We start from the raw sequence: 57,671 nt of genomic DNA, 5'->3' as shown, positions 1-57,671 counted from the left end.
AATCTATTTTTAGGTTTACCAGCATGCAGAGTGTTTTAGAACTGCCTTTAAAGACCTGGCTCTCTCATTTTCCTTCTCACAGAAGTCTTTAGACTGCCTATAAAGACTTCTCCCACTCTTTACCCAGCGAACACAGGTCTTTACGCCATACCACAATAAAATAACAACCGTACAATCCGACAAGTACGGCCGTCCCTTCACCATCTGCTATGATATCAACCTTTCCTTCAATCGCAACAACTCCTCCAGTTTCTTTTCCCTAGCCTCTTCCTCCAACCGATACCTATCCTCCAATATCTCCCACAGCAGCTCCCCCTTTTCTTCAAAAGATAACGGCAGCCGCTTCACCACCTCCCGATATTCTGCCAAAAATTCCGTATAAGAAACCCAGGAAAAGTCGAACTGTTCCTCGAGCTCTCTTTTCAACTTACGAGTCAATTTAGGACTAGATCCGTTGGAGGTCACGGCGATCTGCAGGTTTCCACGCCGGACGGTTGCCGGGAATGTGACGTTCCCTTCCCCAGACTCGTCTACCACGCAAACTAGCAGCGACTCATGCAACGAGCGAACCAATGCAGCGTTCACCTCTCTGTTGTTCGTCGCTAAGATTGCTAAAAACGCCTCTGCAAAATCATCTACCACCGCTCCACGCTCCACTAGCCGATACCCTCTCAACGCTGACAACTCCCGCACTTCCTCCGAAAATTCTGGCGCAATAAACGTGATATCTGCCTGCTCCGCGTCCAGCACCTTAGCTTTCCTGGCCGCAATCCTACCGCCGCCTGCAATTACTACTTTCTTCCCCTTCAAATCAATGATTAATGGTTGCAATCCCCACCTCCTCCTTTCCTAAAGCAGTAGCCCGTTCCACCACAATATCCTCAATTACCCTGTGATGGCTCAACTGTTGAATTAACAAAATATCCTGTCCGGATCGTTGTCTTTTTTGGACTTCCCGCTCTACTTCACTTAATAACAGACCTGCAAATAATAGATACGGCACAACCAATACTCTCCCAGCTGCCTCGCCACTAATCCGCTCTATCCCCTCGGTGAACAATGGCGTGGTAGCAGCCAGATAACAGACGCTCACTTTGGAAACGCCTAACCTGTCAGCAAGCACCGTTTTTATCTCTGCAAAAGCCTCATGAATAGCGGGATCACTACTCCCCCTGCCAACCAGCAAAACAGAATCCGTTTCTTCCACCTTCCCAACCGTCTCCCTCACCAATTCACTAATCGCTTCCACGATTCGCTCCTGCACCCCAAAAGCAGGGGCAATTTCTAGGCGAACCTGCGGATATTTTACTCGAAGTGGCTCCAGCGCTTCCGGAATGTCCTCTTTTATATGACCAGCTGTTAAAAGAAAGACAGGAACCACGGTGATCTCGGTCGCACTTTTTGCCACACAGCGCTCAAATCCTTCCGGGATGTATGGCTCGGTCAGTTCCAGAAAACTGATTTCCTGGATGGGTGCATCAACTTTATCAATGACCCGATTCAGAAATCCCTTCGCTTCCCAAGCACCTTTTTTTGACCGTGTTCCATGCCCCACATATAAAATGGCTTTAGTCATCAAACCCGCCCCCTTCTAACCGTGCACGACAGGCAAATGTGGCACGACCTCTTCTTCAAACCAGTGCAATTTATCATGTAGTTTCACGACTTCTCCAATCACAATCATGCTCGGATTGGAGATGTTGGCATCCTTTACTTTTCGCTCGATGTTGGAAAGCGTCCCTACAACGGTCCGCTGCTCATTAAGCGTACCCCAGTGCACAAGTGCAATTGGTGTTTTAGAAGACTTACCATTTTCTTGCAGACGCTTTAGAATATTGGGCAGCTGCGAAACCCCCATGTAAACACAGATTGTATCGACGGCATGCGCAAGATTTGCCCACTGATGCTCCGCTTCCTTGTCACCAGCCTGGTGTCCGGTAACAAACGCAAAACTTTTGCTCAAGGTCCGGTGGGTGACCGGAATGCCGGCGTAAGCAGCCGCTCCGATTCCAGCAGTTATCCCCGGTATGATTTCAAAAGGGACATCCTGCTTGAAGCATTCCTCTGCCTCCTCGCCGCCACGTCCGAATACAAACGGGTCGCCTCCTTTCAAACGCACGACCTGCAATCCTTTTTTGGCATATTTTACGAGAAAATGATTGATCGTTTCCTGCTTCATCGTATGGTAATGGGGCAGCTTTCCGCAGTAGACAAGCTGCGCCTCTTTTTTGGCATAGTTTAGTAGTTCCGGATTCACCAGGCGGTCATAGAGGATGACATCTGCCTGCTCGAGTAGGCGCAACCCCTTCACTGTAATCAATTCTGGATCCCCGGGACCCGCTCCCACCAAATATACTTTTCCGGTCATGCGCTACCACCCTTTCTCCTCTGGATCTAAAATATAGCCACTCTTCTTTCCAAGGCGCTTTTTCTCTCGTAAAATAACTTCTTTTACTTGGGGCTCTTTTAAATAAAATTTCTCAAGCTCCACATCTAGATGTTCAAAAGCTGCTTCATCATTCTCAGCAAAGATGACGGATACAATTTCCTTGGCCTCTATGGTTACGTCAAATCTATACAGATACGCCATCGGTTTCTTTTCCTAAAATAGTATCTAGTACACCTTGCAAGGTAGAAATTCCCACACGTCCTACAAAATCGAAGAAAGATTCCCCTTTTGTCTTCTGGTCGCGGAAGTAGATTAATAGCTCCTCCAAGACATCGGTCAGTTCCTCTGCCGCTACTTTCCCCTTCAGCTTTTCATTGAACTTGCCACCTTGATTCAACGTTCCGCCAACATAGATCTCATAGGCTTCCACCATCTCTTTTTGCTCATTGCGCATTTTCATCCCCTGCAGGCCAATGTCGGCAATTTGGCGCTGACCGCAGGAATTCGGGCAACCTACCATATGCGTACGTATTGGAACATCCAAACTGATGCGCTGATCAAGTTCTTCTGCAATCAAGCGCATGCGTTCCTTCGTTTCCACCAAAGCCAGGTTGCAATACTCGATACCGGTGCAGGAAACCGCATGCCCGAGAAAGGAGTTCGGGTTGATAGAAATGCGTTTGAATATCGGCTCTTTTAACAGCGCCTCCACATTTTCAGCCGGGATGTTCGGAATGATGAGATTCTGGGAGTTACAGGTTCTAATTTCCCCATTTCCGTACTTTCCTGAAATTCTCGTAAGCTCGAAAACTTCTTCCGCATCCAAGCGTCCGACCGGCACGTTGAATCCAAGAAACTTTAAGCCCGCCTGCTTTTGATCATGAATCCCGTAAAAGTAACCAGCATTCCATTCTTCTTTTGGCTCTTCTCCTTTGGAAGGTAGCGGCCCTGTGTACTCTAGCAGCTTCTCCTTGAACTTTTCCGGCCCCCAATCGGCTACTAAAAACTTCAAGCGTGCAAGATGGCGCTTCTCCCGATAGCCAAAATCACGGAATATGGTGGTTACCGCAATCGCAATTTCAAGCGTTCTTTCCGGTTCTACGAATACATCAATGGTTTCTGCGAGAAACGGTCTGGAGGATAGCCCGCCCCCGACTTTCAAATGGAAGCCACTTTTCGAGACACCATCAATTGTTTTTGTCGCCGGTGTAAAAGAAACACAGTTGATTTCCGCATTCGATGCATTTTTCGTATTGGCACTGATAGACATCTTATATTTTCGCGGCAGGTTCGAGAAGTCCTCATTCTTCTGGAAAAAATCATAGACCTCTTTTACAATCCCCGTTGTATCAAAAAGCTCATCAGGATCCAGGCCCGCAATTGGGTTGCCGACAATGGTACGGGTGATATCGCCGCATGCTCCTGCACTGGAAAGTCCTACAGCTTCCAGGCGGTCGAAAATGTCTGGGATTTGCTCAATCTCCAACCAGTGGAATTGGATTGCTTGCCTTGTGGTGATATCAAAAACGCCACGACCATATTCCCGTGCGATGCCAGCCAATGCTTCCACTTGCGGCTTGGTGAGAATCCCGGACGGAACATTGACTCTCATCATAAAATAACCATCCTCTTTCGGACGTTGCAGATAAAGCCCAGCCCACTTGAACAAATCCCATTGCTCCTTAGGAATCGAGTCGAATCCATTTTTCGCGTAATGTGGGATGTCATCGAGAATTCGAAGACCATCTTTCTCCAGTTTTGCTTTTTCCGTCTTGTTGATTTTTTCGTTATCGGCCCAGTGTTTTACATATGCCATAAGTGGAACCCCCTTTTAAATAATTTTTTGATTTCTTAAGTAATGGAGTATCGTGCTGACTGCTTCTTCTACGGTCTTTTTGCCTGATGCAATAGTGATTTCTGCTTCTGGTGGCTTTTCGTACGGTGAATCAATGCCGGTAAAATCCTTGATTTCCCCGCGTCTCGCCTTCGCGTACAGTTGTTTCGGATCTCTTTTTTCACATTCCTCTATCGGGCAGTCCACAAATACTTCTATGAACTCTCCCTTTTCAAACAGTTTTCTCACCTGGTCCCGGTCTGCTTGAAAGGGAGAGATGAATGCAGTCGTCACAATCTTGCCGCTGTCGACGAAAAGCTTTGCCACTTCCCCGATGCGACGAATATTTTCGTTGCGGTCCGCATCAGAAAATCCTAAATCTTTGTTAAGACCATGACGGACATTGTCACCGTCCAACACATACTCGTTAATGCTTTGGCGATATAATTCTGTGGATACTGCATTTGCAATGGTCGATTTACCAGATCCCGATAGGCCCGTGAACCAGAGGACACAACTCCCATGCCCGTTCTGTGCCCGGCGCTCCTCTTTTGTGATGGTCTGTTCGTGCCAGGTGATGTTGGTGGCTTTAGAACTCATTTTTCATTTCCCCCTTTATACGGCAGCTGTTTTCTCTTGTTTTAGTCCATCAATCAAGACCTCGATGACCTCTTTTCGACTGAAGGTGGACGGCGGAAGCTCCCCTGCTCTAAGCAGCTCCCTCACCTTCGTGCCAGATAATATAACCCTGTCTTTTGATGGATGTGGACACGTTTTATCCGATGCCATGCCCTCGCATTTATTGCAATAAAAACTATGCTCAAAAAATAATGGCTTGATGCCAAGCTCTTCCTCAGTGAACTGATGGAAAATGTGCTGCGCATCATAAGTACCGTAATAGTCGCCAACTCCCGCGTGATCCCGCCCGACAATAAAATGGGTGCAGCCGAAATTCTTTCTGGCAATAGCGTGAAAAATGGCTTCCCTTGGACCTGCATAGCGCATGGCCGCCGGGTAAACCGCCAGCTGGACACGGTCTGTTGGGTAGTAGTTTTCTAGGAGCACACGATAGCTTTTAAGCCTGACATCCGCAGGAATATCGTCCGATTTTGTTTCGCCTACGAGTGGGTTGAGGAAAAGTCCATCTACCGTTTCCAATGCTGCTTTTTGAATGTATTCATGAGCACGGTGGACAGGATTTCTCGTTTGAAAGCCGACGACCGTTTTCCAACCTTTTTGCTCGAAAAGTTGACGTGTTTGTTTGGGCTCCAGCCAGACGTCTTGGGCTACTCCTTTGTTTGGTTTTTTTATGAGAGTTACTTCCCCCGCTACGTAAATCTCGCCCCTTTCGAATAGGCGTTTGACTCCGGGGTGTGCAAGTTCTTCTGTTTTATAGACTTCTCGGGCCTCTTTTTGGAGGTCTGGCTCATACCATTCGGAAACGGTCATGACTCCATATGTGGTTTGTTGGTGGGTCAGCTTATAAGTAACTCCTTGTTGTAAGCTGCTTGCCACTTCCTTTGTGACCGGCAGTGTGACCGGGACAGACCAAACGGTGCCGTTTGCCAGTCGAAGGTTTTCGACGACAGATTCGTAGTCGGTTTTAGTGAGGAACCCTGTGAGCGGACTGAAGAGCCCGACTCCGATGAGTTCTAGATCGCTTAGGGCGATAGCATCTATTTCGATTTCTTTTGTAAGTTTTGTTGTTTCATAGTTTGGTTGGTAGGCTTGCACAAGCGTGCCGCCATGTGGTTTTGGTAAGGTCATTGATTGTTTACCTCTCTTTTTGTGGAATTTGGTTGAAAATCTATGGGTTTTTAATGATTTAAAATCGTTCGGTCAAATTTCCGGCATGTTGGACAAGTTCACTGCTATTTTAGATAGTGTTCGGTCAACTGTTTGAAAGGTTCGGCCACTTTTAACCGGGGGTTCGGTCATTTGGAAAATTGGTTCGGTCAATTTGACGAAATCTTCGGTCACTTTTAGCGAAACTTCGGTCAACTTTTGAAAATTTTCGGCCACTTTCGGCAACACTTCGGACATTTGCTCCTTGCGCCACCATTTTCTACAGCCACACACCTCTTCGCGCACGCCAAATCCTTAATCACTCCTTACTCCCTCCCGAAACCGCCGCTGCTCCAGATCCAGATCCAGCTCCCCCCGTCCGCTGCATCAAAAACTTCACTCCAAACACGGAAACCAGCACACCAATCATCGCAATCACCGGATAGACATTCTGCTCAATCAACAGCTGAATCAGCGTGTAGGAAAGCACCATTGATAAGACCGGCGATACCACCCACACAACCAGAAGCTGCACGACAATGTCTTTTTTCAAAACAGACCGGCCCTGCTTTACAAAGCCAATCCCAATAATCGACGACGTTGTAATTTGAGTGAGGGGGACTGGTATACCAAACACAGAAGCGACTGTCACAATCCCTGCCCCTGTCCCCGAAATCACGCACCCTTCCTCCAGGCGCAGCTTTGTAATCTTCTTGCCGTTTGTTTCCATGACGCGCTGACCAAGCAATATCGCGCCAAAAGCCACAAATAGTCCTCCCCAGAGAATTCCCTGTCCAGTGCTCATGATGCCTGCACCGACAAGCGGTCCCACGGCATTTGCGACATTATTCATGCCAGCTGAGAATGCCTCGAACACTCCCATCACGACAACCAGCACCGACAAAACCCGAACCGCCCTTGAGGACTTTACCCAACGATCTATGACTTTATTTTTCAGCACCCAGGTCGCCCCGATTGCTAATAAAAATGCCAGAACCGGGGTCAGCAGCCAGAATGAAACAATCCAGGCGAGCTTTCCGACAAACACAGATTGATAGACAATCCCCGCGCCAACGACCGAACCGACCGTCACTTCACTGGTGGAAAGCGGGATGCCGAATACATTTGCTAAAAATAAAGACAGGGCCGCTGATGCAATCACAATCAGTGCAATGGCTACCGTAAAGGTATTCTGTGGGACAATGCCACTGCCCATTGTCTTGACGACCTCTCCACCGCCAAGCCATGCCCCAAAGAACACCGCAATTCCACATAGCACTAAGGCCACATTCCTTTTGACCACTCCTGATCCATACGCAATGCCCATGGATGCCGCCGCACCGCTCGCCCCAATATTCATGGCGAAAAATAGACCAACGATAACGGCTATTGTCACTAACATGCTTTTTCCTCCTTCACTTCACAGACAACCTTAGTTTGTATGCAGGCCGCACTCCGTCTTCCCGCTCCCCGCCCACCGGCCAGCTCTGGAATCACCGTCTGTGCCGACTGCCTGAGTACAGGGAAAGCAGCCGATGCTCGGATACCCTTGATCATGAAGCTCGTTATAGGGAAGTCCCCGGTTCCGGATATAGTCCCACACGTCCTCCCATGTCCAATGAATGAGCGGGCAGATTTTTATGTTTTGGAATTTCTCGTCTCGGTTGAGAAAATTTGTACTGGCTCTCGTTGGTGACTGCTCCCTTCTTAGCCCAGATATCCATGCCTTTTTTGGCGTGAGTGCTTCTTTTAATGGTTCGACCTTTCGAATTTGGCAGCATTTGCCGGGGTCCCTTTTCCAAAGGGCGGTGCCATGTGTCTCCGCTTGCTGGTCCAAAGTGAGCGCCGGTTTTCTTTTTTCAATTTGCAGTGTTGGATATCTATTTTTTATCTGCTCAATGACCTGATAGGTTTCTGGAAAATGCAGATCGGTATCTAAAAATACAATGTGCGCATCGGGCTTTACTTTATGAATGAGGTCGATTAAAACCACTGCCTCTGCCCCAAAGCTTGAGGCATAGATGATTTCTTCGGATTCATAAGTTCCAAAGGACCATTCCAACACCACGGTTGCCCCTTTTGAGTCATCATCAACTGCGAAGGTGGATGAGGTTTCTTTCCAGTTTTCATACGTTATTTTCTGTTTCATGCTGTTATTGCTCCTTTCTTTCCAATGAAAAAAGGCAGCCCTTTTACATGTGCCGGCTGGTTGATCCAAGCCAAGCATGATGTAAAAAGACCGCCTCCAGTTTGTCTGGTCAGCGAGTATTTATTGTTGATTTCTGTAAAACACGCTGTTGATTTCCGTACCGGCTTCGCTTTCCTCGGGGGCTTGTGGAACCTCCTCGGTAAGCCTGCGGGGTCTCCCCTAAGCGCTACCTCCCGATGGAGTCTGTGCCTGTACTCCAATCAACAGCTGAATTCATTTTTAATTGAAATTTATTTTTTCTGAAGGCGAACCTTCTCATTTTTTTCTATCTGAATGACTTTTCCATCCTGTACGACTAGGGTGATAGATCCAAATTTGATTGATTGCAGCATTCTTTCCAAGTGGGTAACAACTTCTTCCCATTCCGACTGTGCCAGTTGGTTCGCCTCCATTTCGTTTTACAAAAATTTAAAAAAGATACCGTTAACCCCGATAGATTGTAGTGCAGGGTGTGAGACTCCGGCGGGAGGTAGCGGTTGCCTTAAGACCCCTGAAGCGTTGTGAGGAGGCTTAAGCACCGCCCCGCGGAATGCGAACCCGGAACGGAAATCTATTGGAGTGAAACAGACAAAAAACGCCTCTCCCATGATGGAAAAGGCGCATTGTCTGTATGCTGCACCTTATCTTCCAAAATGGATATCCATTTTGCTGGAATTGGCACCTTGCTGTTCGCAGGTTGCCGGGCTTCAACGGGCCAGTCCCTCAGCCGCTCTAGATAAGCGTCGTTTAAGTTGTGTTTTTTGTTAAAATTAATCCTACCATACTTATATGAATTGTCAACAAAGATATTGACTGTTTTTTTAGATTTTTTATTTTTGGGAAGTTGGTCCTAGTCAGGTGCATTATTCCCCGATTTTTTTTAGCTTAGTTTCACCATCTATCATGACCGCTTGATAGGAATCGCCTGAGGTTGTTTCGAAAAGAACGCCTTGGATGGTCTCTTCTTGTCTTTCAAGATTCTCCAATTCCACTTTTGTTAACTCTTCCGGATCAAACGTAACTTTCCCTTCCAGCTTAAATTGTCCGTCGCCTATTTCCTCTGCCATCTCAATTTCATGGTCGAGCATACGCTCCTCTAACCATCCGGCAAGTAAGGGTTCTACTGTATCTTTTACTATTTTCAACTTATCATTATAGGTAAGAATCATGGAGTAGCGGACATATTGAACGGTTTCATACTCATTTCCACCCATGCCAACGGAAGTCGAGGTAATGGTGAATTCAGGATCTGTTTCAGTTTGAGCGAACATGTTACAGCCGGTTAATACAATGGTGAGGCAACACAAAACGGCTAGCCACTTAACACTAACCCCACATTGTTTTCTCGTAAAGCCAACTATTGAAATAATTGCCTCACACCTATTTTTCTTTATACTAACCACTCCTAACCCCTCCAGTTGGGCATTCCCATTTTACTCAACATTAGCATATTTTTCCTTCCATGTGTTGCAATAAAATAAAAATGATGCGTGTTTCCTATTGGAAAGATTTCAAAAAAAATAAGCAGCGGCTTCACTCTCCGCTGCTTATTTCTATTCGCACTTTGCCATTTCGATTTTCTTGCGCTTTTCTGTTACGAGCACTTCTAGGTGACGGTAAAGGTTGACGAATTCGCCTGGAAGCAGGCCACCGTACTCGCCGTCTAGATTTAGTTGCATTTTCTCTTGCGTGTTTACTTTTACCCTGTTTGCCTTTGTGTAAATAACTAAATCATCTTTCACATGATCACCGCGCAGTGCCATGGAAGCAATACGGATGAAGTCTGCAATATTTGCCTTTTTTAGAATGATTAGGTCAAACATGCCGTCGTTCATGCAGGAATCTGGCGCAAGCTTTTCGAAACCGCCTACGGAATTGGATAAGGAGACTAAGAACAGCATGATTTCACCTTCAAAGATTTTTCCGTCGTATTCAATCGTTACGTTGGTCGGGCGAATAGATGGAAGCATCTCAATTCCTTTTAGATAATAGGCAAGCTGGCCAAGCAATGTTTTCATTTTAATTGGCACTTCATAGGAAAGCTCGGTCATTTTTCCGCCACCGGCAATATTCATGAAGTACTGATCATTTGCTTTTCCAATATCCACTGGCATTGGAACGCCTTCTGCAATAACATCGACACAACCTAAAATGTCATCCCGTGGCAGATCCAGTGCTCTGGCAAAGTCGTTGGTCGTTCCGACTGGAATAATGCCAAGCTGTGGGCGGTAATCCTGTTCTGCCAACCCGTTAACCACTTCATTGATTGTTCCGTCTCCGCCAGCCGCCACCACAAGGTCGTATCTGCGTTTTACAGCAAGCCTAGCAGCCTCTGTCGCATCTCCATGACCTGTTGTTGCATGGCAGGATGTTTCATAGCCCGCTTTCTCTAATCGAACCAACACTTCTGGCAGATGCTTTTTGAACAGCTCACGACCAGATGTTGGATTGTATATTACCCTAGCTCGTTTCATTTTCCCATCATCCTATACGTATATTTAACTAAGCCCTCTTTTATATCTATGTGTTGTCTATTCTGTATGTTTTATATAAGTTAGTTATATTTTTACCAATACCACTAAGTAGTGAACCTATAACCCACTACTGATAACATATTAGCCTATTCGGGTGTGGATATGCAATTAAAATGAAAATTTCGAGAAATGCGGTTGACATCTCACCAATACAAAACCCCCAACCGCACCGCCACTTCTCAAAAGTAGCAGCTGCAGGTGGGGGCACCAAGCTCTCTATTACTCTTCTGTCTTCTTCTCTTCGCTCTTTTTAGAAGTAGCGATTTCGTTCGTCAGGCTGTCGATGCTGTGACGCACGTTCCCTTTGCCGGAGAAATTTTCAATCAGTTCTTTTACATCAATTCCAGATGACGCCTTCAGAGATTCTTGAAGAGTGGACATCAGGTTGGTTGCGTAGCCAGTCACTTTGTTGGCGCCGCCATTTTCACCGCTTCCGCCAGTGTCCACAACCGTGATCTTATCGATGTTGCCAAGTGGAGCTGCAACTTGCTTCGCATATTCAGGAAGCATCTTGATGATCATGTCGAGGATAGCCGCTTGACCGAACTGTTCGAATGCTTCTGCAATCTTCTCTTTCGCTTCTGCTTCAGCAAGACCTTTCAGACGGATAACTTCTGCTTCAGATTCCCCTTGCGCCCTTTGTGCATCAGCAATAGCAAGACCGTCGATACGGACTTTTTCTGCTTCTGCTTTGGCCATTGCTTCAATGCGGTATTTGTTTGCATCGGCTTCTGCCATTTGTTTTGCTTTATCGGCTGCTGCAGCCTGCTCAACTGAGTAACGGTCTGCATCTGCTTTTTTCTTAACTTCGGAATCGTATTGACGCTCACGACGCAAAATCTCTTTTTCCTCAAGCTCAATTTGCTTTTGACGCTCGATGATTTTGATTTGCATCTGTTGCTCAGTTACTTCTTGCTTCGCACGCGCTTCCTCGAGGTGGTACGCTTGGTCGGCACGGGCTTTTGCGATGTCTTGCTCGCGGCGGTATTCCGCAACCTTCATTTGGTTGGTTTTTTCCGCTTCCGCAATTTCCGTCGCACGCTCAAGCTCCGCGCGCTGTGCGTCTTTTGCTGCTTCCGCACGCTTGATACGCGTTTCTTTATCTGCCTCTGCAGTTGCAATGTCTGCGTCACGCTTTACTTGCGCGATACGTGGTTTACCAAGAGATTCTAAGTAACCGTTGCTGTCGCGGATATCACGAATCGTGAAGGATACGATGATCAATCCCATTTTCGCTAAATCCTGAGATGCCACACGTTGAACTTCTTGGGAGAACTTTTCACGATTTTTATAGATTTCTTCTACTGTCATGGAACCTAGGATAGAACGAAGGTGACCTTCCAATACTTCACGTGCTTCGTTTTCCAGGTCCTCTTTTCTTTTTCCTAAAAATTGCTCGGCCGCTGTAGCAATGTCGCCGATCGAGTTGCCAATTTTGATAATCGCGGTACCATCTGCCATCACAGGTACACCTTGCTCTGTGTATACTTCTGGTGTTTTTACATCTAGTTTAATAGATAGTAAACTTAATGGCTCAGATTGTTGAAATACCGGTACGATGAACGCTCCGCCACCTCGAACAATCTTAATTTTATTTCCGGCTTCATCCGTGTGGACATTTTTCCCGCCCAGGTAGCTACCTGTGATGATTAAGGCTTCATCTGGACCGACTGTTTTGTAGCGCGCGATGAACACGACAATCAGTACGAAAATTAACGCAACGACGGCACCTATAATGATAAACATTTCACCCATTTTCTTTTCCCCCTATTTATTATAGTTTTCTAAAACCTTTTCGTATGGAGTGACAGAAACCACTCCGGTTTGGACATCAATGATCAGGACTTCCGTATCATAAGGGATTTCCTCGTTTTCAAAGCTCTGTGCAGAACGTGAAACGGTGCTTCCCCCGATGCTTAGTACCACTTCCCCAAACCCATCTTTCGGTACCGAGATGATAACTCGTGCAAGCTTTCCTTTTAAGTCATCGTCTGTGTAACCGAGAGAGGAATCGGCGGACTTGATTGGTACAAAAACAAAAATGTGAAGCAGTATGACTAATAGAAGTGCGAGGACGGTGGCAATGGCCAACACCAGCAATCCTGATAGCGGCGAATATTTTTCAACTAGATAGCCTGTTGCTCCAAACACGGTAAAAAATGAAAAGATAAGAGCTGGATCAATAGGTAACACATCAAATATCCCGTCTACCACATCAGACAGTAAAACGTAGATCAGCGTCAAGCCGCCAAAGATGATGAGGCACCAAAAGTAGAGCGTCATCATGTCCAATCCAAACAACGTCATAAGCCATCGTTTCCTTTCCTGTTGTATTGAAGGCAATTCCTATGAACCCTAATCTATCTTCCAAAATTTCCTTCCGCTATTATATACGGGTAATTTCTCCTAAAGGTTTCAAAAACATTTCTATTTTTCTACCTTTTTCTAGGGCGATGTTAGGTGTAAAATAATAGTAGGAATTTACAAACTTTTACCTATTTCATCATAAACCATATAAAAGGGGAAAACTATTGCTTATGCTAAAAAAAGGTATTATTTGTACGTTGGGATTGGGGTTGCTGGCGGGTTGCAGCAGTTTTGATAGTTTATTAGAAGAAGAGAAACCATTGTTAGGGAGTCCTCATGCCGGCAAGTCGCCATTGCCGGTAGTGACAGTGGTGGAAGATGCGGCATGGGAGGATTTTTTTGAAAAAGACGAGGACGGTAGTGAGGTGGTTGTCGCTCCGGAAGATCCGGAAGAAGCGCCTCCTGTAGAAGAACCAGCTCCGCCGGATGAAGCTGAGGAGGTATCAGAACCTGAAGCAATACCTGTTGTGGCCAATCCAAGTGCGATGAATGTGATGGTTAATAAGTTTTGGTCGCTGCCGGAAGGGTATCGTCCTCCGGATTTAATGAAGCCAAATGTACCATTTTCTTTTGGTGATGAAAACAGCGACCGTTCCAAGCTGCGCGCAGAGGCGGCTGAGTCGCTTGAGGTCATGTTCAATGTTGCAAAGGGAGAAGGGATCGAACTTTATGCTCGGTCTGGCTTCCGTTCTTATGAAACACAGGCAGCTATTTTTAAAAATGAAGTAGCCACATTCGGATATGAGCAGGCGGTCCTCTATGTGGCGCTGCCTGGAACAAGCGAACATCAGACTGGACTTGCGATGGATATTACCGCAAAGAGTGTGGGGCTTGAGTTAGTGGAAGCACTTGAGGGGACAACTGAGGGCAAGTGGCTTGCGGAAAATGCCCACCATTATGGATTTATCTTGCGCTATCCGAAAGGAAAAACAAATATTACGGGTTACGCGTTTGAGCCATGGCATTTCAGATATGTTGGCGTGGATATTGCTGGAGAGATTTATGCAAAGGGGATTACGTTGGAGGAATATTTGGGAGATGTGCGGGAGTTTTAAAGGGAAGGGGTAAGGTGGAGCGCATTTGGCGCTCTTTTTTTGTTAGGAGTTGACCTTTGCAGAGGTGCTTGGGGAGCTTTAGAAGTTTGGGGAAATGGGGGCTTTTACATTTATCTATCGTCTACTTTGGAAATTTATTGTCCAAATTTAAGATTTATTGTCCACTTTTACGTTTTATTAGCCAATTCAGGCCAGATCAATGCCATTCGACACACCTCCCCCACAACTGCCCTCACATAAAAAAACCCCAACATCCTACGTTGGGGTTTTCCTTATCACCATTATCGCTTCTTAATTTCCTCAATCAAAATCTTGTTCACTAGTTGCGGGTTTGCCTGGCCTTTGGAAGCTTTCATAATCTGGCCAACAAGGAAGCCGATGGCACGTTCTGTTCCTTCTTTATAATCCTGGATTGATTTCGGGTTTGCATCCAAGGTTTCGCCAACCATTTTACGAAGGGTGCCTTCGTCTGAAATTTGAACAAGGCCTTTTTCTTTTACAATTTTCTCTGCATCGCCGCCGTTTTCAATTAGTTCTTTGAAAACTTTCTTGGCAATTTTAGAAGAAATCGTGCCCTTTTCAAGGAGTTTGATCATACCTGCAAGTCCTTCTGACGTCAATGCTGTATCACTAAGCTCTTTGCTTTCAGCATTCAGGTAAGCAGAAACCTCGCCCATCAGCCAGTTCGAAGCAAGCTTCGCGTCTGCACCCGCTTCAACTGTTCCGTCAAAAAAATCGGACATTTCTTTTGTGATGGTTAGCACTTGAGCGTCATATGCAGGAAGTCCAAGCTCTTCGACGTAACGCTTTTTGCGCTCGTCTGGAAGAGTAGGGATGTCTGCGCGAACGCGCTCTTTCCAATCATCATCGATATATAGTGCGACAAGATCTGGCTCCGGGAAGTAACGGTAGTCATCGGATCCCTCTTTTACACGCATTAGAATCGTCTTCTTCGTCGCTTCGTCATAACGGCGTGTTTCCTGTTCGATCACTCCGCCAGATAAAAGAACTTGTTCTTGGCGTACGACTTCATGCTCCAATCCCTTTTGGACAAAGTTGAAGGAGTTCAGGTTTTTCAGTTCCGCTTTCGTACCGAATTCCTTTTGACCGATTGGACGAAGGGAAATGTTTGCATCACAGCGCAAAGATCCTTCTTCCATTTTACAATCCGAAACGCCCGTATATTGGATGATAGACTTTAATTTTTCCAGGTAGGCATAAGCTTCCTCAGGTGTGCGGATATCCGGTTCTGATACGATTTCCACAAGCGGTGTTCCTTGGCGGTTATAGTCAACAAGGGAATAGCCGTCGCCTGTATGCATCAACTTTCCTGCATCTTCTTCCAAGTGAAGGCGCGTGATACCTATGCGCTTTTTCTCTCCGTTCACTTCGATATCAATCCAGCCGTTTTCGCCGATTGGTTTGTCATGTTGAGAGATCTGATAAGCCTTCGGGTTGTCCGGATAAAAGTAGTTTTTACGGTCGAATTTGGTGTCGGTTGCGACTTCACAGTTCAGGGCCATTGCAGCCTTCATGGCGTATTCCACCGCCTGTTTGTTTAGGACAGGCAAGGTTCCCGGATAGCCAAGTTCAACAACACTTGTGTTGGAGTTCGGGTCTGCGCCGAATTCGTTCGGACTTGCCGAGAAAATTTTGGATTTTGTTTTTAATTCTACGTGTACTTCAAGTCCAATAATCGTTTCAAAGTTCATGTCTATTTTTCACCCCTTACAGCTGTGGCTTCTTTTTATGATGGTCGGTTGCCTGCTCAAACGCATGGGCTACACGGTAAATAGCACTCTCGTCAAAGTGATTTCCGATGATTTGCAAGCCTACCGGCAGTCCGTCTACAAAGCCTGCTGGTACGGAGATTCCTGGTACACCGGCAAGGTTGACTGGAATGGTTAGGATATCATTTGCATACATCGTAAGTGGATCCTTCGTGTTTTCGCCCACTTTAAATGCAGGAGTCGGCGTTGTAGGTCCAATGATGACATCATATTTTTCAAAAACGTCTTCAAAATCCTGCTTGATCAAGGTGCGAACCTTTTGTGCTTTTACATAATAAGCATCATAGTGGCCTGCGCTCAGTGCGTATGTTCCAAGCATAATACGGCGCTTCACTTCAGGTCCGAAACCTTCACTCCGCGTCTGCTTATACATGTCGATAAGGTTCTTCGCATTGTCTGTGCGGTAGCCGTAGCGAACGCCGTCAAAACGGGCAAGATTTGCTGATGCTTCCGAAGAAGACAATAAGTAGTAAGTTGCCAGCGCATATTGGGAATGTGGGAGGGAAACTTCATCCCATGTTGCGCCAAGTCCTTCTAAGACTTTTAGTGCATCTTTAACAGATTGGCGTACCTCTTCGCTAACGCCTTCTGCCAGATATTCTTTTGGCACACCGATTTTTAGCCCTTTAATATCACCAGTCAGGCTGGAAAGGAAGTCCGGAACGTCGGCGTTTGCAGATGTTGAATCCATAGGGTCCAGTCCAGATATTGCTTGTAAAAGGTAGGCATTGTCTTCTACCGTGCGCGTAATTGGTCCAATCTGGTCAAGGGATGATGCGAAAGCAATCAAACCGTAACGGGAAACGCGTCCATAGGTAGGTTTCAAGCCGACTACACCACAGAATGCTGCCGGTTGACGAATGGATCCACCTGTATCAGAGCCCAGGGAGAAAAATACTTCCCCTGCTGCAACAGCTGCTGCGGAACCACCGCTTGATCCACCAGGAACACGTTCAAGGTCCCAAGGGTTTTTCGTTGCAGCAAAGGCAGAGTTTTCATTGGAAGATCCCATGGCAAACTCGTCCATATTAATTTTACCGATAGTGACGGATTCTGCTTGGTTAAGCTTTTCTACCACGGTTGCATTGTAGATTGGATTGAAGTCACCAAGTATTTTACTCGCAGCTGTCGTGCGGATCCCTTTTGTGACGATATTGTCCTTTATTCCAATCGGAAGGCCAAATAATAGGCCATGTTCTTTTTCTAGTCCTAACGCTTGGTCGAGTACTTTTGCATATTTACGGGCATTCTCTTCATCCAGTGTCAGGAATGCTTGTACTTTATCATCGACTTCGTTGATGCGTTTGTACGATGTATCCACAAGGTCAGATACGCTGATTTCTTTTTTATGTAAAAGGCTATGTAATTCCGATAGCTTTTTATCAAACAATGACATGGGGTTCCCTCCTTACTCTTTCCTATTCCATAATACTTGGTACGCGAATCTGGCCGTTTTTGTGATCTGGCGCATTCTTCAGCACCTCATCCACCGGCAGACCATCCTTCGCAACATCTTCCCTCATGACATTCTTCATATGTAGAACATGAGAAGTTGGTTGAACATTTTCTGTATCTAATTCATTCAGCTTTTCCGCGAACGAAATAATTGCATCTAATTGACTTGTGAACATAACTGCCTCATCCTCGCTGATCGCAAGACGGGCCAAATGCGCCACATGCTTCACCTGATCCTCCGAAATACGTGACATCCTCTATCACCTCCACAAAAAATCGAACTTACACAATACCCCTATCATACTAAACTTTAACCCCCACAAGCAATTCTCACGGGATATTGGGATGATTTTTCTTTAGCGGAGTAAAGAGGGGTCTGACCCTCAATGCGTTAGAGCACTAAAGAACCTCTTCCTCTCCCCCGCTCACAAAAGGTTTTTTGTATATGGTATGTTTCGTGTTTTTTGAGGGGAAAATAAGTGGGCATTCTGGGAGGAGTGACGGGGAATAGGGGTAGGAATATTACAGCAATATTACATGTTTCATAATTCTGAATAGTTTTACTTTAATTTCTTTTCGATTGGGAAGTATGCCCATTGTATCAAGGGGTAGCGTGATTTTCTTCCTATTGAAAAAGGTTTCAATCGCTTGAATAAAGGGAAATACTTTGTTAGCTTAAATACTCGTAACCGTTATGAGAGCAATTTGGGGCGCCGGAATTGCTAATGTACAAACTAAATTAAAGATAATTCAGGAGTTGATATTGTGGACACAGGAGTATTTATTTCCCTAGCACTTTATTTTATTGTCATGCTAGGAATAGGTTTATATGCCTATAAGACATCTACAGACGATATTTCAGGCTATATGCTTGGTGGTCGTCAATTAGGACCTGGAGTAACAGCATTATCTGCAGGGGCATCTGATATGAGTGGTTGGATGCTTATGGGTCTACCGGGTGCCATGTATGCAACCGGTGTATCGAGTATGTGGATTGCCATCGGTCTTACAATTGGAGCATATGTTAACTATCTGGTCGTTGCACCTCGTTTAAGGGTTTATACCGAAACTGCGAATGACTCCATTACCATCCCAGATTTCTTTGAGAACCGTTTTTATGATGGAACTCGTATTTTACGCTTCGTATCAGCGATCGTTATAATCATTTTCTTCACTCTCTACACCTCCTCTGGTTTAGTTTCTGGTGGTACACTATTTGATAGTGCATTTGGATTAGACTACAAAACTGGTTTATTCGTAACAGCTGGTGTGGTAGTAGCTTACACATTGTTCGGAGGATTCTTGGCAGTTAGTTTAACTGACTTTGTGCAAGGTGTCATCATGCTTCTTGCTCTGGTATTAGTGCCAATCGTTGCATTTACTGATTTAGGCGGTGTTGGAGTAACACTTGATGAAGTACGTTCCATCGACCCAACTTACCTTGATTTCTTTAAAGGAACAACCGTCCTTGGAATCATTTCTTTACTTGCTTGGGGATTAGGTTACTTTGGACAGCCGCATATCATCGTTCGATTTATGGCAATCAAGTCCATTCGTGACTTCAAAGCTGCTCGTCGTATCGGAATGAGCTGGATGATCGTTTCCATCATTGGTGCGATGGCTACAGGACTTGTAGGGATTGCCTATGTGAACCGTACAGGAATGGAATTGGCCGATGCAGAAACAATCTTTATTGTGTTCTCCCAATTCTTGTTCCACCCATTAATTAGTGGATTCCTACTTGCAGCAATCTTAGCTGCGATCATGAGTACCATTTCTTCTCAGCTACTTGTTACATCCAGTGCGCTGACAGAAGACTTTTATAAAACGTTCTTACGCCGTGAAGCATCTGATAAAGAACTTGTTTTGATTGGACGTATTTCCGTTCTTATCGTTGCACTAGTAGCGATAGCACTATCCCTAACACCAAACGATACCATCCTTAACCTGGTTGGAAACGCGTGGGCAGGATTTGGTGCAGCATTTGGTCCAGTTGTCATCCTAAGTCTTTACTGGAAACGAATGAACCGTTGGGGTGCGCTTGCAGGTATGCTAGTGGGTACCATTACCGTACTAATATGGATCTATGGTCCATTCACCATTAACGGCGAACCGCTAACCGCTTTCTTATATGAAATCATACCAGGATTCATCCTAAGTACAATTGCCGTAATTGTCGTAAGTTATCTTACAAACTTCCCACGTAAAAAAGTACGTGAAGGCTTTACGGAAATGGAAGAAACAATGGAAACAGAACAAAATAAAGAGTAACGGTTGTTTACCAAAGAGAACCCATCAGTGGGTTCTCTTTTCAGTGTGTAGACAAAGCTAAAAATAGTGAAATTCTCTAGTTGATCGCAGTGGAAGGAGCGAAGACTCCTGCGGGAGGAAAGGACATGGAAGACCCCGCAGGGCGTAGCCCGAGGAGGCTTCCGGACTGCCCGCGGAAAGCGAAGCTCCTGCAACGGAGATCAACTCTTCCAACAGATAACCTAACTAGTTTATAGTTTGTCGACAGTCTGCAAAGAGAACCCATCAGTGGGTTCTCTTTTTATTTTATGGAAATAGCTATTTGAAAAGTTAATTTCGTATTTTTTCTTGAACCGGTTGCGGCTCATAATAAAGAAAATTTGTTAAACAAACGTTTGTTTGAAAATAACTATGCTGATAAAATTTTTTCAAGTTCAACTATATGGTTTTAAACTAAAAAAACAGAGAGCTTGGGATGTCCCAATCTCTCTGTATTTTTTACATTGGTTATTCACTTGCTACTTTTACAACGAAAAACAGATGTTGTTTGGACTCTCTGGAACAACTTAATTTGATTGCTTACTTGCTATCCACCAACACAAGTACTTCTAAATTGTCAGCTGTGTTTACTGCAAGAACACTGTACACGGTATCTTTATCAAGTTTTGTTCCGGAGAGATCTAAGACCTGTTTTCCATCCGGAGTTCTGATTTCAAGATCGTACGTTCCTGGCTCAAGTTCTTGATAAGTGGAAAAGTCTTTGAAAGATAAATCACTGAATACAGTGTCTCCTTTAATGACTCCAACTTCCACTGTTGGTGCATCTGGAGAAAGATGGCCTACGCGAGTTAATGCTTTCCCTGTAGGTGCTTTTCTTGTGTCCTCTACCGCAATTAATTCAAGGTTTGCAAGCTTATCGACGGCTGCTACTGTATATGCCTTTCCGCCTTCCACTTCAAGTTGTTGAGCAATAACTGCCTGGTCTTTCTTACCTGCTGGGAAAACTTCTACTTTGTGTGGACCTGCCGGGAGCATTAAGTAGTCTGTAGCATCTTTAAATTTTGCACCCTCAACGGCCAGATTTCCATCTACGTAGATGTCTACCGCTGGAGCGTCAGGGGATGCATGCAAAATACGAACTTGGGCATCTTCTTTATGTCCTGCCTTTGCTGCAACCATGTTGCTCATTCCACCTAATACAAACAGTGCCACTGCTAAAATACTAAGGAATTTCTTCATTTTACGTCTCCTTTTCCTTACTAAATTTGAACACATAAGTTAGTATGAAATGTTCGCGGCAAAAATATGTAAAAAAGTAACAATAAAGTGTTTATTCTGGGTAGATTTCCAACTGAGCATTTTGCGTTCATAAAGAAGCAGGCAGAGATAATGCCAAATTTACCTTATTACATGTCCAACTCAGCTAAGTTTAAGATATATAGTGTGCTCCCATGTAACAAGGCTCCTTCAAGCTAAAAAAAGAAGCTGACACCCAACTAGGCATCAGCTTCCTTCTATTTATAACTTTTACAGAGTTTCAGAAGTTGTTTTTGCTTGTAAGTGAAGCAATAGGTAGTCAGGACCGCCCGCTTTGGAGTCTGTTCCAGACATGTTGAATCCGCCAAATGGTTGGTATCCAACGATTGCACCTGTGCATCCACGGTTAAAGTAAAGGTTACCTACGTGGAAGTCTTCACGAGCTTGCTCAATTTTGTCGCGGTTGTTTGTGATAACCGCTCCAGTCAAGCCGTATTCTGTGTTGTTGGCAATCTCAAGCGCATGATTGTAGTCTTTTGCTTTTGCAAATGCTACAACCGGCCCGAAGATTTCCTCTTTCATCAGGCGAGCTTCCGGATCCACATCAGCAACAATTGTCGGCTGAACGAAGAATCCTTTGGAGTCGTCTCCTTCTCCACCTGCAAGAATACGTCCTTCTTCTTTACCAATTCCAACATATTTCATTACTTTATCAAATGCAGCTTGGTCGATAACAGGTCCCATGTAGTGGTTCTCTGTTGGGTCGCCAACTGTCAATTCTTTCGTTAATTCCACTGCACGGTTTAATACTTGGTCATACACATCTTCCACGATTACCGCACGGGAGCACGCAGAACATTTTTGACCGGAGAATCCGAATGCAGATTTTACGATGGATTGTGCTGCCAACTCAAGATCTCCCTCGCTGTCTACCACAATCGTATCTTTTCCACCCATTTCAGCGATAACACGCTTCAGCCAGATTTGGCCAGGGTTCACTTTAGAAGCACGCTCATAGATTCGTAGACCAACGTCACGAGATCCAGTGAACGAGATGAAGCGAGTGCGTGGGTGGTCTACTAGATAATCCCCTACTTCCGCTCCACTACCAGGTACGAAGTTAAGTACGCCAGCAGGAAGGCCAGCCTCTTCCATTACTTCTACAAACTTAGCTGCAACAACCGGAGTTGTAGATGCAGGCTTCAATAATACAGTGTTACCCGTTACAATTGCTGCTACGGCAGTACCAGCCATGATTGCAAACGGGAAGTTCCAAGGAGAGATGATGACACCTACACCTAATGGGATATAGTTATAACGGTTGTATTCGCCAACGCGGCTCTCTACAGGCATACCGTCTTTTAGTTTAAGCATTTGACGCGCATAGTACTCAAGGAAATCAATTGCTTCTGCAGTATCTGCATCTGCTTCATTCCAAGGCTTTCCTGCTTCTTTTGTTAAAAGTGCAGAGAATTCGTGCTTACGACGGCGAATGATTGCTGCCGCACGGAACAAGATGTCTGCTCTTACTTCTGGCTTCACTTTACGCCACGTTTTGAACGTTTCGTCTGCAACTTGCATTGCCTTCTCAGCCAAGTCACGATCTGCCTTAGACACACGACCAATAACCTCTTCTTTATTTGCAGGGTTCACGGATACGATTTTATCTTCCGTCGTAACACGCTCTCCACCAATAATTAAGTCATAATCTTGTCCTAAATAAGAGTCCACTAGTTTCAAGCCTTCAAGATAAGCTTGTTTGTTTTCCTCATTAGTGAAATCAGTAAATGGTTCATGTTTGTAAGGTAATACCATTACATTCGCCCTCCTTTGCATTCTAAAGCGCTTGCATACAATTCTCATTCTACCCTATCATTACTAGTCTTTCAAATATTGTTTATTTTCTTATATGAAGAAAAATTTGGAGGCATTGGAATGATGCATTAGACATGGGGCAAGTGAGTCTTTGCGCACTTTTTTGCAAAAGTCACAATAACCTTTGAAAAAGTTACAATAACTACAAGAATAGTTACAATAACCTCTGGAAAAGTCACAATAACCACAAGAATAGTTACAATAACCTCTGAAAAAGTCACAATAACCACATAAAGAGTTACAATCAATCATCATCAATCCATTTACTCCACAAAAAAACCCACTATCCATAAAGAATAGTAGGTCGCCAAAGATTAATAGATATGAACAAACGGTTTTTCCGATCCTGCATCCCTTACAATCAACGCTTCCTCTCCACTGATGGAAGAAATGGATACTTGTAGATTGATATAGTTCGGGAAGTGTTCAACCACAAGTCCTGTTACATATTGTGTAAAACCAATCAATTCGGCTTTTCCGTTAAACTCCATATTCACTTCAATCGAGAGCTGTTGGAGTTCCCCGTCACGGTAATAGCCTTTTCCAATCACACCTGTATGGTTTGGAAAATAGTCGTCAATATCCAGCTTAAAATTCTCAAATCGGACTGCGTCATCACGATATAATTCCGTAGTATCACTATTTGGGAAAAGGTGATATTCTTCTTTTATTTCTTCCCATTTACCAACGGAATTATCGCCTGATGCGACTTTTGCTTTCGCGATAAAGCTTCCTGGGACAACGGAATTCGCAGGACTTTGTTTATACAAACCAATAATGATTGGAACATTCTCCAGTCCTTCCATCCCGCGTACTCTTCTGATAACTTCTTCCGCTATTTTCTTTCCTTCAGCTTCGAGTTTATCATCAGGTATTATATACTCCCTCGGATAGCCACCTTCTTCATCCGTCAGGTTATAATAATGGACAGAGTTTAAGGCAATACCAATGGAAACCCCGCCAAGTTCCACCTGATCTTCTCCCTTACGGACAAGATAGTTTTGTTCCTGAACATGTGCAAGATAGATTGGACTTTTTTCGTTAGTGTCTTCCGTATCGACTCCTCGAATCAACGGGGGATTCAATCCAGTAGCATCCTTATCGTCCTTGTCTACTCGTCCCAACCAGCTTCTAATTGTATTCCTCTTTATATACTGCCCTTCCTGATACAAATAGCTGTCGGAGGGGAATACCTCCTGCGACATCCGCATCAATCCGGTTTCTAACTCCTCCACATCGACCCGACTGTTTAGGCGCGGGGCGATTTGGCCGCGGGTTTCCCCGGGCTTATAAGGAAGAATGGTTTGATAAAAGTCATCTGATATTTTATATCTGGGAACAATGGCTTGTTCCGTGTTTTCCTGCTGCGCTGGATCTTGTACCACTTCTTCCTGCTTCTCGAAGCCAGGCACGCATCCGGTGGCAAAAAGAGAAACAACAAGGAGCAACGACAAAAAACTTTTCACTTCCAACACCTCTTATGATTGTATTTCCTCGAGCATTTGTGCTTCATTCCAAACTTCTATTCCAAGTTCCTGGGCTTTTGTAAGCTTTGAGCCGGCATCTTCTCCAGCAATAACTAAGTGCGTGTTTTTGCTGACGCTTCCGGTTACTTTTCCGCCCAGCTGTTCAATGGCTGCTTTCGCATCATTACGTGACAATTCTTCCAGCTTTCCTGTAAGAACAATCGTTTTTCCTGCAAAATATGAATCCACATCTTCCGCGCTTACTGGCTTAGGACCTTTATATTGCATGTTTACACCAAGTTCTTTTAACTCAGAAAGCAATTCTTCTACTTCCGGCTGTTCAAAATAAGTCACAATAGAATCGGCCATCTTGTCACCAATTTCGTGAATCGCGGTCAGTTCTTCTTTCGTCAAACTAGCCAATCGGTCCATATGTTCGAATTCTTGTGCCAAAGTTTTGGCTGCTTTCGCGCCAACCAAACGGATACCAAGTCCAAACAAAAGACGCTCCAACGAGTTGTCTTTCGTTTTTTCTATTGCAGAAATCAGATTATCCGCAGACTTCTCACCCATCCGCTCCAGCTCAAGAAGCTGTTCTTTTGTTAATGTATAAAGATCGGCCACGTCTTCAATCAAGTTCTCTCGGAAAAGTTGAGCAATGACCTTTTCACCAAGACCATCAATATTCATAGCGTTACGGGATACAAAGTGGATTAATCCCTCACGAATCTGTGCCGGACATTTTGGGTTAATGCAGCGCAGCGCCACTTCCCCTTCAATCCGTACAAGCTCGCTTTCACATTCTGGACAGTGTGTCGGCATGGTGAAATCACGTTCTTCACCAGTTCTCTGCTCTACAAGTACATTTACCACTTCCGGGATGATATCCCCAGCTTTTTTGACGATGACGGTATCACCGAGCTTGATGTCCTTTTCACGGATGAGGTCTTCATTATGTAAGGAAGCTCTTTGGACCGTCGTCCCTGCTACACGTACAGGTTCAAGGATCGCTGTTGGTGTCACCACACCTGTTCGCCCGATATTCAGTTCGATATCAAGAAGCTTAGTCGTGACTTCTTCTGCAGGGAACTTGTACGCAATCGCCCATCTTGGACTTTTGGCCGTAAAACCAAGCTGTTCTTGATGCTCGGTGTTATCCACTTTAATAACGATACCGTCTATATCATACGATAGATCCGGGCGTTTTGTGTGCCAAGCTGTGACATATTCCAAAACTTCTTCAATCGAGTTGCACACTTTTCGCTCCGTATTTGTTTTAAAGCCGAGCTTATCTAGGTAATCTAATCCCTCGCTGTGGGAATCCACACCGGCTTCTCCAGCGTCTGCAAGACTGTAAACGTACACGGACAAGTTACGGGATGCAGCGATTTTTGGATCAAGCTGACGAAGGGAACCTGCCGCCGCGTTACGCGGGTTGGCAAATGGTTCTTCTTCGCGCTCCATTTTTGCTGCATTTAGCTTTTCAAAAGAGTTCTTCGGCATGTATGCTTCTCCGCGAACCTCCATGGTCACCGGTTCTTTTAAACGCAAGGGGATAGATTTAATCGTTTTGAGATTCATGGTGATGTCCTCACCAGTGGTCCCATCTCCACGAGTCGCCCCAAGAACAAACAACCCGTCTTCATAGCGCAGCGACACAGCCAGACCGTCAATTTTCAACTCACATACATAGGTCACATCATCGCCGACAGCCTGCTTGACTCTGCGATCGAAATCACGCAAATCGTCTTCATTAAAGGCATTGCCAAGGCTGAGCATCGGCGTACGGTGCTCGACCTTGTTGAACATCTCAAGAATATTCCCACCCACACGCTGAGTCGGAGAGTCCTCCGTTTGCAGTTCTGGATGCTCCTTTTCTAGCGTTAATAGCTCTTGTAAAAGAGAGTCATATTCGGCATCTGAAACGGACGGTTTGTCCAGTACATGATATTCATAGTTATATTGGTTCAGCACATCATGCAGCTCGCGAACCCGTTTTTCAGCTTGTTCTCTATCCATGCAATGTCGTCCTTTCTTAATTGGCGGTTTTCATTTATCTATTGTTGAACTTTCGTCACAGGGGCAAATTTAGCTAATAGGCGTTTGATTCCTGTCGGGCTTGGGAAGGCAATGTCGAGTTCTTTGCTGTCGCCGTCACCTTTTACGCTGACAACAGTGCCAACTCCCCATTTTTTATGTTCTGCTTTGTCTCCTACCATCCAGTCCAAGCTTTCTCCACCTGTTGCAGTCAGCCCGCGGGATGGTGCAGTGGTACGGCGTGCGGTTTGAGAAGCAGGACTTGCCGCCCTTGCTCTTCCAGAAGAAGAATTGCCTCCAAATGGTGACGCAGAGCCGCCTCCAAAACTTGACCCGCGTCCACCAAATGGCGTTTGGCGGGATGCAGCTTCTTTATTTTCTTCACTTTCTAGTAATTCTTCCGGAATTTCTTTGATAAAACGGGAAGGAGGGTTGATGTTTGTTCGACCAAATAACGTACGCATTTGGGCATTTGTGATGAACAGTTGGTTTTCAGCACGTGTGATTCCAACGTAAGCCAGACGGCGTTCCTCTTCCATTTCCGCTTCTTCAAACAGTGAACGGCTGTGAGGAAATACCCCTTCCTCCATTCCAATTAGGAATACAACAGGGAACTCTAGCCCTTTTGCAGCATGAAGGGTCATTAAAATAACACCTTCCTGCTGGGCTGGATCTTCCTCGTCCAATTTATCAATATCAGCAACAAGCGCCAGGTCTGTAAGGAAAGCAACCAAGCTCTTATCGTCATATTTTTCTTCAAAATTCTTCGTAACAGATAGGAACTCATCGATGTTTTCCAGTCTGCTTTGGGATTCGATCGTTTTGTCGGCTTTCAGCATTTCACGATAACCTGACTTTTCTAGAACCTCTTCCACTAGTTCCGTCACCGAGATGTACTCTTGCATTTGCACATAGCCTTCAATCAGCGCACGGAACTCTTTCAATTGGGACGTAGCACGGCCGCTGACGCCGATTAAGTCTACTTCTGCAAGTGCTGTGAAGATGGAGATATCATGCTGTGTCGCGTAATTGGCGATCTTATCAACGGTTGTCGCTCCGATGCCACGTTTTGGTACATTTACAATTCGCTGCAGACTGATGTCGTCGTCTGGATTTGCAATAAGACGAAGATACGCCAGGATATCCTTAATTTCTTTTCTGTCGTAGAACTTGGTCCCGCCGACAATCGTGTAATTGATGTTGGACATGAGAAGCATTTCCTCCATCACACGGGACTGGGCGTTAGTACGGTACAGGATCGCAAAGTCTCCAAGCGTGCGTGTTGGGTCTTGTCTCATCAGTTCACGCATTTTGCCAACGACAAACTGTGCTTCCGATTTCTCAGAATCCGCTTGATAATGAATGATTTTTTGTCCTTCGTCGTTTTCCGTCCAAAGATTCTTCTTTTTACGGCCGATATTGTTTTCGATCACTCTGTTTGCCGCTTCTAGAATACGTTTGGTAGAACGGTAATTTTGCTCAAGCAGCACGACTTCCGCGTTTGGATAGTCTTTTTCAAAAGAAAGGATATTAGCGATATCCGCACCGCGCCAGCGATAGATGGACTGATCAGAATCCCCCACGACACAAAGATTTTTAAGGCGGTCAGCCAAAAGGTTCACCAAGGTATATTGTGCTTTGTTCGTATCTTGATACTCATCCACATGGATATATTGGAATTTACGCTGATAGTATTCGAGCACTTCCGGTACACGTTTAAAGAGATGAATGGTCGTCATAATCAGATCATCAAAATCAAGTGCTTGGTTCTTTTTCAACCTCTTTTGATAGTCGGTATAGATTTCCGCTACTTGCTGCTCGTATGGCCCAAGTGGCTGTTTTGCATATTGTTCTGGATTCATCAGTTCATTTTTAGCAGAGCTGATAGTCCCAAGGATGGTCCTTGGTTCGAATTTTTTCGGATCGATATTGCGGTCCTTTAAAATATTCTTAATAACAGATAACTGATCGGTCGTATCAAGAATGGTAAAATTGCGGTTTATTCCGATGCGGTCAATATCACGGCGCAGGATTCGCACACACATGGAGTGGAATGTAGAGATCCAAATGTCTTCTGCAGCAGGTCCGAGCAGCTTTTCCACACGCTCTTTCATTTCGCGCGCTGCTTTATTTGTAAAGGTGATGGCAAGGATATTCCACGGCGCTACCTGTTTTTCGGCCATCAGGTAGGCAATTCGGTGCGTCAACACCTTGGTTTTTCCACTTCCCGCTCCGGCCATGATGAGTAAGGGGCCGTCCATTTTTTTCACGGCTTCTTTTTGCATGGGGTTCAGCCCTTCAAGAAGTCTCTGACTTAAATATTGCATATTCTTTCACCGTCCAATCAAACATATGTTCTTATTTTCTATCATACTAAAATGTGTTGTGAATTACTATTAATTTTAGAATCTTTGCATCCACCGCTGTTGATTTCCGCACTGGGCTTCGCTTTCCTAGGGGTGGTGCTTGAGCCTCCTCACTTCCTTGCGGGATCTCAACCTACCGCTATCTCCCTCAGGACAAGGAAGTCTTTGACAGCGAAACATCGCACGAAGAAAATGCGTAGCATTTTCGAGGAGTCTTCGCCCCGTAATCCAATCAACAGCTAGAATATCTAGAAACTAATTTTTCACAGCGTCAACTGTCTTCAGCGCTTCTTTTAAATTTTCATATACGGCGTTTCCTACTACGACGGTATCGGCGTGGGCTGCCATTTCTTTGGCGCGTTCAGCTGTGGAAATACCGCCTCCGTAAAACAGTTGCGTTTTTTCGAGAGTTTGTTTGGCCGCCTGGACTATTTCCACGTCCCCGTACGTACCACTATATTCTAAGTAAAAGATAGGCAGATTAAACATTTTCTCTGCTAGTCTTGCATAAGCGATGACATCTTCTTTGTCGAGATCTGTTTTGGCTTCCGTTAACTTAGCAGCCTTACAGTCGGCATTCAGTATGCAATATCCCTCAGCCACAATCTCCTCCCAGTTCATGATGTCGCCGTATTCTTTTAGTGCCTCTATATGAAGGTCTGTGACCCATTCTGTCTTTCTACTGTTCAACACACTTGGGATAAAATAGTAATCAAATCCTGGTGTGACCGATTCTATGGTGGATACCTCCAATGCACATGGCAACGAATATCTTCTCACCCTGCTCATCAGGCTCAGCACATTATCGAGTGTGATGCCGTCCGTACCGCCTACTAGTATCGCATCAGTTCCGGATTCGCACACAAGCTCTAAATCTTCGTCCGATATCTCTTTATTAGGATCCAATTTAAAAACGTGCTTCCACTCACGTATTTCCATTAACACTGCAAACGTCCCCCATTCTAATTTTCCATTCCCCTATTATAGCAAAATACCAGCTAATACGAAAAAGGGAAACGGAGATTGTTGACTGGAAGTTACGACCTTTTCAAATGTACCAAAAGTTTTTTTCCTGCGGCCTGTTATTTCTTTTGTGTAGTGGGGAATTACATAACTAACTTCTTTAGTAAAGCTTAGGTTTTTTTATAGATGGATGCATATCGAAATCGCTTCAAAATATGATGTGATAAGGGGGTGTCCAACATGCCTATGTGGCTATGGTTTGTTATTGGCTTCGCTATACTGTTAGTGTTCGGTGCTCTTGTGGACCATTTTGGAAAAAGAAGACGAAGATCTCCTGACTCTGCACCGCTCTCTGATTCAGTCGATCAGGTAAAACCAAACCAAGATACGTTTTTCAGGTAATGATTGCATTTTAGGAAACTTTACTTTTGGGTGGAACCGCTTCTTAATAAGAGGCGGTTTTTTCTTGTTTGATCGGTGGGGAGTACCGTCTATAAGACCATTTATAAGAATTTTTTTACTGTTCGGGCGTATAGAGGGCTTCTATTAGACTTTTTATGTGGATTCCCTCCACGTTCGGGCGTATAAAACTCCCCTATTAGACTTTTCATCGAGTCTCCCCAAACGTTCTGGCATATAGATTGGTCCTCCATTCATAAAAAAGTGGCCCACTGCATTCGAGCGCAGCGGGCCACCTTAATACTTTTTACACTTCTTCTGTCTTCTTTTCTTCTGCAATACGCTCAAGTGCCATCTCGTAAGCATCGTTGCCGTAATTCAGGCAACGCTTCACACGGGAGATGGTTGCTGTACTTGCACCAGTTTCTGTCTCGATTTTATGATATGTGAAACCTTCTCTCAGCATTCTTGCCACCTCTAGGCGTTGTGCTAAAGATTGGATTTCATTGATGGTACAGAGGTCATCGAAGAATCGATAACACTCTTCCATGTCTTTTAAAGAAAGAATAGATTCAAAAAGTTGATCCAGTTCTTTTCCACGTAGTTTGTTGATTTGCATGATTGATTTCTCCTTTGCTTATTAAGACTAGTATGTGACCTTATTCAAATCTGGAATAATCTGAATCCACGTTTTACCGGGGACAAGTGGGACCTGTTTGCCATTTTTGTAGGGAAGGATCTTGCCGTCTACTGATTTCCATTCCACATCGAAACGCTCTCCATTTTGGATGAGCACCGCGTTGCCGCCAGAAGTAATATCGATTTCCCTTCTGCCTTGTTTATCTACCACAAGATGAGCTGCTTCCACAAGGAACACATTATGTGCAACAATCTCTTTCTTTGTTTCAAGATCGGTGTGTTTTACGCCGCCGCTATAACGGACGTATGCTTTTTTTTCCGCATCATATCTATATTCAACATGTGTTGCCTGCCTGGATGAGTATTCTATTTTCACTTGCTCTAAAGCGGTGGCTTCATGAGGATTGATCTGCCCTTTTTTTAAAAATATAAAAGGTGCGACCTCCGCTTTTGTCTCATAATTTTGCTGCTTTGCGCCTTTTTGGATATTTGCAGAACTGATGTATGAATTATGCGGCGCCTTCCGGAAACTTGCTCGTTTGAAAAGCGTTCCGTCATAGGTCAGACCGTTTATTCCATCTACTTCTCCTGCTTGTATCTTCTCTTTGGCTCCAGGACTCCAACCATGAAAGACATATAAGGGGTCATAGGCCTTTGCCAGGTCTACAAAATAGGCTCTTGAACTTCTGACTGGACCGACTGTTTCAGGCATTTCACTGTGAAAAATGGCCAGGAGCCTGGTAATGTCGCCTTCTGCCAGCACTTCATAAACAACATCTGCTTGATGCAAACCAGACTGCGGCCTAGCTTTTATATCATTGTTCACCATTACCGCAACCGGACGGGCATCTACTTTCTCCGCCATCATTTCTCCAGTTAAAGGTGCTTGCTCTGTCAGTTCTGAAACCTCTGTCGCCACTTGCTCTTCTTCTATCGCTACTTCTGTGGTCTCTTTACTTTGCTCATGACTAGTTGCAACGTTTTTTTCATCGTTGGATTGACAGCCTGCTAACATCAGCATAAGGCTTGCCAATAACAACGTTTTATTCCTACTCATCCTAACATAAACACAACCTTTAGTATTTTTACATACTTTTATATTTTAACGCATTATTGACGGAAAGAGTACCGTTTTATTCATCACATCGTATATTCCTCTAGGTGTTATTCTAATATAGGGAAGATGAGTCGATGATAAAAATAATAATGTATAGATGGGATCATTGAAACTGTAGCCTCTTTCAAACAACTGATTTCGCAGTTCTGTTTCCTGTTTCATCAGTTCTTCCATACTACAATCTGATAATCCACCTGCAAGCGGTAAAGGGATGTCACAAATGACCGCACCATCTTCCACCAGCACCATTCCCCCTCCTAGGTCTTTCATATGTTGGAAGGCCTTTAGCATCGCGCTCTTGTCTTTTCCTATCAAAACGATATCTCCTGTATTGGAATAGGAACTCGCAAACCCTTGAACATGTGTCCCGAACCCTTTGAGTATCGTATTCACCCGCCATTTACCTTTACGATCGATTAACATAAGAAACGACTGATCATGGGAAGTAGACAGGCTGTCACCTGACACATCCACTGAGATAGTATATGGCTTAATGATTACTTCGTTGACCATTTCCATCCCAAGCGCCATCGAAAATTGCAGATCATCCATACTTAAATTCCAATCGAGTTTCATTGGCTCTAAACCAAGTTCAGACCAATTTGGAACAGGAAAAGCTTCCTTAACCTGTTCGTTGTCCCTAGTGACCCACAGGCCCTTGGATAGAACAGAAACAGGAGTTGGCTCTTCTTTTGCCTTCAGGAAGTTGATGTTTGCTATCCGGCCAGGTGCAATGCTTCCATGCAACTTATCCATTGCAAAATGTTTTGCTGCATTATAGGAAGCCATCCGGTAAGCCTCTATTGCCGGCACCCCTTTGTCTAAGGCAATCGCGATGGTCCGGTTGATGACACCGCTTTCATAAAAACTCGGCGTGGAGCCGTCTGTGTTGAAGAAGGTTTGATCATAGTAATGAACACCTGAAGCTTCAAGCTCTTCTAAAATTAATGGCAGGTCCGGTCTGATGGATGAATAGCGCAAAGAAGCATGATACCCTTGTGAAATTCGTTTGATCACATCTGCTCCGTTCATCGCCTCATGGTCACTGTGAATGCCAAGCAGCTGCATTTTGGTCAATGTCTTTTCCGATGCTCCGGGAAAATGCCCTTCCACTGGCTTTTTGCGTGCATTCGCTTCTTGGACCCAATGTAAAATTAAATCATCCCCTGCCATTAATTTTGGCCAAGCTGTCAATTCCCCTCCCTGCATAACAAGAGGGTGATCTAGCCAACTTTTCATATTGGGCGTAGAGAAGATTTCGTCCTCATTTTTAATTTCCGTCTGCGCATCAAAACGGCACCACCAATACATCGTCGCAGCGGTTTGGTTCATTTCTTCTATAAAAGTAAACGCTTTCTTTTTTGTCATTTGCAACGTAAGCATTAAGTTGTCATTCACGAAGGTCGTTGTTCCTAATTTAGATGCATATTGCGCAAACGACAGGGGATTATAAAGTTGAAACGGATGAACATGCGGTTCAATGTAACCTGGAACCAGGTAGTATGATTCACAATTAACCATTTCTGTGTTTTCCGTATTTGTAGGAAGCTGATCTCCTACATAAACTATTCGATCTTCATGGATCCAGATATTTGCCGTCATCCACGCTTTTAGTTGAACATTTAAGTATGTTGCATTTGTCAGAACCAAGGTTGGTGCCTGTTTTCCATCAATCACGGCAACCTGTTCTCGTATTTTTTTGTTTTTCCATCTATATGCCTGTTCATGCATGTTTGATCACCCACTCTTTGTGAGATTTTATCTTTGTCACATTTGTATGATTCATTTCAGTGAATATTATTTTGATATAACCTCTTTTTACCATGTTACCACAACAGAGTTTTGCTTGCACCACCGTTCTTCATAATTAATTGAAAATTTATTTAATTTAACGCTTTAACTGAAGAAAATATATACGTTGGAGGGATTATGATGAAAGTGAGACCTAATATCAGCATTATCAATGCGATGATTCGCATCACAGCAGGATTTGCTACATTGGCGTGGATTACAAGCAAAATGGTTCGACGACCGCACCGCGATTCCTACAAACTTATCGCACTCCTTGCGGGCATGAAAATTGCGGAAGGCATCCTGCGTTACTGCCCGATGACCGCAGGCTTCGAACGCTTCCAAGAATACCGCAACGACCACAACAGCGAAAACAACCACTACAACTTCGACTTCGACGACTTCGAAGCCAAAGCAAACGGCGACGGCGGAGCCGACTCTTACAACCCTTCTTGAGGGGGTAGCGTGTAAAAAGAGATAAAAAAAACACCTTTGGGGGTCAGACCCCCAAAGGGTTTTCGTCACTCACGTCGAACAATATAAGGAGGTAGGTAGAATGCTTGAGTATTTAACGGATATGTCGTTTGTGTTAGCCACTATTATTGGTGGGATTGTTGCTATTTTGTATGTTTTTGTTAAGAAGAAACGCCGGACGCAATAGCTTTGTGGGCAATGTCCTTGCGATAGAAAAGATTATCGCATGTTATGTTGCGCAACTCATCGTATACTTTTTTCTGCGCTTGTTCTAAGCTGTCGCTTTGTGCAGCGACTAACAACACACGGCCGCCGTTTGTTACAAGCTTTCCTTCTTTAGCTTCTGTGCCGGCATGAAAAACCAAACCTCCACCAACTTGATCCGCACCTTCAATAACTGCACCGTTTTCATAAGTTTCGGGATAGCCTTTGGATGCCATTACAACACCAACTACAGCTTCATTCGACCATTTAAGCTCCAACTCATCTTCTCCGCGTAGAACCCCTGTCAACACTTCCGCCAAATCTGATTCAAGTCTTGGTAATACGACTTGCGTTTCCGGATCACCAAAGCGTGCATTAAATTCAATTACCTTTGGACCTTGCTTGGTTAAAATCAAGCCTGCATATAAAATACCTACGAATGGACGTCCTTCGTTAACCATCGCTTTTGCAGTTGGAAGCAATACCGTTTCCAATGCCTCTTCCACAACGGAATTTGGGATTTGCGGCACCGGAGAGTACGCCCCCATGCCACCTGTGTTTGGTCCCATGTCCCCGTCAAACGCACGTTTATGATCTTGTGCAATCACCATTGGATACACTTTCTCTCCGTTAACAAATGCCATGAAAGAGAACTCTTCTCCTTCAAGGAATTCTTCGATGACAAGCTTAGAGGATGCTGCTCCAAATTTTGACTCCGCCATCATTTCGCGCACCGCTTTAAAAGCCTCTTCATCTGTCATGGCAACAACCACGCCTTTTCCAGCTGCCAGTCCGTCAGCCTTCAACACAATCGGTGCCCCCTTGCCTTCTATGTACGTTCTTGCTTCTTCGTAATCTGTGAACGTTTCATAGCCAGCTGTTGGGATGCCGTATTTTTTCATAAGGTCTTTGGCAAAGCCTTTGCTTCCTTCGATGAGAGCCGCTGCCTTGGTTGGCCCGAATGCTTGAAGTCCTGCAGCTTGAAATTCGTCGACAATTCCGTTTAGTAGAGGTACTTCAGGGCCCACCATGGTAAGGTCGATTTGGTTTTCTTTTGCAAAATTGATTAAGGAGTCCGTGTCTGATTCTTGGATCGGAACAAGATTTCCGACTGTTTCCATGCCGATGTTTCCTGGTGCGATAAATATTTCTGTTACGGATGGGCTTTGTGCGAATTTCCAGGCGATGGCGTGTTCGCGGCCGCCTTTTCCAATTACCAATACTTTCATGGGTTTTCCTCCTGACGTGTTGAGTAAAGTGTCCATCTTACACCGCTGTTGATTTCCGCACTGGGCTTCGCTTTCCTAGGGGCGCTGCTGGAGCCTCCTCACTTCGTTGCGGGGTCTCCACCTACCGCTATCTCCCTCAGGAGTCTTCGCCCTGTGCTCCAATCAACAGCTACGGTTCTTAAAAAATCAAAGTCTTGCTTTTACCAATAAACATTTTTTCCTCAATGCTTAAAATGTCTCATCCCTGTAAACACCATTGCAATACCGTATTCGTCGGCTTTTTTGATGGAGTCTTCGTCTTTGATGGAGCCGCCGGGTTGGATGATGGCAGTTACGCCGGCTTTTGCGGCTGCTTCGACGGTGTCGTTCATTGGGAAGAAGGCGTCTGATCCTAGTGCGGAGCCTACTGCTTTTTCGCCAGCTTGCTCAATGGCAATTTTCGCTGCACCGACACGGTTCATCTGTCCTGCACCAACGCCGACAGTCTGACCTTCTTTGGCAAGGACGATGGCATTAGATTTCACATGCTTTACGACTTTCCATGCAAGCTTTAGGTCTGCCCACTCTTGCTCAGTCGGCTCGCGTTTTGTTGGAACCGTGATGGTCGCTTCTTCAAAACCTGCTTGGTCCTCATCTTGCACCAAAAGACCTCCGCGAACGGATACCATACGGGATTGCATTACACCTGCACCGGTCATATCAACCAATAGAAGCCTAATGTTCTTTTTCTGCTTCAATACAGCCAACGCATCGTCGCTAAAGGACGGTGCAATGACAATCTCTAAAAATAACTCATGTAAAAGTTCTGCCGTTTCTTTGTCCACTTCTGTGTTGAAGGCGATGATGCCTCCGAAAATGGAAACAGGATCTGCTTCATATGCACGGCGGTACGCTTCTACCGTTGTTGCGCCAGTGCCCACGCCGCAAGGATTCATATGTTTGACTGCAACTACTGCAGGGTCTTTGAATTCCTTTACAATTTGCAATGCTGCATCGGCATCATTGATATTGTTATAGGATAATTCTTTTCCGTGAAGCTGTTCAGCTGATGCAATCGAAAATTCGGACGCTAATGGTGCTTGATAGAATGCTGCTTGTTGATGCGGGTTCTCTCCGTATCGCAAGCCTTGCTTTTTCTCAAACGTAACAGTCAAAGATTCCGGATGCTTCTCTTCCACTGCTTCTGTTAAATAGTTGGAGATCATCGCATCATACGCTGCTGTATGGCGGAAGACTTTGGCTGCAAGGCGACGGCGTGTTGCAACCTCCACCTTTCCGCTTTCTTTTAACTCGGCAATTACACCTTCGTAGTCGGAAGGATCAACTAAAACGGCAACGTCCTTATGATTCTTTGCTGCTGAACGAAGCATCGTCGGCCCGCCGATATCAATGTTTTCAATGGCATCTTCAAACGTGGAATCAGATTTAGAGATTGTTTCTTTAAATGGGTAAAGGTTCACCACAACCAAATCGATCGGAGTAATTCCATGCTCTTCTAGCTGCGCTTGGTGACTTTCGTTGTCACGCATCGCCAACAATCCACCATGGATCATCGGGTGTAAGGTTTTTACACGTCCATCAAGGATTTCTGGGAAGCCTGTTACTTCCGAAATACCAATTACCTTTACACCATTATCCTGCAATACTTTTTTTGTGCCGCCGGTAGAGATAACCTCTACACCTAGGTCTACTAATTGTTGTACAAATGGGACGATGCCCTCTTTATTGGAAACACTCACTAATGCTCTCATCGTATCGCTGCCTCTCCTTTGATTGAAAAAAGTTGTTGTAAGGTTTTTGGGTAAAAGGAATGTTCTACCTCATGAATTTTTTTCTCTACTGTTTCTCGCGTATCATCTTGGCCAATTTCTATTGCTTGTTGGGCAATAATCGGGCCGGTGTCCATTCCTTCATCAACAAAATGAATGGTCACTCCTGTTAGTTTTACACCATACTTGAGTGCTTGACCAACCGCATCCAGGCCTGGAAACGCTGGTAATATGGAAGGATGGATGTTAACAATTTTCCCTTTAAAAGCGTTAAGCAGCGTGGGTCCTATAAGACGCATATAGCCTGCCAACACAATAAAATCTACTTCATATCTTTTTAACTCCAGGAGGATGTGCTCTTCAAATTCCTCTTTCGTTTTATAGCTTTTAGGAGCAAATGCAAAATAAGGAATGTCCGCTGTAGTTGCACGTTCGACAACAAAGGCACCAGGCTTGTCACAGACAAGTAATGCCGGCGTGGCATCTAGCAAGCCTTTCTGACACGCATCCGTTATCGCCTGAAAATTGGAGCCGCTCCCTGATGCGAAGATGGCGATTCTTGTTGTCATCGGATTTCTCCTCCGCCAAACGTGATACCCTCGCCTTCTTTTACACGGCCAATCAAGTAAGCTTTCTCCCCGTTAGCTTCAAGGATCTGCACCACTTCTGGTAAAATCTCTTCGTTAATGGCAAGCACCATGCCAATTCCCATGTTGAAGATATTGAACATTTCTTTGCGATCTAGCTCGCCAACTTCCTGTAATAGATCAAAAATCGGTGGGATTGGCCAAGTGCCATAATCCACCTCAGCTTGCATGCCTTCTGGAAGCATCCGCGGAATATTTTCAATAAATCCGCCACCGGTAATATGGGCCATTCCGTTAATGTCGTATTTTTTCAGGACTTCTAGAATTGGTTTTACATAGATTTTTGTAGGCGTGAGCAGCTCTTCGCCAAGTGTCCCTTCAAAACCATCGTACTTTTTATCAAGGTCCAGCTTGCCTTTTTCAAATACAATTTTACGTACTAATGAGTATCCGTTGCTGTGGATACCGCTTGAGCTCAGTCCGATCAATACGTTACCCGGTTCAATTTTGGAGCCATTGATTAAACGTTCTTTCTCTACCACACCTACTGTAAATCCTGCCAGGTCATATTCTGTGTCGTCATACATACCAGGCATTTCCGCTGTTTCCCCGCCTACTAATGCGCACCCTGCCTGCTCGCAGCCGTCCGCGATTCCTTTAACGATACTTTCGATACGCTCGGGCACCGCTTTCCCGCATGCAATATAATCTAGAAAATAAAGCGGCTCTGCGCCTTGGACGACAACATCGTTCACACACATCGCAACTGCATCCACCCCAATGGTGTCATGTTTGTCGAGCTGGAAAGCAAGCATCAGTTTTGTCCCGACTCCATCTGTACCGGAAACAAGCACCGGATTTTTCACATTTACTGCCGATAGGTCAAACAGCCCGCCAAATCCGCCAAGGCCTCCCATCACCTCTGGCCTCATCGTTCTAGCCACATGCTTTTTCATACGCGTTACCGCTTCATAGCCCGCTTCTATATCTACACCCGCTTGCTTGTATGCATTTGCCATATGTGTTGTGTCTCCCTTCCAATGGAAAAGCGACGAATCTTTAACATCCCGCCGCTTTTTGGTAAGTTTTTTTTGAAAAAGTAATGATGTTTGGTTTCTCAATAGTTCTAGGGTGATTCCAACCTGATTCACACGTTTTTTCAGTGAATTGTAACTATTTTTGGTATTATTGTAACTTTTTCTGCCCTGATTGTGACTTTTTCCACCGTTATTGTAACTTTTCCAAATATCAGCCCTTCAACAAGTCACCAAGCCTAGCACTTCTCATGCGGCAGTACCGTGTCCGGAAAAATCTCCGTCGGATACTTGCCGGTAAAGCATGCCATACACTGCCCGCGCGTCTCCCCGTCAAACGGGCGGTCAATCGCTTCGACCATGCCACCAGGACTTAAAAATGCCAATGAATCCGCGCCAATGATCTCACGCATTTCTTCCACAGAATGAGAAGAGGCAATCAGCTCTTCATGTGTAGAAGTGTCAATTCCGTAAAAACAAGGATTCTTAATCGGTGGTGAACTGATGCGTACATGCACTTCGGTCGCACCTGCCTCACGAAGCATCCTTACAATCCTTCTGCTTGTTGTTCCGCGGACGATTGAATCATCGACCATCACGACACGCTTGCCTTCCACGACCCCGCGGACAGGAGAAAGCTTCATCTTTACACCCTGCTCACGTAATGATTGGGACGGCTGAATGAACGTACGGCCTACATATCTATTTTTAATCAAGCCTAGTTCATATGGAATGCCTGAAAGTTCTGCATAACCGATTGCTGCAGAGATACTGGAGTCCGGTACACCCGTAACCACATCTGCCTCAATCCCTGATTCCATCGCCAACTGCTTCCCAAGACTTTTCCTTGCTGTATGCACGTTGATGCCATCAATATTGCTGTCAGGTCTGGAAAAATAAATGTACTCCATGCTGCACATTGCACGTTGGGTATGCATCGTAAAGCGCTCGGAATGCAAGCCGCCATTGTCGATAATCAACAGTTCCCCAGGCTCGATGTCGCGGATGAATTCTGCCCCCACCACGTCAAACGCACAGGTCTCGGACGCCACGACGTAGGCATCATTCAGCCTACCAAGTGACAGAGGACGCAAACCGTTTGGATCAAGCGCCACCATCATTTCCGTCTCTGTCATGATTAAAAACGCATATGCGCCTTTTAGCATCGACAATGCATTTTTCACACGATCCTTTAACAACGTGTAGCCACTTCTTTTAATAAGATGAGCTAAAACTTCCGTATCGGACGTTGTTTGTAAAATACTCCCCATCGTCTCCAGCTGATGCTTGAGCGCATTCGCATTGACGAGATTTCCGTTGTGGGCTAGTGCAAGACTGCCAGATTGAGAGTGGAACAATAAAGGCTGCACATTCTCATAACCGCCGCCACCTGCCGTTGCATAGCGGACATGGCCAATAGCAGCTTTTCCGGCACCAAGTTCTTGCAATCTACCGTTACCGAACACTTCGTTCACAAGGCCTTCCCCTTTTACCGCTACAAGCTTCTCCCCATCAGTTGAAACAATCCCTGCGCCTTCTTGGCCACGGTGTTGCAGGCTATGCAAACCGTAATAGGTAATCTGGGATGCCTCGGGATGCCCCCAGATCCCGAACACCCCACATTCCTCATTCAAGCCCTTTAGTTCAGCAAGCATGGAATAGCTCCTTTCCAAGCATCGCGAAGGTCGTTCACAGAAACGTGAACTGCAACTTCACGTGATGCCGATTCAATATGAAGATTTCCTGTTGCTGTGACCGTTCCTACTAAACTAGCATCCGATACCATTGCCTCAAATGTTTCTTGATTTTCTGGACGAACAGAGACAACAAAGCGAGATTGTGTTTCGCTGAAAAGTGCAGACGTCATGTCGCCCGTTAGTGTAACAGAAGCCCCCAAGCCGCGAGCGCCCATCGCACTTTCCGCCAACGCCACAGCCACTCCACCTTCAGACACATCATGGGCTGATGCTACAAGACCAGCGCGAATCGCAGCTAACAGTTCATCCTGGCGTTTAGCTTCCACATTCAAATCAATCGCAGGTGCCTTCCCGAAAATCTTGCCATGCGTCAACTTCTGCAACTCACTTCCACCAAACTCAGCAGCTGTCTCCCCAATCACATAAATCAGATCGTCTTCATTTTTAAACTCCTGAGTCGTCACATGTTTCAAATCATCAATCAACCCAACCATGCCGACAACTGGCGTTGGGTAAACAGCCACACCGTTTGTTTCGTTGTATAAAGATACATTTCCACCGATAACTGGCGACTCTAATTTACGGCAAGCTTCACTCATGCCGTCTGTTGCTTTTTCAATCTGCCAGAAGATCTCCGGCTTTTCAGGATTACCAAAGTTCAAGCAATCTGTTATCGCCAATGGCTTCGCACCCGAACACACAATATTACGTGCCGCTTCAGCAACTGCGATCATTCCGCCTACTTCCGGATCTAGATATAGATAACGGGAGTTACAATCTGTTGTCATCGCCAAGGCTTTTTCCGTACCACGGATACGCACAACTGCTGCGTCAGAACCTGGCACTACTACTGTATTTGTTCGAACTTGATAGTCGTATTGATCATAAACCCACTCTTTGCTTGCGATGGTCGGCTGCTTCAAGAGTGCAACCAAAGTCTCTTCGTAGTCAGCTACTTCCGGCACCGCTACCTCCATCTCCTGGAACTCACGGTAATAAGCAGGTTCGCTTGATGGTTTATGGTAAACAGGAGCTTCTTCAGCTAGCGCATCCACCGGTACATCTGCAATCACTTCCCCTTTGTGAACAAGGCGAAGTTTTTTGTCATCTGTCACTTTTCCAATGGATACAGCTTCTAAGCCATATTTTGAAACGATTTCGTGCGCTTCGTGCTCACGGCCCGCTTCCACCACAATCAGCATGCGTTCTTGGGATTCAGAAAGCATCATTTCATAACCAGTCATGCCTGTTTCGCGCTGTGGCACAAGGTCCAGGTTCATTTCAATTCCGGAACCTGCCTTTGATGCCATTTCCGCAGAAGAACTAGTTAATCCAGCTGCTCCCATATCTTGAATTCCTACAAGGCCATCCCATTTCACGATTTCCAAGCAAGCTTCCAATAATAATTTTTCCATAAAAGGATCGCCAACTTGAACCGCTGGACGTTTCTCTTCTGATGCTTCAGAAAGCTCTTCTGATGCAAAAGTTGCCCCGTGAATCCCATCGCGTCCCGTTTTTGCCCCAACGTACATGACCGTATTCCCGACACCTTTTGCCTGCCCTTTTTTAATATCTTCATGATTGATCAGACCCACACACATCGCGTTCACTAGCGGGTTGCCATCATAGGCTGGGTCAAACTGGATCTCACCGCCAACTGTCGGGATGCCCACACAGTTCCCGTATCCTGCGATTCCTGCCACCACTTCTTCAAACAAATATTTCACACGTGGAGATGTTAGTTCCCCAAAGCGCAAAGAATTCAATAACGCAATCGGACGTGCGCCCATGGAAAAGACATCGCGGATGATGCCGCCGACACCTGTCGCTGCACCTTGATAAGGCTCGATGGCAGACGGGTGATTATGACTTTCTATTTTGAACACCACTGCCTGATTATCACCGATGTCCACAATTCCTGCACCTTCCCCAGGGCCTTGTAATACTTTTGGTCCATCTGTTGGGAATTTGCGCAATACCGGCTTTGAATTCTTGTAACTGCAATGCTCCGACCACATCACCGAGAATAACCCGGTTTCTGTGTAGTTTGGCAAACGCCCAAGAATTTTTTCTACCATTAGAAACTCTTCATCGCTTAGTCCCATTTCACGGTAAATGCCTTCCGCTTTGATCATCTCTGGATTTGGCTCAAGAAGTAACGACATGTGATTCCCTCCAATTACGAACGATAGATTGAAAGAGTTTAAGGCCATCTGCGCTGCCTAACAGCTCAGAAACCGCTCTCTCCGGGTGTGGCATCATACCAAGTACATTTCCTTTTTCATTTACAATCCCGGCAATATCATGTAGACTACCATTTGGATTGTCACCATTATAGGAAAAAGCAATTTGCCCATTGCTTACTAATTCCCCTAGAGTTTTCTCATCACAATAGTAATTTCCTTCCCCATGCGCTATGGGGATGGTGATGATCTCATCTTTTTCGTACCCCGACGTGAACATCGTTTTGTTATTCTCCACTTTCAATTTCACCGGACGGCACATAAACTTCAAGTTTTTATTCCTTCTCATTGCCCCTGGAAGAAGACCTGACTCCAGTAAAATTTGAAACCCGTTGCATACACCCAAAATTGGCTTACCAGCTTCTGCTGCTTTTTGTACTTCTAGCATGACATTGGAAAAACGTGCAATTGCGCCAGATCTTAGGTAATCCCCGTAAGAAAATCCACCTGGAAGTAAAATTCCGTCATACTCCTCTAGGTTCGTTGCATCATGCCATACATACTCGACTTCTTCCCCAAGCTCGTCTTTGATTGCATGGTACATATCTACATCACAGTTGGAGCCCGGAAACACGATGACTGCAAATTTCACGATCCAACAACCTCCTCCACCTCATAACGGAAGTCTTCAATCACTGTATTTGCCAATAAACGTTCGCACATTTCCTTTACAAGCACGTCTAGGTCACGGTCAGACTTTGCAATCGTCAATTCTAAAAATTTTCCGATACGAACTTCTTCGACCTCTTTATAAGAAAGACTATGAAGCGAGTTTTTCACTGCTGTTCCTTGTGGATCTAAAACGCTCTCTCTTAACGTTACAAATACCTTCACTTTATACATGCTGCTCTCCTCCAATACGTGCTAGTATTTTTTCGTATGCATCTGTCAGGCTTCCAAGATTTCTGCGGAACACATCTTTATCAAGTTTCTCATTCGTTTCCTTATCCCACAGGCGGCAAGTATCCGGTGATACCTCATCTGCCAAGATGATTCTGCCATCAACCGTTTTGCCAAATTCAAGCTTGAAATCAACTAATCTCAAATTCTTCTTTTCGAAAAATTGCGATAATACATCGTTCACCTTGCGCGCTACATGCTTCAAAATATCCACTTCTGCAGGTGTTGCAAGCTTCAAAAGTTGCACATGATCTTCTGTGATGAGCGGATCACCAAGTGAGTCATCTTTATAATAAAACTCCACGATTGGTTGCTCGAGCGTGATGCCTTCTTCTATTCCAAGGCGTTTTGCCATGCTGCCGGCCGTGATGTTGCGGACCACGACTTCAAGTGGAATGATGTCTACTTTTTTTACAAGTTGTTCTGTTTCGGACTTGCGCTCGATGAAGTGGTTTTCGATGCCAGCTTCTGTGAGCATGGAAAATAGTAAGCTTGTAATCTCGTTATTCAAACGGCCTTTGCCTGTGATGTCGGCTTTTTTTTCGCCGTTGAAGGCGGTGGCGGAGTTTTTATATTGAATCCAAACGATGTTTTCGTCGTTTGTTGAGTAGACCAGTTTTGCTTTGCCTTCGTATAGTAGTTCCTGCTTTTGCAAAGTCATGGGTTTGCCTCCTGTAAAAGAGAGATGGGTTTTTGGAAAAACTCCCTGTTGATCTCCGTTCCAGTTGTTCGCTTTCCGCGGGCGGTCCGGGAGCCTCCTCGGCTTCGCCTGTGGGGTCTCCCCTGTCCCTTCCTCCCGCAGGAGTCTCACAACTTGCACTCCAATCACCAGGGTAAATCACTTTGAATGAATGGTATTGTAAATATCACGAAACAACCTAGCTGTTGCTTGGAGCACAGGGCGAAGACTCCTGAGGGGGATAACGGTAGCTTGAGACCCCGCAACGAAGTGAGGAGGCTCAAGCACCGTCCCTAGGAAAGCGAAGCCCAGTGCGGAAAGCAACAGCGGTGCTCTACCAATTTATATTTTATAGCCCTAGTCGGTCAAAAATCGTATCTACATGCTGCAGATGGTAGTTGTAGTCGAAGCAGTCTTCGATTTGTGCCGGAGTCAGGCGGGACGTGATTTTCTCTTCGCCTTCTACTAGCTCACGGAAATGGACTTGCTTTTCCCATGCTTCCATCGCTTTTGGCTGAACTGTGTCATACGCTTCCTCACGGGACATGCCAGTGTCGATCAACGCAAGCAACACGCGTTGGGAGTAAATAAGCCCCAATGTACGGTCCATGTTGCGCTTCATGTTTTCCGGGAACACCGTTAAGTTTTTGATGATGTTGCCAAAACGGTTCAACATGTAGTTCAATGCAATCGTGCTGTCCGGTAAAATAATACGCTCTGCTGAAGAATGTGAGATATCGCGCTCATGCCAAAGTGGCACATTCTCGTAAGCTGTCATCATGTAACCGCGGATTACACGTGCAAGGCCTGTCATGTTTTCCGAACCGATTGGGTTCCGTTTGTGCGGCATTGCGGAAGATCCTTTTTGCCCTTTTGCGAAGAACTCTTCCACTTCGCGTGTTTCACTCTTTTGTAGGCCACGAACTTCGACTGCGAACTTTTCGATAGAAGTTGCGATCAACGCCAGTGTGCTTAAGTAATGAGCATGACGGTCACGTTGCAACGTTTGTGTGGAGATTGGCGCGCGTTGCAGACCTAATTTTTCACACACATACTCTTCTACAAACGGATTGATGTTTGCGTAAGTTCCAACCGCACCGGAGATTTTTCCGAACTCGATGCCTTCTGCTGCTTGCTTGAAACGCTCAAGGTTACGTTTCATTTCCTCGTACCATAGGGCAAGCTTTAAACCGAATGTTGTCGGCTCTGCGTGCACACCGTGTGTACGGCCCATCATGACCGTGTATTTATGGTCTTGCGCTTTCTCTTTTAAAATAGCAACGAAGCGTTCGATGTCAGCAAGTAGGATCTCGTTAGCCTGCTTCAGCTGGTAGGAAAGTGCTGTGTCGACTACATCTGTGGAAGTTAAACCATAATGCACCCACTTTTTCTCGTCTCCAAGTGTTTCAGATACCGCTCTTGTAAATGCAACCACGTCATGGCGAGTTTCCGCTTCGATCTCTTTAATGCGCTCGATATCAAAGGATGCTTTTTCACGAAGTACCTTTACGTCTTCTTTCGGGATATCCCCAAGTTCTGCCCATGCTTCACAAGCTAAGATTTCTACTTCAAGCCAAGCCTGAAATCGGTTTTCTTCTGTCCAAATCGCGCCCATCTCGGGTCTTGTATAACGTTCAATCATGTTAAAATCCTCCGTTCAACTGTGTTCCAAATCTGCCAGGAAGCCTCTTGCTCCAAAGCCTGTTCTATTGTATCAGCTAAAATATTGATATGTCCCATTTTTCGTTTCTCTTTTTTCTCGTGCTTGCCATATAAATGAAGCTTTGCATTTTCATAATGTGGAATGTGTTCCATTGCCGCGTCCACATGCTCCCCTAATAGATTAACCATTACCGCTTGCTTCCATAAGGTCGTTTTGCCAAGAGGCATTCCAGTCACTGCTCGGATGTGCTGCTCGAATTGTGAGGTTTCGCAAGCATCCATCGTATAGTGCCCCGAGTTGTGCGGTCTTGGTGCCAGTTCATTTATATAGAAGGTTCCATCTTCAAGGACGAACATTTCCACTGCCAGGGTCCCGATAAGATGGAAGTGCCTTGCTAATGTCATTGCACTTTGGATTGCGTTCATCTCTAGTATTTGATCAACCCTTGCTGGTGCTATTGTTTTATATAAAATATTTTCTCTATGTTCGTTTTCACCGACAGGGAATGCTTTAATTTCGCCTGTTGTGCTTCGTGCTACTACAACTGAGATTTCTTTTGTAAAAGGAATCCATTTTTCTAGGACACATTCGCCGTGTTCTAAAAGTTGTGCAGCCTGTTCAAGAGCTGATTCATCCTTCAACACTACCTGCCCTTTGCCATCATAACCGAATCGGCATGTTTTCAGGACGCTTGGATACCCGATTTTCTGGATGGCTTCATGAAGCTCTGCCTTTGTCGTTACTTCCATAAAAGGTGCAACCTGAAGGCCTGCTGCTTCAATCGCTCTTTTTTCGGTTCCGCGATGCTGGGTGACTTTCAACACTTCGCTGCCTTGTGGCAAATAAGCGTTCTCTTCTAGCCAGGTCAATGCTTCATAATCGATGTTTTCAAACTCATACGTGACGACATCGGATAGTGACGCAAGTTTTTTGATCGCTTCCATATCACTAAATGCCGCGGTTATTTCAATGTCTGCGACCTGTCCGCAAGGAGAATCTGGAGTTGGATCAAGCACAGCGATTTTAAAGCCCATTGCCTTTGCTGATAGTGCCATCATCCGACCAAGTTGTCCGCCGCCGATGATTCCAATGGTTGCTGGTGGAACGATATGTTTAAACAAGCTGATCACTACTTTCTATCACTTGCTGTTCTGTTGCATCTCTTCGTGCTTGAAGGCGTTCTGCCGTTTTGCTGTCATATGCGCCAATCATCTGTGCTGCAAGGAGCCCTGCGTTTGTTGCACCTGCTTTTCCGATAGCAACGGTTGCAACCGGTACGCCGCCTGGCATCTGGACAATGGAAAGCAAGGAGTCTAAGCCGTTTAGGGTTTTGGATTGAACGGGAACGCCGATTACTGGGAGTGTCGTTTTTGCTGCTACCATCCCGGGTAGGTGGGCTGCTCCTCCCGCTCCTGCGATGATGACTTTTAGGCCTCGTTCTCTTGCTTGTTCTGCGTAGGTGAACATAAGGTCTGGTGTGCGGTGTGCGGATACGACTTTCTTTTCGTATGGTATATGTAGTTCGTCAAGCATGTCACATGCGTGTTTCATCGTTTCCCAATCGGAAGTACTTCCCATGATCACTCCAACTATGGCGTTCATTTTGTTGCCTCCCTTATTGATTTGAATGGTTATCTGTTTGACTCCCTGTTTACTTTCGTTCCAGGTGTTCGCTTTCCGCGGGGCGTGTGCTTGAGCCTCCTCACTTCGTTGCGGGGTCTCAAGCTACCGCTACCTCCCGCTGGAGTCTCACACCTTGCACTTCAGTCAACAGGGTGGATTTTATTACTACCTAGCTGTTTCCCACGGAAAGCGAAGCCTTTTGCGGAAAGAAACAGCGGCGTTTAACAGAAACTTTTAGAAACAGAAAAGCCCAAATGGACTGTCCCTGTTTTAGGAGGGAAAGCAGTCCATCTGGGCTTTCATTAGCATAGGTAAACAAACTGAGTCGCCATGAAAAACATAGATGGTGTTAACTTCCCCTCATAGTCCGACCAATGTGGCGGTCGGGTAGAAACTTATGGGCCATATTCCCAAAATTATATGAGGTTTCATTATTTGTTTTTTATTCGTTTTCATCTACGTTTATCTTACCGTCTATTCCCGTTAATGTCAACGGAAATCATGAACAATGTAGTTTATTTATCGATTAATGTTCGTATTTTGGTGTTATTTTTCGATTAATTTTCCTTCGAATACTATTTTTCTTCCGATTGGATGCACTTCTTTGTGTCCGTTTTTTACCGTCTCCTGGAAAATGGGCTCTTCCATCCGGCGTGAGGGCATATAGCCTTCTTTTGCCATTCGGTCAAGGCATTCACTGATCGTTTCATTTTCCATTACTTCGAATTTTCGTTTTCGCGGCGTCTTACCCATTCTTTAATTTTCCTTTCCTTTACAGCTTTTACCCAGAAACCACCGTGAATGGTTTTTGGCTCATACGCAATAATGAATGCCTTAGGGTCATGTTCTTTGATGGCATGATACAAGCTCACCTCGTATTTTCGAGGGGTTAAAATTTGCAGGGCCATTCGGTCGCCTTCAAGCCCATTTGCCTGCCAGTTGGTCACCCCGTACCCTTTTTCACGCAAAAGCTTTGGCAGATCCTTGTCATATTCCTTCGTAATGACATTTACTGTGGTGTATCCAAGCGCCAGCTTTTCTTCTATTTTCATTCCGACAATAACGCCTACACCATAACCCAGTGCGTAGGCAGCCAAGTTTTGGATTTCATTCAGATTGTCCAGTACCAGGCCTAGACCTACCACATAAATGACAACCTCTACCATGCTGATTCCCGCAGCTAAGTAACGCTGCCCCTTTAACGTCAAAATCATTCGTATGGTAAAAAATGATACGTAAACAATATTGATAATGATAATGATTGCTACCATAACTAAACTATTTTCAAGCAAGATACCTGCCTCCTAGAGCCTAAATCTAGTATCTAATTCTAATGGAACCTGCTATAACCTGTAAACACTTAAGGTAAATTAATTGGTCTAAAGTCCCAGAAGTGTTACTATGGTATAGCTGTCGTTTTTGTAACAAATACTTAATTTATGAAAGAAGTGATGAGAAATCATTAAAGGAGTGAAAATATTTTGAAGAAAACAACCCCTGTGTTTATTGTTTCTATTATTGTTGCTGTCTTATTCATCATTTGGGGTGTAATTCCCGCAAGCATGTTGGGAGACGCCGCTTTAAAGCCTGTAACAGAAGCTGTACAAGGTTTTATTGTAGATAAGTTCGGTTGGTTTTACCTTTTAACTGCAACAGGATTTTTGTTATTTAGCATTATTCTTATATTCACTAAATTCGGACGTATTAAACTTGGCAAAGACACGGACGAACCGGAATACAATTACATCACATGGTTTGCGATGTTATTTAGTGCCGGGATGGGTATCGGATTAGTATTTTGGGGTGCTTCAGAGCCAATGTATCATTTTTTCGCCCCACCGACCGGAGAAGGGGAGACGGCTGAAGCGGCCAGGGTAGCAATGCGCTATTCATTTTTCCATTGGGGACTGCATCCTTGGGCCATCTATTCTGTCATCGCGCTTGCTTTAGCGTATTTCCAGTTTAGAAAAGGCTCACCAGGAGTTATCAGTTCCATCTTACGACCACTTTTAGGTGATCGGGTCGATGGCAATCTTGGTACCTTCATTAATTTTATCGCAGTTTTCGCTACAATCTTTGGGGTTGCTACTTCCCTTGGGCTTGGAGCCATCCAAATCAGTGGCGGCCTAGCGAGCGTCACTCCGGCCATCACAAACAATATCACGACTCAACTGATCGTGATTGCAGTGGTGACCGTACTGTTTATGTTATCGGCACAGACAGGCTTGAACAAGGGGATTAAATACTTAAGTAACCTGAATGTTGTGCTCGCAATTTCATTAATGTTGTTCTTGCTGTTCGCAGGGCCAACCAATTTTATTATGGATCTGTTTACAACAACCGTTGGAAGCTACATTCAGAATTTGCCTTCCATGAGCTTCCGTTTGTTCCCGTTTGACGCGGACAATTCATGGGTTCAGGATTGGACCATTTTCTATTGGGCATGGTGGATCGCTTGGGCACCATTTGTAGGTACGTTCATCGCCCGTATTTCTCGTGGACGCACAATTCGTGAGTTCTTGCTGGGAGTCCTATTGGTTCCAACTATTTTCGGTGGACTATGGTTCTCCGTATTCGGAGGATCTGCCATATTCTTGGAGTATTTTGAAGGCATTCCGGTGTATAGTGTCATTACCGAGTCTGGCACGGAAGTCGCACTGTTCTCTGTCTTGCAAAACTACCCACTTGGCATGATCATGTCCGGTCTTGCCATCTTCCTGATCTGCACCTTCTTCATCACTTCAGCAGATTCAGCAACCTTTGTCCTTGGCATGCAAACAACCAACGGCAGCCTGCATCCACCAAACTCCATCAAGTTTGTGTGGGGGCTTATCCAATCGGCAGCAGCAGCGATTCTATTATGGACCGGTGGACTCAAAGCACTTCAAACCGCTTCCATCATCGCCGCTTTCCCATTCGCCATCATCATGATACTGATGGTCTTCTCGCTCATGAAATCATTCAAAAGCGAGAAATTCACCAACGTTACGAAACCGGTGAGTGGGGAGAAAAAGGACTAACATACGCAAAAAGCAAAACGCTCAGAATTTATCTGAGCGTTTTTGCCATTTATCATGGTGTAAGGTTCGTTACTTCAAAGAATGTTGGGTCTGGCTTCATTACCTTCCAACCTTTTTCTGATAGAAAATATATCTCCTTATCACTTTCATAATAAACTTCAATTTCAAGGTCACCAACAACAAGAATACTTGCCTTTTTCCTTTTAGGGATTTGGTCTTCTTTCTCCCTATCTATTGCATTATTTATTAGCGATTGAACTTCTATGATCTTTGAATGGTTATTTATCTTAGTACAATTACTATCATCTAGGCTTGCATAAATACAAATGCTTGTTGGTATATCCTTGACCCAAGGAGTCGATGTAAAGATTGGGTGCTTATCGAAAGTAACTTCGGTTTTTTCATCAAAGGATTGGTAGTGCGCAGATATTCGCAGCACACCGTCAAAGCCCTCTTTTCTCCAACTCGAATAAAAACCAGACCAATCATTCTCCTCATCATTGTCATCTAGAGCAGATTGTATATACTCAACTTTCCAACCACGTTTAGGAAGCTCCTCTTGATAAAAAGAATATATTTCCTCCCAGCGATCGCCTTCTATTTCATATTGGCTCCTGGAAGCCTTCAAACCTTTATACAAAGGAATATCTCTCTGTTGTTCCGGAATAATTGTCATTCCCTCGTAGGCATCATCAGTAATTTTTTCATAAGAAAACCATCCCAGAAGGATTAAAATAAGGATACTTCCGAAGAAAAATAAATTTCTTTTTTTCATGATATATCTCCCTATTGTGTAATTTGGGGTCAGACCCCTCTTTACCTCTTCATCACTTTACCATACAAAACCACTGCCGGAAGCAGTAGCATGGCGCTAAGTACTAGCGCGGTGCGAATGTAGTATCTGGTGGCAATGACGCCCACGAATGGTCCTCCTAGTCCTTGCCCGACCGCGTTGCCCTGGCCCATGATGGATAGGACGGTGGCCCGTGATTTGCTTTCCAACTGTTGATTCAGCCATGCCTGATATATTGGGGCAGTGATAGAGCCGTTGATGCCAAGCATCCAGAAACAAAAAATGGCCAAGTAGAAGGATGGTGTTACCGCGAAGAGAACCAGAAAGATAACCTGCCCAATCGTAAAGTAAAACAAACTGTATCTGATCACCTTTGGCTGATTCACATCAAATCTGCGCTGGTACCATTCCATCGCTCCGATGCTAATCAACGTTCCCACAAACTGAATGACACCGAACCAAACAACCACATCCAGTGAACCGATGCTTGGAAAAGTGAATGCTTCCAACAGATGCGCTTCCCAAAGGCGGTCAAATCCCTCAGATGTTGCACCGATAAATATCGTCACCACTAACAGCATAATAAGTACCGGCTTGTTTTTTATAAAAGACACACCAGAAATAAACGTGCCGGACATTGCTTTCAACGGATTCACATCAGCATGTTCCACTCTCTCGAAATTCTTTTCTTTCATATAAATGCACAAGAAGACCCCAAGCAAAATGTAAAGCAATCCACCTGCCAGATAAGGAAGATTCAGTGCAATGCTTGCAAGTGCTACACTGATAACTATCCCAATAAGGCTCGCAATAAGCCGGAGTTGATTCGTGCGGACAAATATTTTCGCAACCGATCCTTCCCCTACTTCATCTGTCAGCCATGCCTGATCCGCCCCACTTAGGAATGTCTCTCCAATTCCGCGGATGAATTCTCCAATGAGTAATAGCACAAACGCAGACAACACCCCTGCAACTACCGTACTACCACTCAAGTAAAAGATACTTCCTTCAAAAATAAAGGCAGCCCCTAAGATGAATGTCGCAATAATAATGGACAGTCTCCTGCTGTAGGTGTCGGCCACCACTCCGGTTACACTTTCGAATATAATAACCGTCAACTCTATGGCCGTTCCAATCAATATTAGCTGTAAAGGATTCAATCCTAATTCTTCAATATAATAGATCGCATACGTGGTAAACATAATCGAGCTCGCAAGCGAAATAATGATATGCATGGCGTAATACACATGTTTTGTTTCCAATGTGTTCATTGTTACCTACTTTCCAGCAAGCAACAACACGGTATTAAACGTTAGTCGTCACTTGCTATTACGTTGTTTTTTCCTTTGTGTTTTTGTTTAAAATCAATGTATTGTTTTTTGACATGTTCAAACACCTCCATTTCAAAATATACCATGATTTCCCTTATAATTGCTTAACTGATTTTCGACACAGCTCCGGAAATAGGATTTACTCTATCAAACGTAACCTAGGCACTCACCTGCCCATCTCTGCATAATCTATTGGCAAAGAGAATGCTACCAGGAAAGGAAGCGTGATTGCTGATGATGCCATTTAATCAATTTAAAAATATGGGAGACTGGCGTAAACAATGGGATCAGTTTTTCGGAGACGAGTTTTGGAACGGATTTGAGCCCTACTTTGAAAATATGCAGACCCAGACCAACCTTTACAAAAAAGAGAACGAGCTGCTCTGCGTTATGTGCCTTCCAGGACTTGTGAACCCAGAACAAGTACAATTGTTTGTTCGTCCGCAACAACTTGAAGTAAAAGGCCAAATCAACCTCAACATCCAAGGTTACGAACTCATTGAAGAAGGGATCGCACAAGGCGAATTCCAACGCACCTTTGATCTCCCATTCCCAGTCCGCGACGACAAAGTAGACGCCACCTACGAAAACGGCCTCCTCCTCATCCAACTCCACCGCCACATCATAAGCGACACCAAACGCCAGATCTATGTGAGGGGCGGGGGGAATAAGGAGAAATAAAAAAATAAAAATAAGGGGTCAGACCCCTCTAGGAATTTCCACTCCGACGTCGAATACTATATAAGTTAACACTACCATCCTTATCCCCCTTCACCTAGAAGGGGTTTTTTATTTGGTTTTAGGTAAGTTTAGTAAGTGAAATGGATATCACCAAAAAAATTTAAAAATAAAATGAACGGTTTGTAAATTCACAGCGTCTTATGGGTGAACGCATGGAAAGAAGCACAAAGAAGACTAAGAAAGGAGGCATCGATTTGGAGCAGGAAGAAGACATTTATCTGATACAAGAGGCTATCACAGGCGACGACGATGCCTTCACGCAGCTATTTCAGAAGCACTATTCTTTTCTATATAAATACTTGCTCAAACTAACACTGAACGAGGAAACGAGCAACGACCTGGCCCAGGAAACAATGATGAAGTGCTACACCAATCTCGCCTCATTCAAAGGAGAAGGGAAATTCTCCACCTGGATGATCTCGATTGCCTCAAGGCTCTACATCGATTCCATTCGGAAGCGAGAGCGAGAGAAGAAAAAAGCCAACCGGCTCCTACACGTCCTTTCCAGACAGCTTTCCTTCCGCTCAAAATCAAATGGAATGGAGTGGAGCGATACATTTTCAGACTTCAATCAGTTGCCACCAGAGACAAGAACACCGATTTTACTGAGACATTATTACGGTTACACCTATGAAGAAATCGGAACGATGCTTGGCATCAGAACAGGAACGGTAAAGTCAAGAGTACACAACGGCATCAAAACGCTAAGAAAGGAGTGGGACCATGACGATGAATCATCAGGATAAGAGAGAAAAGGAACTTCTAACAAAACTTCACAAAGACTGGCAGCAACTAGATGAGTTAGGGTCACCTCCCATCCCTTCAGCTCATCAAATGCAGGAACAACTTCATCTGGCAAAATTGGCAAAACGGAAAGCCTTCCAAAAGGAGTTCAGTATTTTCGTCATCACCGCACTTATCCTTTTAACAGCCTTTACAACAGCCATGTTCCAAGCACCCATTGTATTTATTGTCATTCAAGTTTCTGCATTCGTCCTAGCACCAATCATTTTCTACATCCTACAAAAAAATAAAGCTAAACAGGAAGGAAGCATCTTGTCATGACGCCAGAAAAACTAGACCAACTATACACCATTCTGCCATGGCTCATTCCTGTTCTGTTGACACAAAGCATCCTATTATTCATTGACGCTAAGAAAAAAGGCAGTTACGCATGGTTTTGGGGAATTTGGGGATTAATTCAATTTCCACTGCCTACCCTGTTCTATCTGCTATTCGTGTTCTACCCCCATCATAAGAAACAAAAGAGGAGAGGATTGTAATGGAAAACATCAACTGGTCACTTGTTGCACCACTAATCTTCTTGCAACTTATTTTGATCATTACGGCATTAATTAGCCTTAGCCGTCAAGAACAAACGAACGGACCGAAATGGGCCTGGACTCTCATCATACTATTCATCACTACAATCGGCCCCATCCTTTATTTTGTTATCGGACGAAAAAACGACTAGGGAGCGACTGGAATGTTACTTGAAATTAATGACTTAACAAAAACATTTAAGCAGCAGCAAGCCGTCAAAGGCCTTTCTTTTCACATAAAAAAAGGAAGTTGTGTCGCACTACTCGGTCCAAATGGAGCCGGAAAAACAACCACCCTGCAAATGCTTGCGGGGCTTCTTACACCAACAGCTGGAACAATCCATTTTACCCAAAACAACAACAAGGACTATTGGCACCAAATCGGATTCTTGCCTCAGCATCCTTCCTTTTTTTCCTGGATGACACCAAAGGAATATTTACAATTTGCAGGCAACCTCTCACACATCACAAAGGCTAAACTTACATCTAAAATTGAAGAAACACTCGAATTTGTCAGCTTAACAGATGTAAAAAATAAACGGATCGGTGGCTTCTCTGGGGGAATGAAACAACGGCTGGGCCTTGCGCAAGCCTTATTGCACGACCCAGAGCTCCTCATTCTCGACGAACCCGTTTCGGCACTTGACCCGGACGGCAGACGCGATGTCTTAAAAATGCTCACTGAATTAAAAAGCCGCATGACCATCCTGTTTTCCACCCATGTCCTACATGATGCAGAGCAGGTTTGCGACACCGTTATCATTCTAAAAGACGGCCAAATCAAGTGGGACGGCAGCCTGGGAGCATTAAGGTCCGAACACACCACGTCTGCTATAAAAGTAAAAACAGAAGAGCCACTCACTGGACAATTAGATGGCATTCCAAGCATAGAATCTATCGATTATACTGACACACACAGTGCCACCATCTATGTAAACGAAAAGACCTACCGCAGCAAAACTATTTTATCCAAAATACTAAACAACCAGCTCACCCTATCACACTATGAAAAGGTGCAAGATTCCCTTGAAGACGCATATTTGAAGGTGATGAACCGATGAAAAACTTCTCCACACTTTTTATAAAAGAAATGAAAGAAAGCATACGCAACGGAAAATGGGTTTGGCTACCTATTGTCATCATGATCATTGGCATATCCCAACCATTGACCAGCTACTATATGCCACAAATCATCGAATCAGCCGGTAACCTGCCAGAAGGAGCCGTCATTGAAATCCCCACTCCCTCCGGAGAAGAGGTTCTTGCCGGTACACTCGGACAATACGGCACCATTGCTACGCTTCTATTTGTGCTAGCAAGCATGAGTGCAATTTCGATTGAACGCCAAACCGGTACCCTCACACTCGTCATGGCCCGTCCTGTCCAGCCACTTCAGTACATCCTAAGCAAATGGACAGCACAACTCGTCATTGCTCTAACATCCCTGCTACTCAGCTATATGCTAACCTGGTACTATACCAATCTACTATTCAACCAAGTAGATTGGGACATCATGCTCGCAAGCCTCGGCGTATATAGCTTATGGATCGTACTCATTATCTCTGTTACTATCTTTGCAGGAACTTTGCTCCGTACATCAGGAGGCATCGCCGGTGTTAGCGTCTCTTTCCTTGCACTTTTAACTGTTTCCACAGGACTCTTCACCAAGTTTATGGAATGGAGTCCATCCAAACTAAGAGAACATGCAACTGCCATCCTTATGCAAGGAGAGCTTCTTGAAAATGGTCTACTCGTTATTGCAGCTACACTTTGCCTTTCCCTACTTTTTGTCCTGTTGGCAACCTTCAACTTTAAGAGATTTGAACAGTTCTAATTATAAAAAAAGAGTAGCTACAGGTTCTTCTTTTAAGAAGCCGAGCTACTCTTTTGTCTTTCTACCCCTTGCAAAAAATATTCTATGGCCCTTTTCCCCCTCAGCCTCACTACCAACTTGTCCTCCTGATAATAATCCAATCGAGACTTCATGGTTTTTTTTCTTTCTCGGTAAGTCGTGATAATAAACTTAAGGAAACCCCACTCCATTCTCTCCGTACATCCACCACCAAGATCAGGACGCCTTTTCCCAAGGTTAGTCAACCATCTCTTAATTACCCTATACAAACATACCCTTAACGGAAGCTCCAAATAGATGATGGTGTCTGCCTTTTCAGCTCTTAAATCAAAAGTAGCTGTATAGTTCCCCTCAACGATCCAAGTGGAGTTGTTCTTTATCATTTCCTGTTGCAATTGTGTGAATTCTTCCATGCTAGCCTGTACCCAGCCCGGTTTCCAAAAGAACGCATCCAAGTTGAACACATTTTTATTCAATGCCTTTCCGAGCCTGCTGGCAAACGTAGATTTCCCTGCTCCTGCTGATACCCCTATGACCATTATGCGCTGCATGATTGATTTCCCTCCTTGTTATGTACGTTCTATCTTTAGAGTAATTAGTATAGTGAAGTTCTATTGGAAAATCTAGGGGGAATGGAGTGAGATTAAGACTTTATAAGTGAAAATCTTTCTTCTAGCTGTTATTTATATTGCGAATAAAGACCTCATTCCTGATTACTTCGCTTCTAATAGGTGTTTATAGCATCCATGAAGACCTTTTCGGTAAGAATTCCCCTTCCAAATTGTCATGATAACCATCATAAAGACACTATCGAACAAGTATCCCTCTCAAAAATGCCTTGATCCTCACGATGAAGACACTCTTACCAGCTTCTCCCCTCCCAAATTGTCTTCATCCACAAAACTCCACTTCTGGCCAAATTCTTGAAACACAAAAAAAAACCAGCGCCTAAT

The 57,671-nt window shown here is 44.7% G+C and carries 57 protein-coding genes and 2 riboswitches; of the genes, 13 read left to right on the top strand and 44 right to left on the bottom strand.

Going from position 1 to position 57,671, the window contains the following annotated elements; translation table 11 throughout:
• Window positions 1-207: 207 nt before the first annotated feature.
• From AAV98_RS02880 to AAV98_RS02815, 15 genes are all read right to left on the bottom strand, one after another.
• Entirely contained in the window at window positions 208-831 is a 624-nt protein-coding gene (locus AAV98_RS02880) for a precorrin-2 dehydrogenase/sirohydrochlorin ferrochelatase family protein (protein WP_060664059.1), read from the bottom strand.
• A complete protein-coding gene (locus tag AAV98_RS02875; RefSeq protein WP_060664058.1) occupies window positions 812-1,576 on the bottom strand; it encodes a sirohydrochlorin chelatase in 765 nt (254 codons plus the stop codon). The genes AAV98_RS02880 and AAV98_RS02875 overlap by 20 nt, the downstream gene beginning before the upstream one ends.
• Window positions 1,577-1,591: 15 nt before the next feature.
• Window positions 1,592-2,368 (bottom strand): uroporphyrinogen-III C-methyltransferase, encoded by a 777-nt coding sequence (gene cobA, locus AAV98_RS02870; protein ID WP_060664057.1) that lies wholly within the window; start codon window positions 2,366-2,368, stop codon window positions 1,592-1,594.
• A gap of 3 nt (window positions 2,369-2,371) precedes the next feature.
• Entirely contained in the window at window positions 2,372-2,590 is a 219-nt protein-coding gene (locus tag AAV98_RS02865) for a DUF3906 family protein (protein WP_060664056.1), read from the bottom strand.
• Window positions 2,574-4,205 (bottom strand): nitrite/sulfite reductase, encoded by a 1,632-nt coding sequence (locus AAV98_RS02860; protein ID WP_060664055.1) that lies wholly within the window; start codon window positions 4,203-4,205, stop codon window positions 2,574-2,576. Before AAV98_RS02860 ends, AAV98_RS02865 begins: the two co-directional genes overlap by 17 nt.
• A 15-nt stretch (window positions 4,206-4,220) precedes the next feature.
• On the bottom strand, window positions 4,221-4,823 hold the full coding sequence (gene cysC, locus AAV98_RS02855; protein WP_060664054.1) for an adenylyl-sulfate kinase: 603 nt from the start codon (window positions 4,821-4,823) through the stop codon (window positions 4,221-4,223).
• A gap of 15 nt (window positions 4,824-4,838) precedes the next feature.
• On the bottom strand, window positions 4,839-5,990 hold the full coding sequence (sat, locus tag AAV98_RS02850; RefSeq protein ID WP_060664053.1) for a sulfate adenylyltransferase: 1,152 nt from the start codon (window positions 5,988-5,990) through the stop codon (window positions 4,839-4,841).
• 72 nt (window positions 5,991-6,062) lie between these two features.
• The gene (locus tag AAV98_RS02845) at window positions 6,063-6,266 is read right to left on the bottom strand and encodes a hypothetical protein (RefSeq protein WP_060664052.1); all 204 of its coding nucleotides are present in this window, start codon (window positions 6,264-6,266) and stop codon (window positions 6,063-6,065) included.
• Window positions 6,267-6,327: 61 nt separating this feature from the next.
• On the bottom strand, window positions 6,328-7,410 hold the full coding sequence (locus AAV98_RS02840) for an inorganic phosphate transporter (RefSeq protein ID WP_060664051.1): 1,083 nt from the start codon (window positions 7,408-7,410) through the stop codon (window positions 6,328-6,330).
• A gap of 30 nt (window positions 7,411-7,440) precedes the next feature.
• Window positions 7,441-8,157, bottom strand: coding sequence for a phosphoadenylyl-sulfate reductase (locus AAV98_RS02835; RefSeq protein ID WP_060664375.1), 717 nt, complete (start codon window positions 8,155-8,157; stop codon window positions 7,441-7,443).
• Window positions 8,158-8,447: 290 nt separating this feature from the next.
• The gene (locus tag AAV98_RS19830) at window positions 8,448-8,609 is read right to left on the bottom strand and encodes a YezD family protein (RefSeq protein ID WP_082380749.1); all 162 of its coding nucleotides are present in this window, start codon (window positions 8,607-8,609) and stop codon (window positions 8,448-8,450) included.
• Between the two features lie 225 nt (window positions 8,610-8,834).
• Window positions 8,835-8,939: riboswitch (SAM riboswitch) on the bottom strand.
• Between the two features lie 120 nt (window positions 8,940-9,059).
• On the bottom strand, window positions 9,060-9,599 hold the full coding sequence (locus AAV98_RS02830) for a hypothetical protein (RefSeq protein ID WP_060664050.1): 540 nt from the start codon (window positions 9,597-9,599) through the stop codon (window positions 9,060-9,062).
• Window positions 9,600-9,749: 150 nt separating this feature from the next.
• Entirely contained in the window at window positions 9,750-10,670 is a 921-nt protein-coding gene (locus AAV98_RS02825) for a diacylglycerol kinase (RefSeq protein ID WP_060664049.1), read from the bottom strand.
• 279 nt (window positions 10,671-10,949) lie between these two features.
• Entirely contained in the window at window positions 10,950-12,485 is a 1,536-nt protein-coding gene (locus AAV98_RS02820; RefSeq protein ID WP_156317580.1) for a flotillin family protein, read from the bottom strand.
• 12 nt (window positions 12,486-12,497) lie between these two features.
• Window positions 12,498-13,037 carry a hypothetical protein gene (locus tag AAV98_RS02815; protein WP_060664048.1) on the bottom strand — a complete coding sequence of 180 codons (540 nt, stop codon included), beginning with the start codon at window positions 13,035-13,037 and terminating at the stop codon, window positions 12,498-12,500.
• Window positions 13,038-13,267: 230 nt separating this feature from the next.
• Between AAV98_RS02815 and AAV98_RS02810 the strand changes: the two genes are divergently transcribed.
• Complete coding sequence (locus AAV98_RS02810) at window positions 13,268-14,152, top strand: M15 family metallopeptidase (protein ID WP_156317577.1); 885 nt, start codon at window positions 13,268-13,270, stop codon at window positions 14,150-14,152.
• A gap of 281 nt (window positions 14,153-14,433) precedes the next feature.
• On the opposite strand, the gene gatB is transcribed toward AAV98_RS02810, so the two are convergent.
• The 3 genes from gatB to gatC are packed head-to-tail and all read right to left on the bottom strand — an operon-like array spanning window position 14,434 to window position 17,651.
• On the bottom strand, window positions 14,434-15,864 hold the full coding sequence (gatB, locus tag AAV98_RS02805; RefSeq protein ID WP_060664046.1) for an Asp-tRNA(Asn)/Glu-tRNA(Gln) amidotransferase subunit GatB: 1,431 nt from the start codon (window positions 15,862-15,864) through the stop codon (window positions 14,434-14,436).
• Window positions 15,865-15,880: 16 nt separating this feature from the next.
• Entirely contained in the window at window positions 15,881-17,338 is a 1,458-nt protein-coding gene (gatA, locus tag AAV98_RS02800) for an Asp-tRNA(Asn)/Glu-tRNA(Gln) amidotransferase subunit GatA (RefSeq protein WP_060664045.1), read from the bottom strand.
• Between the two features lie 22 nt (window positions 17,339-17,360).
• Window positions 17,361-17,651 carry an Asp-tRNA(Asn)/Glu-tRNA(Gln) amidotransferase subunit GatC gene (gene gatC / locus AAV98_RS02795; RefSeq protein WP_060664044.1) on the bottom strand — a complete coding sequence of 97 codons (291 nt, stop codon included), beginning with the start codon at window positions 17,649-17,651 and terminating at the stop codon, window positions 17,361-17,363.
• Between the two features lie 511 nt (window positions 17,652-18,162).
• Here gatC and putP point away from each other — a divergent pair.
• Complete coding sequence (gene putP / locus AAV98_RS02790; protein WP_060664043.1) at window positions 18,163-19,668, top strand: sodium/proline symporter PutP; 1,506 nt, start codon at window positions 18,163-18,165, stop codon at window positions 19,666-19,668.
• A gap of 558 nt (window positions 19,669-20,226) precedes the next feature.
• Here putP and AAV98_RS02785 read toward each other — a convergent pair.
• The 6 genes from AAV98_RS02785 to AAV98_RS02760 all read right to left on the bottom strand — a co-directional run bounded on the left by AAV98_RS02785 (window position 20,227) and on the right by AAV98_RS02760 (window position 29,587).
• Window positions 20,227-20,886, bottom strand: a complete 660-nt coding sequence (locus AAV98_RS02785) for a DUF4397 domain-containing protein (protein ID WP_060664042.1) — start codon at window positions 20,884-20,886, stop codon at window positions 20,227-20,229.
• Window positions 20,887-21,174: 288 nt separating this feature from the next.
• Window positions 21,175-22,719 carry an L-glutamate gamma-semialdehyde dehydrogenase gene (pruA, locus tag AAV98_RS02780; RefSeq protein ID WP_060664041.1) on the bottom strand — a complete coding sequence of 515 codons (1,545 nt, stop codon included), beginning with the start codon at window positions 22,717-22,719 and terminating at the stop codon, window positions 21,175-21,177.
• 374 nt (window positions 22,720-23,093) lie between these two features.
• The gene (locus AAV98_RS02775; RefSeq protein ID WP_060664040.1) at window positions 23,094-24,245 is read right to left on the bottom strand and encodes a CamS family sex pheromone protein; all 1,152 of its coding nucleotides are present in this window, start codon (window positions 24,243-24,245) and stop codon (window positions 23,094-23,096) included.
• A 12-nt stretch (window positions 24,246-24,257) separates the two neighbouring features.
• Window positions 24,258-26,264, bottom strand: coding sequence for an NAD-dependent DNA ligase LigA (gene ligA, locus AAV98_RS02770; RefSeq protein WP_060664039.1), 2,007 nt, complete (start codon window positions 26,262-26,264; stop codon window positions 24,258-24,260).
• A 38-nt stretch (window positions 26,265-26,302) separates the two neighbouring features.
• Window positions 26,303-28,609 carry a DNA helicase PcrA gene (gene pcrA / locus AAV98_RS02765; protein ID WP_060664038.1) on the bottom strand — a complete coding sequence of 769 codons (2,307 nt, stop codon included), beginning with the start codon at window positions 28,607-28,609 and terminating at the stop codon, window positions 26,303-26,305.
• A 294-nt stretch (window positions 28,610-28,903) separates the two neighbouring features.
• Window positions 28,904-29,587 (bottom strand): heptaprenylglyceryl phosphate synthase, encoded by a 684-nt coding sequence (locus tag AAV98_RS02760; RefSeq protein WP_060664373.1) that lies wholly within the window; start codon window positions 29,585-29,587, stop codon window positions 28,904-28,906.
• A gap of 264 nt (window positions 29,588-29,851) precedes the next feature.
• Here AAV98_RS02760 and AAV98_RS20130 point away from each other — a divergent pair, with 264 nt between their 5' ends.
• The gene (locus tag AAV98_RS20130) at window positions 29,852-30,013 is read left to right on the top strand and encodes a hypothetical protein (RefSeq protein WP_156317575.1); all 162 of its coding nucleotides are present in this window, start codon (window positions 29,852-29,854) and stop codon (window positions 30,011-30,013) included.
• A 304-nt stretch (window positions 30,014-30,317) separates the two neighbouring features.
• Here AAV98_RS20130 and AAV98_RS02755 read toward each other — a convergent pair whose 3' ends face one another.
• From AAV98_RS02755 to AAV98_RS02745, 3 genes are read right to left on the bottom strand one after another with little or no spacing between them, the layout of a single operon-like run.
• On the bottom strand, window positions 30,318-30,629 hold the full coding sequence (locus AAV98_RS02755; protein ID WP_060664037.1) for a YerC/YecD family TrpR-related protein: 312 nt from the start codon (window positions 30,627-30,629) through the stop codon (window positions 30,318-30,320).
• 27 nt (window positions 30,630-30,656) lie between these two features.
• Complete coding sequence (locus tag AAV98_RS02750; RefSeq protein WP_060664036.1) at window positions 30,657-31,706, bottom strand: DUF3048 domain-containing protein; 1,050 nt, start codon at window positions 31,704-31,706, stop codon at window positions 30,657-30,659.
• 45 nt (window positions 31,707-31,751) lie between these two features.
• Window positions 31,752-33,497 (bottom strand): adenine deaminase C-terminal domain-containing protein, encoded by a 1,746-nt coding sequence (locus AAV98_RS02745; protein WP_060664035.1) that lies wholly within the window; start codon window positions 33,495-33,497, stop codon window positions 31,752-31,754.
• 198 nt (window positions 33,498-33,695) lie between these two features.
• Here AAV98_RS02745 and AAV98_RS02740 point away from each other — a divergent pair, with 198 nt between their 5' ends.
• Together AAV98_RS02740 and AAV98_RS20865 are read left to right on the top strand one after the other, a co-directional pair.
• The gene (locus AAV98_RS02740; protein ID WP_231687679.1) at window positions 33,696-34,013 is read left to right on the top strand and encodes a YgaP family membrane protein; all 318 of its coding nucleotides are present in this window, start codon (window positions 33,696-33,698) and stop codon (window positions 34,011-34,013) included.
• A 100-nt stretch (window positions 34,014-34,113) separates the two neighbouring features.
• On the top strand, window positions 34,114-34,218 hold the full coding sequence (locus AAV98_RS20865) for an EYxxD motif small membrane protein (protein ID WP_326929576.1): 105 nt from the start codon (window positions 34,114-34,116) through the stop codon (window positions 34,216-34,218).
• Here AAV98_RS20865 and purD read toward each other — a convergent pair.
• The 14 genes from purD to AAV98_RS02670 all read right to left on the bottom strand — a co-directional run bounded on the left by purD (window position 34,193) and on the right by AAV98_RS02670 (window position 48,930).
• Window positions 34,193-35,464: a phosphoribosylamine--glycine ligase gene (gene purD, locus AAV98_RS02735; RefSeq protein WP_060664034.1), complete on the bottom strand. Its 1,272-nt coding sequence runs from the start codon at window positions 35,462-35,464 to the stop codon at window positions 34,193-34,195. The two genes, AAV98_RS20865 and purD, sit on opposite strands and share 26 nt — an antisense overlap.
• Before the next feature lie 221 nt (window positions 35,465-35,685).
• Window positions 35,686-37,215 (bottom strand): bifunctional phosphoribosylaminoimidazolecarboxamide formyltransferase/IMP cyclohydrolase, encoded by a 1,530-nt coding sequence (gene purH / locus AAV98_RS02730; protein WP_060664033.1) that lies wholly within the window; start codon window positions 37,213-37,215, stop codon window positions 35,686-35,688.
• Complete coding sequence (purN, locus tag AAV98_RS02725; RefSeq protein ID WP_060664032.1) at window positions 37,212-37,802, bottom strand: phosphoribosylglycinamide formyltransferase; 591 nt, start codon at window positions 37,800-37,802, stop codon at window positions 37,212-37,214. The genes purH and purN overlap by 4 nt, the downstream gene beginning before the upstream one ends.
• A complete protein-coding gene (gene purM / locus AAV98_RS02720; RefSeq protein WP_060664031.1) occupies window positions 37,799-38,839 on the bottom strand; it encodes a phosphoribosylformylglycinamidine cyclo-ligase in 1,041 nt (346 codons plus the stop codon). The genes purN and purM overlap by 4 nt, the downstream gene beginning before the upstream one ends.
• A gap of 254 nt (window positions 38,840-39,093) precedes the next feature.
• The gene (gene purF, locus AAV98_RS02715; RefSeq protein WP_060664030.1) at window positions 39,094-40,509 is read right to left on the bottom strand and encodes an amidophosphoribosyltransferase; all 1,416 of its coding nucleotides are present in this window, start codon (window positions 40,507-40,509) and stop codon (window positions 39,094-39,096) included.
• Window positions 40,494-42,716, bottom strand: coding sequence for a phosphoribosylformylglycinamidine synthase subunit PurL (gene purL / locus AAV98_RS02710; protein ID WP_060664029.1), 2,223 nt, complete (start codon window positions 42,714-42,716; stop codon window positions 40,494-40,496). Before purL ends, purF begins: the two co-directional genes overlap by 16 nt.
• Window positions 42,700-43,386: a phosphoribosylformylglycinamidine synthase subunit PurQ gene (gene purQ, locus AAV98_RS02705; RefSeq protein WP_060664028.1), complete on the bottom strand. Its 687-nt coding sequence runs from the start codon at window positions 43,384-43,386 to the stop codon at window positions 42,700-42,702. Before purQ ends, purL begins: the two co-directional genes overlap by 17 nt.
• A complete protein-coding gene (purS, locus tag AAV98_RS02700; RefSeq protein WP_060664027.1) occupies window positions 43,383-43,637 on the bottom strand; it encodes a phosphoribosylformylglycinamidine synthase subunit PurS in 255 nt (84 codons plus the stop codon). Before purS ends, purQ begins: the two co-directional genes overlap by 4 nt.
• Entirely contained in the window at window positions 43,630-44,355 is a 726-nt protein-coding gene (purC, locus tag AAV98_RS02695) for a phosphoribosylaminoimidazolesuccinocarboxamide synthase (protein ID WP_060664026.1), read from the bottom strand. Before purC ends, purS begins: the two co-directional genes overlap by 8 nt.
• A 367-nt stretch (window positions 44,356-44,722) precedes the next feature.
• Complete coding sequence (gene purB / locus AAV98_RS02690) at window positions 44,723-46,015, bottom strand: adenylosuccinate lyase (protein ID WP_060664025.1); 1,293 nt, start codon at window positions 46,013-46,015, stop codon at window positions 44,723-44,725.
• Window positions 46,012-47,166 carry a 5-(carboxyamino)imidazole ribonucleotide synthase gene (gene purK / locus AAV98_RS02685; RefSeq protein ID WP_060664024.1) on the bottom strand — a complete coding sequence of 385 codons (1,155 nt, stop codon included), beginning with the start codon at window positions 47,164-47,166 and terminating at the stop codon, window positions 46,012-46,014. The genes purB and purK overlap by 4 nt, the downstream gene beginning before the upstream one ends.
• Window positions 47,150-47,638, bottom strand: coding sequence for a 5-(carboxyamino)imidazole ribonucleotide mutase (purE, locus tag AAV98_RS02680; RefSeq protein ID WP_060664023.1), 489 nt, complete (start codon window positions 47,636-47,638; stop codon window positions 47,150-47,152). Before purE ends, purK begins: the two co-directional genes overlap by 17 nt.
• A 364-nt stretch (window positions 47,639-48,002) precedes the next feature.
• Window positions 48,003-48,103: riboswitch (purine riboswitch) on the bottom strand.
• A 102-nt stretch (window positions 48,104-48,205) separates the two neighbouring features.
• Window positions 48,206-48,412, bottom strand: coding sequence for an NETI motif-containing protein (locus AAV98_RS02675; protein ID WP_060664022.1), 207 nt, complete (start codon window positions 48,410-48,412; stop codon window positions 48,206-48,208).
• Complete coding sequence (locus AAV98_RS02670; RefSeq protein WP_169289400.1) at window positions 48,376-48,930, bottom strand: DUF2179 domain-containing protein; 555 nt, start codon at window positions 48,928-48,930, stop codon at window positions 48,376-48,378. Before AAV98_RS02670 ends, AAV98_RS02675 begins: the two co-directional genes overlap by 37 nt.
• A 210-nt stretch (window positions 48,931-49,140) precedes the next feature.
• Here AAV98_RS02670 and AAV98_RS02665 point away from each other — a divergent pair, with 210 nt between their 5' ends.
• Window positions 49,141-50,679 carry a glycine betaine uptake BCCT transporter gene (locus AAV98_RS02665; RefSeq protein ID WP_060664020.1) on the top strand — a complete coding sequence of 513 codons (1,539 nt, stop codon included), beginning with the start codon at window positions 49,141-49,143 and terminating at the stop codon, window positions 50,677-50,679.
• Window positions 50,680-50,731: 52 nt separating this feature from the next.
• Here AAV98_RS02665 and AAV98_RS02660 read toward each other — a convergent pair whose 3' ends face one another.
• Window positions 50,732-51,454 (bottom strand): hypothetical protein, encoded by a 723-nt coding sequence (locus AAV98_RS02660; RefSeq protein ID WP_060664019.1) that lies wholly within the window; start codon window positions 51,452-51,454, stop codon window positions 50,732-50,734.
• A gap of 41 nt (window positions 51,455-51,495) precedes the next feature.
• Window positions 51,496-52,743 carry an MFS transporter gene (locus AAV98_RS02655; RefSeq protein WP_060664018.1) on the bottom strand — a complete coding sequence of 416 codons (1,248 nt, stop codon included), beginning with the start codon at window positions 52,741-52,743 and terminating at the stop codon, window positions 51,496-51,498.
• Between the two features lie 294 nt (window positions 52,744-53,037).
• On the opposite strand from AAV98_RS02655, the gene AAV98_RS02650 reads away from it, so the two are divergent.
• The 7 genes from AAV98_RS02650 (at window position 53,038) to AAV98_RS02620 (ending at window position 56,700) form a co-directional block, all read left to right on the top strand.
• A complete protein-coding gene (locus tag AAV98_RS02650) occupies window positions 53,038-53,484 on the top strand; it encodes an Hsp20/alpha crystallin family protein (RefSeq protein WP_060664017.1) in 447 nt (148 codons plus the stop codon).
• Window positions 53,485-53,738: 254 nt separating this feature from the next.
• Window positions 53,739-54,290: an RNA polymerase sigma factor SigY gene (gene sigY / locus AAV98_RS02645; RefSeq protein ID WP_060664016.1), complete on the top strand. Its 552-nt coding sequence runs from the start codon at window positions 53,739-53,741 to the stop codon at window positions 54,288-54,290.
• Entirely contained in the window at window positions 54,268-54,609 is a 342-nt protein-coding gene (locus AAV98_RS02640; RefSeq protein ID WP_231687678.1) for a YxlC family protein, read from the top strand. Before sigY ends, AAV98_RS02640 begins: the two co-directional genes overlap by 23 nt.
• Window positions 54,606-54,827 (top strand): hypothetical protein, encoded by a 222-nt coding sequence (locus AAV98_RS02635; RefSeq protein ID WP_060664015.1) that lies wholly within the window; start codon window positions 54,606-54,608, stop codon window positions 54,825-54,827. The genes AAV98_RS02640 and AAV98_RS02635 overlap by 4 nt, the downstream gene beginning before the upstream one ends.
• A complete protein-coding gene (locus tag AAV98_RS02630) occupies window positions 54,827-55,018 on the top strand; it encodes a PLD nuclease N-terminal domain-containing protein (protein ID WP_060664014.1) in 192 nt (63 codons plus the stop codon). Before AAV98_RS02635 ends, AAV98_RS02630 begins: the two co-directional genes overlap by 1 nt.
• A gap of 12 nt (window positions 55,019-55,030) precedes the next feature.
• Window positions 55,031-55,927 (top strand): ABC transporter ATP-binding protein, encoded by an 897-nt coding sequence (locus AAV98_RS02625; protein WP_060664013.1) that lies wholly within the window; start codon window positions 55,031-55,033, stop codon window positions 55,925-55,927.
• The gene (locus AAV98_RS02620; protein WP_060664012.1) at window positions 55,924-56,700 is read left to right on the top strand and encodes an ABC transporter permease; all 777 of its coding nucleotides are present in this window, start codon (window positions 55,924-55,926) and stop codon (window positions 56,698-56,700) included. Before AAV98_RS02625 ends, AAV98_RS02620 begins: the two co-directional genes overlap by 4 nt.
• A 32-nt stretch (window positions 56,701-56,732) precedes the next feature.
• Here AAV98_RS02620 and AAV98_RS02615 read toward each other — a convergent pair whose 3' ends face one another.
• Window positions 56,733-57,269, bottom strand: coding sequence for a topology modulation protein (locus AAV98_RS02615; protein WP_060664011.1), 537 nt, complete (start codon window positions 57,267-57,269; stop codon window positions 56,733-56,735).
• Between the last annotated feature and the right edge of the window lie 402 nt (window positions 57,270-57,671).

Source organism: Bacillus sp. CHD6a (assembly GCF_001293645.1).
In the GTDB taxonomy this organism is placed as follows: domain Bacteria; phylum Bacillota; class Bacilli; order Bacillales; family Bacillaceae_I; genus Sutcliffiella_A.
Note: the sequence above shows the minus strand (reverse complement) of the source record. Positions and strands in the feature narration are given on the sequence as shown.

Coding starts and splice junctions, on each gene's coding strand:
- AAV98_RS02875 (WP_060664058.1), bottom strand. CDS start 1,576: ATGACTAAAGCCATTTTATATGTGGGGCATGGAACACGGTCAAAAAAA.
- cobA (WP_060664057.1), bottom strand. CDS start 2,368: ATGACCGGAAAAGTATATTTGGTGGGAGCGGGTCCCGGGGATCCAGAA.
- AAV98_RS02865 (WP_060664056.1), bottom strand. CDS start 2,590: ATGGCGTATCTGTATAGATTTGACGTAACCATAGAGGCCAAGGAAATT.
- AAV98_RS02860 (WP_060664055.1), bottom strand. CDS start 4,205: ATGGCATATGTAAAACACTGGGCCGATAACGAAAAAATCAACAAGACG.
- cysC (WP_060664054.1), bottom strand. CDS start 4,823: ATGAGTTCTAAAGCCACCAACATCACCTGGCACGAACAGACCATCACA.
- sat (WP_060664053.1), bottom strand. CDS start 5,990: ATGACCTTACCAAAACCACATGGCGGCACGCTTGTGCAAGCCTACCAA.
- AAV98_RS02845 (WP_060664052.1), bottom strand. CDS start 6,266: ATGTCCGAAGTGTTGCCGAAAGTGGCCGAAAATTTTCAAAAGTTGACC.
- AAV98_RS02840 (WP_060664051.1), bottom strand. CDS start 7,410: ATGTTAGTGACAATAGCCGTTATCGTTGGTCTATTTTTCGCCATGAAT.
- AAV98_RS02835 (WP_060664375.1), bottom strand. CDS start 8,157: ATGAAACAGAAAATAACGTATGAAAACTGGAAAGAAACCTCATCCACC.
- AAV98_RS19830 (WP_082380749.1), bottom strand. CDS start 8,609: ATGGAGGCGAACCAACTGGCACAGTCGGAATGGGAAGAAGTTGTTACC.
- AAV98_RS02825 (WP_060664049.1), bottom strand. CDS start 10,670: ATGAAACGAGCTAGGGTAATATACAATCCAACATCTGGTCGTGAGCTG.
- AAV98_RS02820 (WP_156317580.1), bottom strand. CDS start 12,485: ATGGGTGAAATGTTTATCATTATAGGTGCCGTCGTTGCGTTAATTTTC.
- AAV98_RS02815 (WP_060664048.1), bottom strand. CDS start 13,037: ATGACGTTGTTTGGATTGGACATGATGACGCTCTACTTTTGGTGCCTC.
- AAV98_RS02810 (WP_156317577.1), top strand. CDS start 13,268: ATGCTAAAAAAAGGTATTATTTGTACGTTGGGATTGGGGTTGCTGGCG.
- gatB (WP_060664046.1), bottom strand. CDS start 15,864: ATGAACTTTGAAACGATTATTGGACTTGAAGTACACGTAGAATTAAAA.
- gatA (WP_060664045.1), bottom strand. CDS start 17,338: ATGTCATTGTTTGATAAAAAGCTATCGGAATTACATAGCCTTTTACAT.
- gatC (WP_060664044.1), bottom strand. CDS start 17,651: ATGTCACGTATTTCGGAGGATCAGGTGAAGCATGTGGCGCATTTGGCC.
- AAV98_RS02785 (WP_060664042.1), bottom strand. CDS start 20,886: ATGAAGAAATTCCTTAGTATTTTAGCAGTGGCACTGTTTGTATTAGGT.
- pruA (WP_060664041.1), bottom strand. CDS start 22,719: ATGGTATTACCTTACAAACATGAACCATTTACTGATTTCACTAATGAG.
- ligA (WP_060664039.1), bottom strand. CDS start 26,264: ATGGATAGAGAACAAGCTGAAAAACGGGTTCGCGAGCTGCATGATGTG.
- pcrA (WP_060664038.1), bottom strand. CDS start 28,609: ATGCAATATTTAAGTCAGAGACTTCTTGAAGGGCTGAACCCCATGCAA.
- AAV98_RS02760 (WP_060664373.1), bottom strand. CDS start 29,587: ATGGAAATACGTGAGTGGAAGCACGTTTTTAAATTGGATCCTAATAAA.
- AAV98_RS20130 (WP_156317575.1), top strand. CDS start 29,852: ATGCCTATGTGGCTATGGTTTGTTATTGGCTTCGCTATACTGTTAGTG.
- AAV98_RS02755 (WP_060664037.1), bottom strand. CDS start 30,629: ATGCAAATCAACAAACTACGTGGAAAAGAACTGGATCAACTTTTTGAA.
- AAV98_RS02750 (WP_060664036.1), bottom strand. CDS start 31,706: ATGAGTAGGAATAAAACGTTGTTATTGGCAAGCCTTATGCTGATGTTA.
- AAV98_RS02745 (WP_060664035.1), bottom strand. CDS start 33,497: ATGCATGAACAGGCATATAGATGGAAAAACAAAAAAATACGAGAACAG.
- AAV98_RS02740 (WP_231687679.1), top strand. CDS start 33,696: ATGATGAAAGTGAGACCTAATATCAGCATTATCAATGCGATGATTCGC.
- AAV98_RS20865 (WP_326929576.1), top strand. CDS start 34,114: ATGCTTGAGTATTTAACGGATATGTCGTTTGTGTTAGCCACTATTATT.
- purD (WP_060664034.1), bottom strand. CDS start 35,464: ATGAAAGTATTGGTAATTGGAAAAGGCGGCCGCGAACACGCCATCGCC.
- purH (WP_060664033.1), bottom strand. CDS start 37,215: ATGAGAGCATTAGTGAGTGTTTCCAATAAAGAGGGCATCGTCCCATTT.
- purN (WP_060664032.1), bottom strand. CDS start 37,802: ATGACAACAAGAATCGCCATCTTCGCATCAGGGAGCGGCTCCAATTTT.
- purM (WP_060664031.1), bottom strand. CDS start 38,839: ATGGCAAATGCATACAAGCAAGCGGGTGTAGATATAGAAGCGGGCTAT.
- purF (WP_060664030.1), bottom strand. CDS start 40,509: ATGCTTGCTGAACTAAAGGGCTTGAATGAGGAATGTGGGGTGTTCGGG.
- purL (WP_060664029.1), bottom strand. CDS start 42,716: ATGTCGTTACTTCTTGAGCCAAATCCAGAGATGATCAAAGCGGAAGGC.
- purS (WP_060664027.1), bottom strand. CDS start 43,637: ATGTATAAAGTGAAGGTATTTGTAACGTTAAGAGAGAGCGTTTTAGAT.
- purC (WP_060664026.1), bottom strand. CDS start 44,355: ATGACTTTGCAAAAGCAGGAACTACTATACGAAGGCAAAGCAAAACTG.
- purB (WP_060664025.1), bottom strand. CDS start 46,015: ATGATTGAACGTTATACAAGACCCGAGATGGGCGCGATTTGGACAGAA.
- purE (WP_060664023.1), bottom strand. CDS start 47,638: ATGAACGCCATAGTTGGAGTGATCATGGGAAGTACTTCCGATTGGGAA.
- AAV98_RS02675 (WP_060664022.1), bottom strand. CDS start 48,412: ATGGGTAAGACGCCGCGAAAACGAAAATTCGAAGTAATGGAAAATGAA.
- AAV98_RS02670 (WP_169289400.1), bottom strand. CDS start 48,930: ATGGTAGCAATCATTATCATTATCAATATTGTTTACGTATCATTTTTT.
- AAV98_RS02660 (WP_060664019.1), bottom strand. CDS start 51,454: ATGAAAAAAAGAAATTTATTTTTCTTCGGAAGTATCCTTATTTTAATC.
- AAV98_RS02655 (WP_060664018.1), bottom strand. CDS start 52,743: ATGAACACATTGGAAACAAAACATGTGTATTACGCCATGCATATCATT.
- AAV98_RS02650 (WP_060664017.1), top strand. CDS start 53,038: ATGATGCCATTTAATCAATTTAAAAATATGGGAGACTGGCGTAAACAA.
- AAV98_RS02640 (WP_231687678.1), top strand. CDS start 54,268: ATGACGATGAATCATCAGGATAAGAGAGAAAAGGAACTTCTAACAAAA.
- AAV98_RS02635 (WP_060664015.1), top strand. CDS start 54,606: ATGACGCCAGAAAAACTAGACCAACTATACACCATTCTGCCATGGCTC.
- AAV98_RS02630 (WP_060664014.1), top strand. CDS start 54,827: ATGGAAAACATCAACTGGTCACTTGTTGCACCACTAATCTTCTTGCAA.
- AAV98_RS02625 (WP_060664013.1), top strand. CDS start 55,031: ATGTTACTTGAAATTAATGACTTAACAAAAACATTTAAGCAGCAGCAA.
- AAV98_RS02620 (WP_060664012.1), top strand. CDS start 55,924: ATGAAAAACTTCTCCACACTTTTTATAAAAGAAATGAAAGAAAGCATA.
- AAV98_RS02615 (WP_060664011.1), bottom strand. CDS start 57,269: ATGCAGCGCATAATGGTCATAGGGGTATCAGCAGGAGCAGGGAAATCT.